The sequence below is a fragment of the Labrenzia sp. 5N genome (genome assembly GCF_012395805.1).
Classification (GTDB): Bacteria; Pseudomonadota; Alphaproteobacteria; order Rhizobiales; family Stappiaceae; genus Roseibium; species Roseibium algicola.
In genome coordinates, this window is sequence record NZ_JAAZTM010000020.1 from 977,053 (window position 1) to 1,034,723 (window position 57,671).

Annotated in this window: 51 protein-coding genes and 1 tRNA gene (2 of these 52 only partly in view); 20 read left to right on the forward strand and 32 right to left on the reverse strand. The window is 58.1% G+C overall.

Annotation, left to right across the window (positions count from 1 at the left end):
- The 3 genes from HEP89_RS24910 to HEP89_RS24920 form a co-directional block, all read right to left on the reverse strand.
- Window positions 1-341: the start of a phosphatidylcholine/phosphatidylserine synthase gene (locus HEP89_RS24910; protein WP_062489071.1), read on the reverse strand. The gene continues 532 nt to the left of window position 1, outside the view; 341 of the gene's 873 nt are visible here — the first part of the coding sequence; the start codon lies at window positions 339-341; the stop codon falls past the left edge of the window.
- 7 nt (window positions 342-348) lie between these two features.
- Complete coding sequence (locus HEP89_RS24915; RefSeq protein ID WP_267479105.1) at window positions 349-1,119, reverse strand: phosphatidylserine decarboxylase; 771 nt, start codon at window positions 1,117-1,119, stop codon at window positions 349-351.
- Window positions 1,120-1,190: 71 nt separating this feature from the next.
- A complete protein-coding gene (locus HEP89_RS24920) occupies window positions 1,191-2,132 on the reverse strand; it encodes a LysR family transcriptional regulator (RefSeq protein WP_077290127.1) in 942 nt (313 codons plus the stop codon).
- A gap of 96 nt (window positions 2,133-2,228) precedes the next feature.
- Here HEP89_RS24920 and HEP89_RS24925 point away from each other — a divergent pair, with 96 nt between their 5' ends.
- A complete protein-coding gene (locus tag HEP89_RS24925) occupies window positions 2,229-2,420 on the forward strand; it encodes a hypothetical protein (protein WP_168693291.1) in 192 nt (63 codons plus the stop codon).
- A 171-nt stretch (window positions 2,421-2,591) separates the two neighbouring features.
- Here HEP89_RS24925 and HEP89_RS24930 read toward each other — a convergent pair whose 3' ends face one another.
- The 3 genes from HEP89_RS24930 to HEP89_RS24940 form a co-directional block, all read right to left on the reverse strand.
- The gene (locus HEP89_RS24930) at window positions 2,592-4,475 is read right to left on the reverse strand and encodes an ABC transporter ATP-binding protein/permease (RefSeq protein WP_055656442.1); all 1,884 of its coding nucleotides are present in this window, start codon (window positions 4,473-4,475) and stop codon (window positions 2,592-2,594) included.
- A gap of 111 nt (window positions 4,476-4,586) precedes the next feature.
- On the reverse strand, window positions 4,587-4,985 hold the full coding sequence (locus HEP89_RS24935) for a metalloregulator ArsR/SmtB family transcription factor (RefSeq protein ID WP_031270715.1): 399 nt from the start codon (window positions 4,983-4,985) through the stop codon (window positions 4,587-4,589).
- Window positions 4,986-5,229: 244 nt separating this feature from the next.
- The gene (locus HEP89_RS24940) at window positions 5,230-6,825 is read right to left on the reverse strand and encodes a LysM peptidoglycan-binding domain-containing protein (RefSeq protein WP_168693292.1); all 1,596 of its coding nucleotides are present in this window, start codon (window positions 6,823-6,825) and stop codon (window positions 5,230-5,232) included.
- A 261-nt stretch (window positions 6,826-7,086) separates the two neighbouring features.
- Between HEP89_RS24940 and HEP89_RS24945 the strand changes: the two genes are divergently transcribed.
- Window positions 7,087-7,704: a TIGR00730 family Rossman fold protein gene (locus HEP89_RS24945; RefSeq protein WP_031270713.1), complete on the forward strand. Its 618-nt coding sequence runs from the start codon at window positions 7,087-7,089 to the stop codon at window positions 7,702-7,704.
- A 125-nt stretch (window positions 7,705-7,829) separates the two neighbouring features.
- The gene (locus tag HEP89_RS24950) at window positions 7,830-9,083 is read left to right on the forward strand and encodes a diguanylate cyclase (RefSeq protein WP_055653596.1); all 1,254 of its coding nucleotides are present in this window, start codon (window positions 7,830-7,832) and stop codon (window positions 9,081-9,083) included.
- Between the two features lie 40 nt (window positions 9,084-9,123).
- On the opposite strand, the gene rarD is transcribed toward HEP89_RS24950, so the two are convergent.
- The 5 genes from rarD to cysS all read right to left on the reverse strand — a co-directional run bounded on the left by rarD (window position 9,124) and on the right by cysS (window position 14,264).
- Window positions 9,124-10,029 carry an EamA family transporter RarD gene (rarD, locus tag HEP89_RS24955; RefSeq protein ID WP_055653595.1) on the reverse strand — a complete coding sequence of 302 codons (906 nt, stop codon included), beginning with the start codon at window positions 10,027-10,029 and terminating at the stop codon, window positions 9,124-9,126.
- Between the two features lie 40 nt (window positions 10,030-10,069).
- Entirely contained in the window at window positions 10,070-11,665 is a 1,596-nt protein-coding gene (gene cimA, locus HEP89_RS24960; protein WP_055653593.1) for a citramalate synthase, read from the reverse strand.
- Between the two features lie 32 nt (window positions 11,666-11,697).
- The gene (locus HEP89_RS24965; protein ID WP_031270712.1) at window positions 11,698-12,195 is read right to left on the reverse strand and encodes a GFA family protein; all 498 of its coding nucleotides are present in this window, start codon (window positions 12,193-12,195) and stop codon (window positions 11,698-11,700) included.
- Window positions 12,192-12,686: a GFA family protein gene (locus tag HEP89_RS24970; protein WP_062489077.1), complete on the reverse strand. Its 495-nt coding sequence runs from the start codon at window positions 12,684-12,686 to the stop codon at window positions 12,192-12,194. The genes HEP89_RS24965 and HEP89_RS24970 overlap by 4 nt, the downstream gene beginning before the upstream one ends.
- Before the next feature lie 162 nt (window positions 12,687-12,848).
- The gene (gene cysS / locus HEP89_RS24975; RefSeq protein ID WP_168693293.1) at window positions 12,849-14,264 is read right to left on the reverse strand and encodes a cysteine--tRNA ligase; all 1,416 of its coding nucleotides are present in this window, start codon (window positions 14,262-14,264) and stop codon (window positions 12,849-12,851) included.
- 439 nt (window positions 14,265-14,703) lie between these two features.
- On the opposite strand from cysS, the gene HEP89_RS24980 reads away from it, so the two are divergent.
- The 3 genes from HEP89_RS24980 (at window position 14,704) to HEP89_RS24990 (ending at window position 17,152) form a co-directional block, all read left to right on the forward strand.
- Window positions 14,704-16,311 (forward strand): L,D-transpeptidase family protein, encoded by a 1,608-nt coding sequence (locus tag HEP89_RS24980; RefSeq protein WP_168693294.1) that lies wholly within the window; start codon window positions 14,704-14,706, stop codon window positions 16,309-16,311.
- Between the two features lie 139 nt (window positions 16,312-16,450).
- Window positions 16,451-16,639 (forward strand): sugar transporter, encoded by a 189-nt coding sequence (locus HEP89_RS24985; RefSeq protein WP_168693295.1) that lies wholly within the window; start codon window positions 16,451-16,453, stop codon window positions 16,637-16,639.
- Window positions 16,640-16,810: 171 nt separating this feature from the next.
- Window positions 16,811-17,152, forward strand: coding sequence for a metalloregulator ArsR/SmtB family transcription factor (locus HEP89_RS24990; protein ID WP_062489081.1), 342 nt, complete (start codon window positions 16,811-16,813; stop codon window positions 17,150-17,152).
- A gap of 27 nt (window positions 17,153-17,179) precedes the next feature.
- Here HEP89_RS24990 and HEP89_RS24995 read toward each other — a convergent pair whose 3' ends face one another.
- Both HEP89_RS24995 and HEP89_RS25000 read right to left on the reverse strand, forming a co-directional pair.
- Complete coding sequence (locus tag HEP89_RS24995; RefSeq protein WP_168693296.1) at window positions 17,180-17,695, reverse strand: CreA family protein; 516 nt, start codon at window positions 17,693-17,695, stop codon at window positions 17,180-17,182.
- A 136-nt stretch (window positions 17,696-17,831) separates the two neighbouring features.
- Window positions 17,832-19,082: an MBL fold metallo-hydrolase gene (locus HEP89_RS25000; protein WP_209014821.1), complete on the reverse strand. Its 1,251-nt coding sequence runs from the start codon at window positions 19,080-19,082 to the stop codon at window positions 17,832-17,834.
- Window positions 19,083-19,452: 370 nt separating this feature from the next.
- Between HEP89_RS25000 and HEP89_RS25005 the strand changes: the two genes are divergently transcribed.
- Window positions 19,453-19,953 carry a MarR family winged helix-turn-helix transcriptional regulator gene (locus tag HEP89_RS25005; RefSeq protein WP_023003909.1) on the forward strand — a complete coding sequence of 167 codons (501 nt, stop codon included), beginning with the start codon at window positions 19,453-19,455 and terminating at the stop codon, window positions 19,951-19,953.
- A gap of 136 nt (window positions 19,954-20,089) precedes the next feature.
- Complete coding sequence (locus HEP89_RS25010; protein WP_168693297.1) at window positions 20,090-21,430, forward strand: DUF2865 domain-containing protein; 1,341 nt, start codon at window positions 20,090-20,092, stop codon at window positions 21,428-21,430.
- Here the strand turns inward: HEP89_RS25010 and gltX are convergent.
- The 5 genes from gltX to HEP89_RS25035 form a co-directional block, all read right to left on the reverse strand.
- Window positions 21,393-22,754, reverse strand: coding sequence for a glutamate--tRNA ligase (gene gltX / locus HEP89_RS25015; RefSeq protein ID WP_168693298.1), 1,362 nt, complete (start codon window positions 22,752-22,754; stop codon window positions 21,393-21,395). The two genes, HEP89_RS25010 and gltX, sit on opposite strands and share 38 nt — an antisense overlap.
- Window positions 22,755-22,806: 52 nt before the next feature.
- On the reverse strand, window positions 22,807-24,024 hold the full coding sequence (locus HEP89_RS25020) for an MFS transporter (RefSeq protein ID WP_075281526.1): 1,218 nt from the start codon (window positions 24,022-24,024) through the stop codon (window positions 22,807-22,809).
- Window positions 24,025-24,202: 178 nt separating this feature from the next.
- Window positions 24,203-25,870 (reverse strand): NAD+ synthase, encoded by a 1,668-nt coding sequence (locus HEP89_RS25025; RefSeq protein ID WP_152511154.1) that lies wholly within the window; start codon window positions 25,868-25,870, stop codon window positions 24,203-24,205.
- A gap of 144 nt (window positions 25,871-26,014) precedes the next feature.
- Window positions 26,015-26,548, reverse strand: a complete 534-nt coding sequence (locus tag HEP89_RS25030; protein WP_209014822.1) for a response regulator — start codon at window positions 26,546-26,548, stop codon at window positions 26,015-26,017.
- A gap of 165 nt (window positions 26,549-26,713) precedes the next feature.
- Window positions 26,714-28,096 (reverse strand): class II 3-deoxy-7-phosphoheptulonate synthase, encoded by a 1,383-nt coding sequence (locus tag HEP89_RS25035; protein ID WP_023003903.1) that lies wholly within the window; start codon window positions 28,094-28,096, stop codon window positions 26,714-26,716.
- A 279-nt stretch (window positions 28,097-28,375) separates the two neighbouring features.
- On the opposite strand from HEP89_RS25035, the gene HEP89_RS25040 reads away from it, so the two are divergent.
- Entirely contained in the window at window positions 28,376-29,107 is a 732-nt protein-coding gene (locus tag HEP89_RS25040) for a VIT1/CCC1 transporter family protein (protein ID WP_031270701.1), read from the forward strand.
- A gap of 14 nt (window positions 29,108-29,121) precedes the next feature.
- On the opposite strand, the gene HEP89_RS25045 is transcribed toward HEP89_RS25040, so the two are convergent.
- Window positions 29,122-29,718, reverse strand: a complete 597-nt coding sequence (locus tag HEP89_RS25045; protein WP_023003901.1) for a hypothetical protein — start codon at window positions 29,716-29,718, stop codon at window positions 29,122-29,124.
- Between the two features lie 53 nt (window positions 29,719-29,771).
- On the opposite strand from HEP89_RS25045, the gene HEP89_RS25050 reads away from it, so the two are divergent.
- The 3 genes from HEP89_RS25050 (at window position 29,772) to HEP89_RS25060 (ending at window position 34,343) form a co-directional block, all read left to right on the forward strand.
- Window positions 29,772-30,965, forward strand: a complete 1,194-nt coding sequence (locus HEP89_RS25050; protein ID WP_168693299.1) for an aminotransferase class V-fold PLP-dependent enzyme — start codon at window positions 29,772-29,774, stop codon at window positions 30,963-30,965.
- A 92-nt stretch (window positions 30,966-31,057) separates the two neighbouring features.
- Complete coding sequence (locus HEP89_RS25055; protein WP_168693300.1) at window positions 31,058-32,599, forward strand: diguanylate cyclase; 1,542 nt, start codon at window positions 31,058-31,060, stop codon at window positions 32,597-32,599.
- Window positions 32,600-32,795: 196 nt separating this feature from the next.
- Window positions 32,796-34,343 carry a diguanylate cyclase gene (locus HEP89_RS25060; RefSeq protein WP_208984137.1) on the forward strand — a complete coding sequence of 516 codons (1,548 nt, stop codon included), beginning with the start codon at window positions 32,796-32,798 and terminating at the stop codon, window positions 34,341-34,343.
- A gap of 58 nt (window positions 34,344-34,401) precedes the next feature.
- Here the strand turns inward: HEP89_RS25060 and gor are convergent, their stop codons facing one another.
- The 3 genes from gor to rpiA all read right to left on the reverse strand — a co-directional run bounded on the left by gor (window position 34,402) and on the right by rpiA (window position 37,299).
- The gene (gene gor, locus HEP89_RS25065) at window positions 34,402-35,778 is read right to left on the reverse strand and encodes a glutathione-disulfide reductase (RefSeq protein WP_168693301.1); all 1,377 of its coding nucleotides are present in this window, start codon (window positions 35,776-35,778) and stop codon (window positions 34,402-34,404) included.
- Between the two features lie 257 nt (window positions 35,779-36,035).
- A complete protein-coding gene (locus HEP89_RS25070; RefSeq protein ID WP_031270696.1) occupies window positions 36,036-36,551 on the reverse strand; it encodes a DUF2059 domain-containing protein in 516 nt (171 codons plus the stop codon).
- 55 nt (window positions 36,552-36,606) lie between these two features.
- Window positions 36,607-37,299 (reverse strand): ribose-5-phosphate isomerase RpiA, encoded by a 693-nt coding sequence (gene rpiA / locus HEP89_RS25075; RefSeq protein WP_023003895.1) that lies wholly within the window; start codon window positions 37,297-37,299, stop codon window positions 36,607-36,609.
- Window positions 37,300-37,652: 353 nt separating this feature from the next.
- Between rpiA and HEP89_RS25080 the strand changes: the two genes are divergently transcribed.
- Window positions 37,653-39,296, forward strand: a complete 1,644-nt coding sequence (locus HEP89_RS25080) for a methyl-accepting chemotaxis protein (RefSeq protein ID WP_209014823.1) — start codon at window positions 37,653-37,655, stop codon at window positions 39,294-39,296.
- 184 nt (window positions 39,297-39,480) lie between these two features.
- Complete coding sequence (locus HEP89_RS25085) at window positions 39,481-40,143, forward strand: HAD hydrolase-like protein (protein WP_168693303.1); 663 nt, start codon at window positions 39,481-39,483, stop codon at window positions 40,141-40,143.
- Window positions 40,144-40,161: 18 nt separating this feature from the next.
- Here the strand turns inward: HEP89_RS25085 and HEP89_RS25090 are convergent, their stop codons facing one another.
- Window positions 40,162-42,117, reverse strand: coding sequence for a DUF4139 domain-containing protein (locus HEP89_RS25090; protein WP_168693304.1), 1,956 nt, complete (start codon window positions 42,115-42,117; stop codon window positions 40,162-40,164).
- A 387-nt stretch (window positions 42,118-42,504) separates the two neighbouring features.
- Between HEP89_RS25090 and HEP89_RS25095 the strand changes: the two genes are divergently transcribed.
- The 3 genes from HEP89_RS25095 (at window position 42,505) to HEP89_RS25105 (ending at window position 45,240) form a co-directional block, all read left to right on the forward strand.
- A tRNA-Val gene (locus tag HEP89_RS25095) sits at window positions 42,505-42,579 on the forward strand.
- A gap of 244 nt (window positions 42,580-42,823) precedes the next feature.
- Window positions 42,824-43,258: a hypothetical protein gene (locus HEP89_RS25100; protein WP_168693305.1), complete on the forward strand. Its 435-nt coding sequence runs from the start codon at window positions 42,824-42,826 to the stop codon at window positions 43,256-43,258.
- Between the two features lie 125 nt (window positions 43,259-43,383).
- The gene (locus tag HEP89_RS25105) at window positions 43,384-45,240 is read left to right on the forward strand and encodes a tetratricopeptide repeat protein (RefSeq protein WP_077290143.1); all 1,857 of its coding nucleotides are present in this window, start codon (window positions 43,384-43,386) and stop codon (window positions 45,238-45,240) included.
- A 72-nt stretch (window positions 45,241-45,312) separates the two neighbouring features.
- On the opposite strand, the gene HEP89_RS25110 is transcribed toward HEP89_RS25105, so the two are convergent.
- From HEP89_RS25110 to HEP89_RS25135, 6 genes are all read right to left on the reverse strand, one after another.
- Window positions 45,313-46,215, reverse strand: a complete 903-nt coding sequence (locus tag HEP89_RS25110; protein WP_168693306.1) for a class I SAM-dependent methyltransferase — start codon at window positions 46,213-46,215, stop codon at window positions 45,313-45,315.
- A gap of 116 nt (window positions 46,216-46,331) precedes the next feature.
- Entirely contained in the window at window positions 46,332-47,513 is a 1,182-nt protein-coding gene (locus HEP89_RS25115; protein WP_055653552.1) for an acylneuraminate cytidylyltransferase, read from the reverse strand.
- Window positions 47,514-47,544: 31 nt separating this feature from the next.
- Entirely contained in the window at window positions 47,545-48,294 is a 750-nt protein-coding gene (locus HEP89_RS25120; RefSeq protein WP_077290145.1) for a class I SAM-dependent methyltransferase, read from the reverse strand.
- 64 nt (window positions 48,295-48,358) lie between these two features.
- Window positions 48,359-49,222, reverse strand: a complete 864-nt coding sequence (locus HEP89_RS25125) for an N-acetylneuraminate synthase family protein (protein WP_023003886.1) — start codon at window positions 49,220-49,222, stop codon at window positions 48,359-48,361.
- A 244-nt stretch (window positions 49,223-49,466) separates the two neighbouring features.
- Window positions 49,467-50,279, reverse strand: a complete 813-nt coding sequence (locus HEP89_RS25130) for a ferredoxin--NADP reductase (protein WP_023003885.1) — start codon at window positions 50,277-50,279, stop codon at window positions 49,467-49,469.
- A 213-nt stretch (window positions 50,280-50,492) separates the two neighbouring features.
- Entirely contained in the window at window positions 50,493-50,933 is a 441-nt protein-coding gene (locus HEP89_RS25135; protein WP_023003884.1) for a hypothetical protein, read from the reverse strand.
- 106 nt (window positions 50,934-51,039) lie between these two features.
- On the opposite strand from HEP89_RS25135, the gene HEP89_RS25140 reads away from it, so the two are divergent.
- Window positions 51,040-51,885 carry a LysR family transcriptional regulator gene (locus HEP89_RS25140; RefSeq protein WP_077290146.1) on the forward strand — a complete coding sequence of 282 codons (846 nt, stop codon included), beginning with the start codon at window positions 51,040-51,042 and terminating at the stop codon, window positions 51,883-51,885.
- Window positions 51,886-52,002: 117 nt separating this feature from the next.
- Window positions 52,003-53,037: a GlxA family transcriptional regulator gene (locus HEP89_RS25145; protein ID WP_023003882.1), complete on the forward strand. Its 1,035-nt coding sequence runs from the start codon at window positions 52,003-52,005 to the stop codon at window positions 53,035-53,037.
- A gap of 252 nt (window positions 53,038-53,289) precedes the next feature.
- On the opposite strand, the gene HEP89_RS25150 is transcribed toward HEP89_RS25145, so the two are convergent.
- Together HEP89_RS25150 and HEP89_RS25155 are read right to left on the reverse strand one after the other, a co-directional pair.
- Window positions 53,290-54,057 (reverse strand): sulfite exporter TauE/SafE family protein, encoded by a 768-nt coding sequence (locus HEP89_RS25150; RefSeq protein ID WP_077290147.1) that lies wholly within the window; start codon window positions 54,055-54,057, stop codon window positions 53,290-53,292.
- A 37-nt stretch (window positions 54,058-54,094) separates the two neighbouring features.
- The gene (locus tag HEP89_RS25155) at window positions 54,095-54,901 is read right to left on the reverse strand and encodes a transporter substrate-binding domain-containing protein (protein WP_167579476.1); all 807 of its coding nucleotides are present in this window, start codon (window positions 54,899-54,901) and stop codon (window positions 54,095-54,097) included.
- Between the two features lie 212 nt (window positions 54,902-55,113).
- Here HEP89_RS25155 and HEP89_RS25160 point away from each other — a divergent pair, with 212 nt between their 5' ends.
- Entirely contained in the window at window positions 55,114-56,331 is a 1,218-nt protein-coding gene (locus HEP89_RS25160; RefSeq protein ID WP_077290149.1) for a crosslink repair DNA glycosylase YcaQ family protein, read from the forward strand.
- 64 nt (window positions 56,332-56,395) lie between these two features.
- Here HEP89_RS25160 and HEP89_RS25165 read toward each other — a convergent pair whose 3' ends face one another.
- On the reverse strand, window positions 56,396-57,671 hold the 3' portion of the coding sequence (locus HEP89_RS25165) for a nicotinate phosphoribosyltransferase (protein ID WP_077290150.1). Its footprint extends 131 nt past the window's final position; only the last 1,276 of its 1,407 coding nucleotides appear in the window; the start codon falls outside the window, past its right edge; it ends in the stop codon at window positions 56,396-56,398.

The window sequence follows — 57,671 nt, forward strand, 5'->3', positions numbered from 1 at the left end:
CCCATGTTGCCTGCATCCTTGAGGATCCAGAGATAGAGCATCAAGGCCGGCGTGACGCCGAAGTTGACGAAATCCGAGAGGGAATCCAGTTCCGCACCGAAACGCGACGTTCCCTTCATCATGCGGGCGACACGGCCATCGAGCCCGTCCAGCACGGCTGCCACGAGAACGGCACCGACCGCGAATTCCCAGCGGCCCTCGAAGGCCATGCGCACAGCCGTCAGACCGGAGCACAGCGCGAGCAACGTCACCATGTTCGGAATGATCAGGCGCAAGGGTACGCGCCGGAAGCGCGGTGTTCTGCGGGTGTCGGCCGGTCCTTGATCGGGCGTCTCGTTCACGGTGGCCTCAGCTTACACGGGTCAGGGACTGAGCCGGGCTTTGCGGTGCCGACAGATCTGCCAGCACGGTCTCCCCGGCAATCATGGTCTGGCCGAGGGCAACCTTTGGCTGGGTTCCGACCGGAAAATAGACATCAAGACGCGACCCGAAACGGATCAGACCAAAGCGCTCGCCGGCAGAGAGATTTTCACCTTCACGAACGAAGCAGACAATACGGCGAGCAACAAGACCGGCGATCTGCACGACACCGATCCGACCGTTGCCGGTATCGATGACCAGTCCGTTGCGCTCGTTGTCTTCACTGGCCTTGTCCAGTTCCGCGTTCAGAAACTTGCCGGCACGGTAGGCGACGCGCTCAATGCGCCCGCCGACAGGTGCCCGGTTCACATGGCAGTTGAACACGTTCATGAAGATGGAGACCCGCATCAGCGGTTCAGAGCCGAGTTCCAGCTCAGCGGGCGGGCGTGCCAGGCCAACAAGGCTGACGACACCATCTGCCGGCGAAATCACCAGCCCTTCGCCGACAGGCGTCACACGCTTGGGATCGCGGAAGAAATAACAGACCCACCCTGTGAGGAAGAGGCCGATCCAGAACAGCGGATCGATGAACCAGCCGATAACGAGGGTCGCCACCAGAGCAATCGCGATGAAGGGCCAGCCTTCACGATGGATCGGCACCATGGCCTTGGAGACGGAATCGACTATCGACATCTTCTTTTCTTCGCTTTCCATTGCTGCCCGGCGGCAGGCGTATTCCCGGCCCGGGACTGAACGCACCCGTTGCGCTTTAGCTTCTGCCCCGCTTCTAGTGGCTTTTCAAGGCAAAGAGAACCTGCTTTTCATGAAAATCACACGGTTTGCGACCCATTTGAGCCAGTGGAAGCCGTCCGATAGTCGCTCTCCCAGTAGGGCGGTCGACCGTACTTTGAAATCAGGAAATCGACAAAGGCGGTCACCTTGGGCGGAACGAACTGGCTTGGCGGATAAACGGCCCAGATCGCCCCGGTGCGGGCAATCGTATAGTCTTCCATGACGGCGACCAGTCGCCCGTCGCGAAGGTCTTCCCAGACATGTGCCAGTGACTTCAGGCTGAGGCCAAGGCCGTGAAGCGCGGCGTCGTAAGTCAGGTCGCCGCTATCGCCCTTGATGACCGGCTTCTGGATTTCGAAGGCGACCTCCCCCTCCGGCCCGTTGAAATACCAGAACGGCATGGAGGCCATGGCGATGCAGTCGTGGTTGGCAAGGTCTTCCGGTGTATGGGGCACGCCCTTGCGAGCAAGGTAGGCCGGTGATGCACACAGGGCCCTTGGATTTCCGCCCAGCTTGCGGGACAGCAGAGAGGAATCGGTCAGTGGCGCTCCCCTCACCGCCATGTCATAGCCTTCCTCGATCACGTCCACGATCCTGTCGGAAAAGTCCATTTCCAGCCTGATATCCGGGTAGAGTTCGCGGAACTCCACCAGATACGGCAGAATGTGCTTTCTTCCGAAGAATGTGTTGCAGGAAAACCGAAGCGAGCCGCGCGGCGCTTCTGTGGAGGCTTCCAGGATCGAGCGGGCCTGTTCGATCTCACCAACTGCGGTGCGCGCGTGTTGCAGCAAAACACGACCGGCTTCCGTCAACATCGTGCGTCTGGTGGTGCGGGCAAAAAGCTGGGAACCGAAGGACTTCTCAAGGCCGGTCAACCGCGTGCTGGCAGCTGAAGGCGACAAGCCGATTTCCCGACCGGCTGCAGCCATGCTGCCTAATTCCGCAATGCGAACAAAAAACTGCAGGTCTTCCAGTCTCATTGTTCCAATCTTTCGAAGAATTAATTCTACATTAGCCTCATTCTTCGAAGGAACGCAATATGAGACAAATGCTCATCCCAAGCGATGGAGAGCACCATGACACATACAGGAGACGACTACGAAGCCCGCGCCCGCGCTGCCCGCCACCAGGAACTGCGCCGCCTTGCCAAGGCACTTTCAAGACTGTTGTTCAAAAGGGGTGAAGCTGCCCCAAACAACAATGTGCCGACAACAGGCCATGTGGCCTGCGACAATGATCAGGCACCGCAATCAATTCGTGCGGCCTGACCTCCGGCAAGTTTCTGCCTCTTTGTCATACAGGAAGACCGGTGGTGGAGACCCGGGATCAATGAGCCCAGATCTCTTTCAAGGGTCAGCGTCATACCTTGAACAGGAGCATCCCCTCTCCCGGCCAGGGCTTGGCCAGGCCCGGATGACCAGAAATAGCTGTTGCCAGACCTATTTCGCCGGTACGTAATCAGCCCTTTGACCACGCGTGACGATACCAAGATCGTCATTTTCCCTTGCGGCACGCAACCGTTCCTCGGCCTCGTCCGCTTCCCGCTGGCGAGCCCACATGGAGGCGTAAAGACCGTCTCTGGCCAGAAGCTCCTGATGGGTGCCGCGCTCGGCAATCTCGCCACCTTCCAGAACGATGATCTGGTCTGCGTTGACCACGGTCGACAGGCGGTGGGCAATCACCAGCGTTGTCCGATCCTGCGAAACCTCATCCAGCGCCGACTGGATCTCGCGTTCGGTATGTGTGTCGAGCGCCGATGTCGCCTCATCGAGGATGAGGATCGGCGGAGATTTCAGAATGGTGCGTGCAATCGCAACACGCTGCTTTTCACCGCCCGACAGTTTCAATCCGCGCTCGCCGACTTCCGCGTCATAGCCCTGAGGTAGCCTTTCAATGAAGTCGTGGATCTGCGCCATGCGCGCAGCCTCCCGCACTTCCTCGTCGCTGGCGTCCGGGCGGCCATAGCGAATGTTGTAGGCAATGGTATCGTTGAAGAGCACCGTATCCTGCGGAACCATGCCAATGGCCTGACGCACGCTTTCCTGCGTCACGTTTCGGACATCCTGACCATCGATCTCGACTGAACCGTCGGTGACGTCGTAAAACCGGAACAGGAGACGGGAGATCGTCGATTTGCCCGCACCGGAGGGACCGACGATGGCGACGGTCTTGCCTGCTGGCACCTCAAAGTCGATCCCCTTGAGGATCGGCCGGTCGGGATCGTAGTGAAAGCGAACGTCCTTGAACGCAATCTTTCCTTCAACAGCCTTCAACGGGCTGGCGTCGGGCTTGTCCTCGATTTCGGCGGGAACCATCAGCAGGTCGAACATGGACTCGATATCCGCAAGACCCTGACGGATTTCGCGGTAGAGGAAGCCGATGAAGTTGAGCGGAATGGAAATCTGCATCAGCAGCGCGTTGATCAGGACAAAGTCGCCGATGTTCTGCTCGCCCGCCAGAACAGCCTGTGCAGACAGCCCCATGCAGGCCGCCATGCCAATGCCCAGGATAACCGCCTGACCGAAGTTGAGCCAGGAAAGGGACGTCCAGGTTTTCGTCGCGGCGCTCTCATATTTCGCCATGGAGACATCGAAGCGCGCAGCTTCCATGTTTTCGTTGCCGAAGTACTTGACCGTTTCGAAGTTGAGCAGACTGTCGATGGCCTTGGAGTTGGCATCCGTGTCGCTGTCGTTCATTTCGCGGCGAATGCCGATCCGCCAGTTCGAAGTCTTGATGGTGAACCAGACGTAGGCAACGATCATCACCGCGACGATGACAACATAAAGGAAACCGAACTGGTACCAGATCACGGCTGCCATGATGGCAAATTCCAGAACCGTCGGAATGCCGTTCAAGATGGTGAAGCGGACAATCGCCTCTATACCCTTCACCCCGCGTTCAATCACACGGCTGAGCCCACCCGTCCGCCGGGCAAGGTGGAAACGCAGGGAAAGCTGGTGCAGGTGGCGGAATGTCAGGATTGCGAGCTGGCGTACAGCATGCTGGCCGACCCGGGCAAACAGCGCATCACGCAGCTGGTTGAAAGCCACTGCCAATACGCGGGCTGCATTATAGGCGAGCACCAGCATGACCGGTGCCACCAGGAAAGCAGGCAGGTTGGAGCCTTCACCCGTCAGTGCATCCGTCGCCCAGGCAAAGAAATACGGCGACAGGACCGTCACGATCTTGGCAATGATCAGTGCGAAAATGGCCAGAAGCACGCGCTGCTTGAGATCCGGCCGATTAGACGGCCAGATGTAGGGCCACAGGTTGGCCAGCGTCGTGAAGGTGCTGCCTTCGTCTGCGTTGACAGGCTTGCGGATGTGCGCTTGAGCGGAATGGCTGCCGGCAGCCGCAGCCGAAGGCTTTTGCGGCGGGGTCGCTGTCTGATCGGTCACACAAAATCTCCAGGCCGCGGAAGGCGGCCACTTGGGTTAGTCTGAAGCGGAAACCACTTGCGCACCGGCTGACTGTCCAGCTTGGTCCGGCTGCGCCGCGTTCAGGCGCTCCCAGAAGTCCTTGGTCCGGCACTCCGCCAGACTGAGCACTTGCCAATTGAGCGCGTAGTGGCAATTCCTGCCCCGCGTGTCACAGCACAAGAGCCCGGCGTCCTTCAAAACCTGCAAATGCTGAGACACGGTCGACTGAGCCAACGGCAGGTGACTGACGATCTCACCGCAGCAGGCGCCCTGACGGCTTGCGAGCTGCTTGATGATTGCCAACCGGGCCGGATGTCCAAGTGCACGGAAGATAGCCGCGAGTTCCTCGCAACTTGCCAGACCTTCCTTGGAGGTCATGCAATTTCCACCGGCCGGCAGATCCGTCCCGCTCATGGGGCGGTTTCCTCATTCACGATTGTTTGTTTCATCGTTGATATGCGATGAATCATCAAAAAAACAAGGGGCTGATGCAAAAAGGCAGAGGATCATTCCGATCCCCTGCCTTCATTTATGACATTCGACCAAGGCGTAACTGACAGAGATAAGCAGCGACAACAGCCGAGAATTTTATAAATGCCCATGGCCGTTTTCAGACGTGCCGACAACGCCCGATGTGCCGACAGAGGCCAGTGTCACCTCAGCCGTTGTTTTCGTCTGGTTTCGGCCAGCTCAGATCGCCTTCTGGTGTCAGGAACACTTGCCCCGGGTAAATCAGATCAGGATTGCGGATCTGTTGCTGGTTGGCCTTGTAGATCGTCGTATAGCGAACGCCCTCTCCATAAAGACGCCGGGAGATCCGCCACAGGTTATCCCCCTTGCGGATGATCACGACGGGAAGAGACTTTTTCACTTCCGCGCCCTGGCCATCAGCTCCTGCACCCTCACCGCTTGCGACGACCTTGGTCAGCACAATCTGCTTGTCCTGTTCCTTTTCAAAGGTAACGGCTGCACGGGCGTCGACCGAGCTGCCATCCTCACCGATCAAATCGGCGCGAACCTCGACATTTCCTTCAGAAATATTCTTGCCGCCTTCAATCAGCCACTTCCCGCCCGAACCGACCTTAGCCTCGCCCTGAAACTCGTCGCCGACGTAGACACGAACCGATGACCCAGGTTCGCCGGTACCGGCGACAAATACCTTGTCCTTTTCGGATTCTACAGCTTCCACGGTCACCGTCGGCGCATCCGGTGCTGCTGCGGGAACATCAGACGGTACATTCTGGCTAGACTGCGCAACGTCTGCGCCACTGTCCTGTGTCGCTACAGCTACCGGCGCTGCCCCTGATGACGTCGAAGCAACTTCGGTTTCTGCTGAAGCCGCCTGTCCCGATGCCTTAGCGGTAGAAACGGCATCACCACTGCTTGCCGTTTCCGGCACCGCGGTGCCTGCTCCAGATGAAGTGGTGTCGGCAGACGCAACAGCTGTCTGCTCAGAGGTACCGGCGAGCTGTTCGCTCGTCTCCCGGGAGGCCGTCTGCTGGCTTGCAGAGGTCCCTGCGGCAGGTTCCGCAGAAGCAGTTTCAGTTGCAGACGTCGACCCGGAGGCCTCGGTGGCGGTGCCTTCTGCAGAATCCGTTGTCGCAGCGGTTTGCGAACCTTCACCAGTTGAAGTGATGGAAGCCACCTGCTGCTCGGCCTCAGGCTTTTGCAACACATCCGACGGACCGTCAGGCGTATTCAGAACCACAAGGGGTTGTTCCTTGCCGCCTTCCGGCAATGAAACGGCAAGCCGTTCTTCGGAGGTGGCAATCGCCTTGCCGGTGTCGTCATGAACTTCCAGGCCAACGTCATAGTCGCCCGGCTTCAACGGCTCATCCAGAATGATGGTCCATTCACCGACCTCATTGGCAATGCTCTTGCCGACAACCTTGCCGTTGGCAGTCAAGGCAACGATAGCGCCTGCGACAGACCGGCCCGCAACGACCGTTTCACCGGTCGGCTCAACGCCGACAACGTCAAAACTTGGGCCTGCGCTTGCCGTTTCCGCGGCAGGCGCCTCATCTGAGGCATCAGCCTTACCTGTTTCTGCAGATTGCGTCTTTGTGCCTGTATCAGAGCCTGCAGCCTGTTCGGTCGTGGCAGTGTCGCCGGAGACCGATGGCGTTGCGGCAACTTCGGGACCGCTCTGGAAAGGCAGACGCCCCGTATCGCGATAGATGTAGCCCGTCACGAGAGCGGCCAGCCCAACAGGCACGGCTACGATCAAAGTCCAGATGAGTGTCTTGTTATTCATTGTGTGTCCTGCCGGGAAAGCAGCCAGGCGATGCGGCGCTTTCCAAATCCGTTCCCCTGTTTGCGCCCTTTCGGGTGCTGCCTGTCTCAGCCGAACTCCTGACCTTGCTGGCCATGTTTCCTTTGCCGTCGGCTCTTCTTCAGATCGTGGTTCATGCATAGCCGTCTTTTCCGGGCGCGGCAAGAAAACCCGGTTCAGAACCAAGGCCTTTCAAACAGAATGCTTGACCTTGTGGCAATCTGAATGCCACATCTTTGCGTCATGAATACGGTTTCTCAAAATCAGCTTACAAGCGTCTGTGTTTACTGCGGGTCCAGCTTCGGTTCAGACCCTGCACACGAGGCGTCCGCCACTCGTCTGGGCCAGCTAATTGCCGAGGCTGGCCTTCGACTTGTCTATGGCGGCGGTTCTGTCGGTCTGATGGGAACCGTGGCCAATGCCGCCCTTGAAGCCGGCGGCAAGGTGACGGGAATCATTCCGCGTTTCCTGGAAAAACGCGAGGTGATGCTGGACACCCTCGAAGACCTGATCGTCACGCAGGACATGCACGAGCGCAAACACCTGATGTTCGAGAAAGCCGACGCCTTCATCGCGTTGCCCGGCGGTATCGGCACCCTGGAAGAAGCCGTCGAAATGATGACCTGGGCCCAACTCGGACAACACCGCAAGCCGGTGGCACTGGCCAACCTCAACGGCTTCTGGTCGCCTTTGCTGGAACTTCTGGATCATATGCGGGCACAGGGATACATCCGTCCGGACACTGAAGTTCCTTATCTTGTTGCCCGATCCGTGGACGATATCCTGCCCATGCTGCGCCGCGCGATCAACGGTGAGCCCCTGCCGGCACAAGAAGCATGTGCCTCGGTAACAGATCTCTAAAACTCTACTGAGTATAGAGGTTGGGAATACGTTCCCATGACTGTGAATATTGGAACCAAATCGATTTGCAGTCTGAGGAGTTGAATAGTACCGTCGCACGAAACGCAGGAAGAACAGGCCACTAAATGCAAACTACCCTTCTTGTTGAAGATGCGGCGTTTTTCGAGAAGGCAATCGTCAAGAAACTGCATGAGGTCGGCCGTCACCAGATCATGGTGGCACGTAGCTACGAAGAGGCCGAGAACTGCCTCAATCTGCCGATCGGTGAACCTGACCTTGCTCTTGTCGACCTGACCCTTCCAGACGCCCCGGACGGCGAAATCGTCGATCTTTGCGAGAAGTGGAATATTCCCACGATCGTCTTCACCAGCCGCTTCGACCCGAAAACCCGAAGCAAGTTCCTGGAAAAAGGCGTTATTGACTACGTTCTGAAGGATTCTCCCGGCAGCCTGAACTATGTTGCGGACCTGATCCGGAAACTGGCCCAGAACCCCAAGATCGGCATTCTCATTCTGGACGATTCCGCGGTGGAGCGGGACGTGATCTCCAAGATCGTCGGCAAGCACCTTTACAAGATCTACCAGGCCAGCTCTACGGACGAAGCCCTCCAGACCCTGAAGGATTACAAGGACATCAAACTTGTCCTGGCGGACTATTTCATGCCGGACAAGGACGGCTTTGCCTTTCTGAAAGCCGTCCGCAGAGTGCATGACCCGGAGAAAGTCGGTGTCATCGGCATGTCGTCCTATGCCAATCCGGACAACCGGGTGCGGTTCCTGAAATACGGTGCAGCGGACTTCGTCGACAAGAACTGCCCTCCGGAAGAGCTGCTGCTGCGCGTGTCGCAGAACCTCGATTACATCTACCGGATCGAGGAACTCAACAACATGGCGATGCGGGACTCCCTCACGGGTCTCTACAACCGCCGTTACCTTCTGGAACAGGCCACCAAGGCAATCGCGACCTGGCCGGTGTCCGAAGGACGTGCGCATTGGCTTGCGCTCCTCGACCTGGACTCCTTCAAGGCAATCAACGATTCACTCGGCCACGATTTCGGCGATGCGGTTCTGATCAGTTTTGCCCGCCACATGATGAAGCTCGCAAAGGAAGACGATATCGTCTCGCGGCTCGGCGGCGACGAATTCTGCATCGTGTTCCGGGACAAGGAAGAAGCCGAGGTTGTCGACGGACTGCAAAACCTACTGGACAACGTTCTGGCCTCGCCCGTGCGTCACGACGGCGAGGAACATCTGATGAAGACAAGCGTCGGCGTCGCCCCGCTCGAAAGCGGCAGGTTCGGCGATGCCCTGAAGACCGCCGACCACAGGCTTTATGCCGCCAAACGCAGTGGCCGCGGCCAGCTGGTTTCTTCAGACTGACCGCATCTTCCACAGTGCTCTGGCTGCGACTAACTCAGTTTCAGCTCCGGTAGCGCCGCCAGCTGTCGTAGGTAAACACCACCAGCGCGGCCCAGATCATGCCGAACGTCATCAGCTTGGTCGGGTCCAGCGGTTCGCCCCAGATATAAATCGCCATCAGGAAGTGCATGGACGGCGCCATATACTGCATAAGCCCCAGCATGAAGAGCGGCAGGCGCCGCGCGGCTGAGGAAAAACAGATCAGGGGCAAGGCCGTGACAATGCCTGTCCCCACGAGGGCGAGCAGAACCGGCGGATCGTTCAAGACCATTGCGTCGACACCCCAGCTGAGGCTCAGCAGCATGTAGCCGGCGGCGAGCGGAAACAGCACAAGCGTTTCCACGAACAGTCCCGGAGTTGCCTTCACGGGCGTCACTTTTCGCACGTAGCCGTAGCCTGCGAAGGAAAACGCCAGCACCAGAGAGACCCACGGCAACCCACCTGCCAGGATCGCCTGCAGAACAACCGCAATGGCGGCAACGCCGACAGAAATCCCCTGCCAGGTCGTCAGTTTTTCCCTCAAAACGAACAGGCCAACCAGAATGCTGACCAGAGGATTGATGAAATAGCCGAGCGAAATATCGAGCACGTGATTGTTGGAAATTGCCCAGACGAAGGTCAGCCAGTTGACGGCAATGAAAGTGGCAGACGCCGTCAGCCCCATGAGCACCTTCGGCTGGCGAAAAACCTCGCGCACTTCCTGCCAGCGGCCGCGCGAATAGAGAAACAGACCGACAAACAGCACCGACCAGAGGATCCGGTGGGACACCACAAGATCTGCTGGCACGGTATCGGTCAGTTTGTAATAGGCCGGGAGGAAGCCCCACATGCCGTATGCCGCCAGGCCAAACAGAAGGCCCTGACGGAATTCGGCATTCGCTTCGGTGCTGGTCACCGTCTGCGACATGGCATTGCCTTTCTGGCGCCCGAAAGGCGCGTGACCAGGATCAGGCCACGTTGGCTTTCATCAGCGCGAATGTAATGGAGTCGACCAGGGCCTGGAAAGAGGCGTCGACGATGTTGGAGGATACCCCGATCGTGAACCAGCGCCGGTGCGTGACTGTGTCCTGGCTTTCGATCAGAACGCGCGTGACAGCGCCTGTGCCACCATTGAGGATGCGCACCTTATAGTCAATCAGTTCCAGGCCGTCGATGGCAGACTGGTATTTGCCCAGATCCTTTCGCAGTGCCATGTCGAGCGCGTTGACCGGGCCGTTGCCTTCAGCAACCGACATTCGGGTTTCGCCGTCGATATCGACCTTCACCACGGCTTCCGAAACCGTGACCAGATCACCGATTGCGTTAAACCGGCGTTCCACCATCACGCGGAAGGATTCAACTGCGAAGTAACGCGGCACCTCGCCCAATTCCCGGCGCGCAAGCAACTCGAACGAGGCGTCGGCAGCCTCGTAGGCATAGCCTTCGGCTTCCCGTTCCTTGACCTTCGCCAACAGTAGGTCAAGACGCGGGTCTGACTTGTCGACTTCGATGCCTACCCGGGCCAGCTCTCCCAGAAGGTTGCTCTTGCCGGCCTGATCGGACACCAGCACCCGCCGCTGGTTGCCGACACTTTCCGGTGCGACGTGTTCATAGGTCTGCGGATCCTTCAGGATCGCGGAGGCATGAATACCGGCCTTTGTGGCGAAGGCGGTTTCGCCCACGTAGGGGGCCTGCCTGTCCGGCGACCGGTTGAGGATTTCATCGAACGCATGGGAGATTGAAGTGATCTCTTTCAACTGAGCGTCGCTGACACCGATTTCGAACCGATCGGAGAATGCCGGTTTCAGCTTGAGTGTCGGGATCAGGGTGATGAGGTTGGCGTTGCCGCAGCGCTCACCCAGCCCGTTCAAGGTTCCCTGGATCTGCCTTACGCCGGCATCTACTGCCGCCAGTGAGTTGGCGACCGCGTGACCGGTGTCATCGTGGGTGTGGATGCCGAGATGCGTTCCGGGAACAACCTCCTGCACCTTGGTGACGATGTCGAAGATCTCGTCGGGCAGCGTGCCGCCGTTGGTGTCACACAAAACGATCCACCGCGCGCCTGCATGGTATGCCGTGCGGGCACAATTGAGCGCGTATTCCGGATTGGCCTTGAAGCCATCGAAGAAATGCTCGCAGTCGATCATCGCTTCCTTGCCGGCAGCAACGGCTGCGGTAACGGTCTCGTAGATCGAATCGAGGTTTTCCTCGTTGGTGCAACCAAGCGCGACCCGGACATGGTAGTCCCATGCCTTGGCCACGAAACAGCAGGCATCGGAACTTGCGGACAGCACGTCCTGAAGCCCCGGATCGTTCGCAGCCGAGCGGCCTGCGCGCTTGGTCATGCCAAACGCGGTGAACGTTGCCTTGCGCGTCCGCTTTTCACTGAAGAACTCACTGTCGGTCGGGTTGGCACCCGGATAGCCACCTTCAATGTAATCGACGCCAAGCCGCTCCAGAAGTTCGGCAACCACAACCTTCTCGTTGACAGAGAAGTCGACCCCGCTGGTCTGGGCGCCGTCACGCAATGTCGTGTCGAAAAGAAAAAGCCGTTCCTTGGTCATATCCGTATCCTGAGCAGCGTCGGGGCTGTCTTTTATTCGTTGTCATTTGCCCCGGTGCGAACCGGTGGCCAGGTTTCCGTGTCGTGATCGGGGTGCTGGAACGAAACGAGCGACGCCAGAAAAGGCGCTGCCTCCATATCGTCTTCGGTCACCCTTTCGGGAATTTGAGCCATGCTGTCGGCATAAGGCAGCTTTGCCTCGACGCCGAACTGGATGCTGGGCGGGATCTGCGATGGATCGTCAAAGGTCCCGATGGCCAATGCAATGCCATCCGGCGCTTCATAGGTCAGCGGCGTACCGCAATCGGCGCAAAAGCCCCGGGTTGCGTGATTGGAACTCTGGAAGTGCTTCAACGATCCACGTGTCCAGACAAGCCTCGATGTTTCGGGAACACTGACCAGTGGCGCGTAAAAGCCACCAAAGGCCTTCTGGCACATGCGGCAATGACAAATGGAAGCCTCGCCCAGTGGCCCTTCCACCTTGAACCGCAAGGCACCGCACTGACAGCCGCCGGTATGGATCTCCGTCATCCGCCCCTCACTTCCCAATGATCCGTGTCATGATCGGGATGCTGATTGTTGGTTGCCGTGACATCATTGATCCCACCTGGCAAGTCGTCCCGATTTGACTGCGTTTCGTTCAGTTCGAAAAGATGCCCGTAGAACGACACTCGCCCCTCGACACCGGACTGTTCAACCGGCGTGACTGCGGCAACATCATCCAGGCTGCCATGGGTAAAGGAAATGTGGTCGTCGCCAATCGTATCAAAGGCCAGAGGCGTGCCGCAGGTTCCACAGAAACCCCGGCGGACAGGCTTGGAAGAGTGGAACCAGGAGGGTTCGCCGCGGGTCCATTCAAAATCGGACTTCGCAGCACCGATCAACGGCAGAAAGAAATTCCCCGATGCCTTCTGGCACATGCGGCAATGACACAGATGCGGATGACCGACCTCTCCCGTCACCTGGTAACGCACGGCGCCGCACTGGCAACCGCCGCTCAGCCTTTGAACATTATCACCCATCAGAAATTCTCCCTGCCGTGTGATCGGAGAAAGCTGCTTCAGCACCGCCGCGCCGAACCGCGAAAAAAAGCCTGGTAACTTGCGCCTTACTCTCCTCTTGCGAGGAAGATGTCCGCGCTAGCAGACAGAGGGGGGTATCCCGCCTTTCCGCCCGGCTCCGTCTCACCGCTTGACCTCCCAGGTAGTAACGCGGGTGCCGGTTTCTGAGTCTTTTGAATCCTTTAGAAGAATTCCCTGAGACGTCAGTTCATCGCGGATCGCGTCAGCTTCCGCCCAGTTCTTGGCATTGAGGGCCTCCAGGCGTTTTTCGATGGCTGCCTGAATGCCGGCCTCATCAACGCCAGACAAATCCGCCTTGACCGGATGAACGCCGAGGAGCGCGGCAGATGCCGAGTAAACATCCAGCTTGGCAGGGTCCTTGGAAGCCTCGACGGCGAGCGCGTGGAGCGCCTGAATGGCGCCTGCGGTGTTCAGGTCGTCCAAAAGGGCATCAAGCACCTCGGCGGCAGGGGCTGCATCCGTTTCGACCGGATCCGGCCAACGGGCGAGAAGGCTTTCCGCTTCTTCAAGCTTGCGTTTGGAGAAGTCGATCGGCTCTCGATAGTTGGTCATCAACATGGCAAGGCGCAGCACTTCGCCCGGCCACATGCGGCCGCCGAAACTGTCCGTTTCCAGAAGCTCCTGAATGGTGAAGAAGTTGCCCTCGGACTTGGACATCTTCCGGCCTTCCACCTGCAGGAAGCCGTTGTGCATCCAGTAGTTGGCCATGACCTTGGTGCCATGAGCGCAGCGGGACTGGGCGATTTCGTTTTCGTGGTGCGGGAAGATAAGGTCCAGCCCGCCGCCGTGAATGTCGAACACTTCACCCAGATGGTGCGCACTCATGACAGAGCACTCGATGTGCCAGCCCGGACGCCCCCTGCCCCACGGGCTGTCCCAGCCGGGCTCTTCCGCAGAAGACAGTTTCCAGAGCACGAAATCTCCGGGGTTCTTCTTGTGAGCATCAACCGCAATGCGAGCCCCGGCCAGCTGCTCGTCCAGCTTCCTCTTTGAAAGGCCGCCGTAGTCGGGCATGGACTGGGTGTCGAACAGAACTTCACCGCCCGCCTGATAGGCGTGTCCCTTTTCGATCAGCGCCGCGATCATCTCGACCATGCCGCTGATATGCTGTGTCGCCCGAGGCTCGATGCTCGGCTCCAGCACACCCAGAGACCTGATGTCCTTATGGAACTGGTCCGCAGTCTTCTGCGTCACCCGGGCAATGGCTTCATTGAGCGGCAGATCGGGAAAGTCACGAAGTGCGCGTGCGTTGATCTTGTCGTCAACGTCAGTGATGTTGCGCGCATAGGTGACGTGGTCGGCACCATAAAGATGGCGCAGAAGCCGGAAGAGCACGTCGAAGACGATGACCGGTCGCGCGTTACCGATGTGGGCAAAGTCATAGACGGTCGGTCCGCAGACGTAGAGACGCACATTCCCGTCATCGATCGCCCGGAAGTCCTCCTTCTGGCGCGTCAATGTGTTGGTGAGCTTCAAGCCCTTGAAAGTGCCGGATTTCTCTGTCTCAGCGGCGCTCATGTCAAACGGTCTCCTGGCCGGCTGGCCGGGCGGTCCGTCTCAAAGGAAATGTTGCCAAGAGGGAACGGCCACAGCCAGCGGTGTCGCTAGCTGCAAATAATGGTGATCGAAATGATGTTCCGTGTGGCCGTCATCATGGAGCGCTTTATGGACCGGAAAACAGAACCCGGTCAAGGCTGCAGTTGCCGCCGAAACGCCAATTTCCGTGCCTTGTGGCCGCAACGCGTCACTCCCACGAGCGATAACGGATCGCGCGCTTTTCCTGTTGCGGCAACAAACGGGATCGGCTTTGCAATGGCAAGGAAGCTTAACGCAGTTCAATTATGCGCAAGATGCACTAGACTTTCCCCGTTGGGAATCAGAGGGGGTATTTCCGATGGGAATATTTTGCACGTGCCGTAACAGACATCTTGGTCTTCTTTTCACGCTGGCAGCGTTTTTGTCCGGACCACTTTCGGCACCATATGTCCAGGCACAAACCGCGGCACCGGCGACCAGCGAGACCCAGGTCGTTCCGCCCCCTGTTTTCAAGGAACCGCAGACGCCGATCGCCAGGGCCATTCAGGCGCAAGTTTCTACCAACCTGCCCGAAGGTCTTGCGCTCTATTATGGCGAACGCGCTTTCGCACCGGTCTGGTTCAACGAGAATGGCCTCACGGAAGATGCTCATCTGACCATTGCCGCCATGGCGGCGGCGAACGACCATGCGCTCAACCCCAACAATTACGATCCCCTCGGCTTCATAAAGCGTTCGGAAACTTCCCAGAGCGAGCAGGAATGGGCCCAGTTCGATCTGGACCTGTCCGTACAGTTCCTGCGCTATGCGACCCACCTCTCCTCCGGCCGCGTTCAACCCAACAAGGTCAACAAGGCGCTGAACGTCTTTCCGGATCGGCCTGATCCGAAAATGCTTTTTGAAAATGCCGAACAGGCCGTGGACTTCGGGGCCTTTCTGGAAAGCCTCGCACCCCAGACCGACAATTATGCCCGCCTGAAGCGGCGCCTTGCCCAATACCGGGAGAAGGCTGCTGCCGGTGGCTTTACCCAGGTTCCGGATGGTGAGGTTCTGAAACCGGGTATGAGCGATCCGCGCCTGGAGGTTTTGCGAACCCGGCTCATGGAAGAAGACATTGTCGTTGCCGGAGATCACACCGGTGATGTCTATGACGGCGCCCTGGTGGAAGCCGTCAAGCTGTTCCAGGAGTACCACGGCCTTGAAACCGACGGTGTCATCGGCAAGGCGACAATTGCCCAGCTCAACATTCCGATCCAGGAAAAGCTCATCCAGATGGAGCTCAACATGGAGCGGCGGCGCTGGATGCCGGATGATCCGGGACAGTTCTACGTCTTCGTCAATCTGGCAGACCAGAACCTGAAGGTGGTGCGGGACGGAAAGACCATTCACACGGCGCGGGTCGTGGTGGGCAAGCCCTACCACGCAACGCCGGTGTTTTCCGACCGGCTGGAATATGTGGAAATCAACCCCTACTGGAACGTGCCCTACTCCATCGCGACAAAGGAGTATCTGCCGAAACTCAAGCAGAACCCCACGGCGCTCAGCAGCAAGAGCATCCGGATCTTCCAGGAAGGCAACGAGGTCGCGCCGACACAGGTTGCCTGGAACAGCTATTCCGGCGGCAACTTCCCGTTCCGGCTGCGCCAGGACCCGGGTGAGGACAATGCGCTTGGTCGCATCAAGTTCATGTTCCCAAACCAGTTCAACATCTACATTCACGACACCCCGTCGAAATCCCTGTTCACCAGAGCGGAGCGCGCCTTCAGCCACGGCTGCATTCGCGTATCGGATCCTTTTGCCCTTGCGGACGTTCTACTGGTCGATTCCGACGCCACTCCGGGAAAATGGGAAGCCATTCGCGACAGCGGTGAGCGTACGGTCGTCAAAACCAAGGTCGAAATCGACGTGCACCTCACCTACCTGACCGCGTGGATGAACAAGGACGGATCAACACATTTCAGAAAAGACATCTACGACCGCGACAAGGTGCTGCTGGAAGCGCTTCGCAGAGCGATGACAGAGAACCTCTAGAGGTATAACATACTGTTCTAATTGAACTTTACTTCCGTTTAGATATCTGAACGGTAGCTGAATGCGGCACTCAGCATGGGTTCAAGCCGGCCCCACTAATCTCCAGTCAATCGAAACGGATTGCCATCTGGAGTTACCCATGCTGAACCGCCTCTTCGTCATCTTCTTCCTGGCCCTCATCCTGGGTGGCCCGTTTGCAGCCATCATCGCAATCACCGACGGCACCAAGGCGTTTGGCCAGGAAGCCCAGCAAAAGGGCATGTGCCTGACCACCGGCACCGGCTGTGGCAACGGGAATATCATTGTCACGGTGGCCGGTCGGATATAAAAGCGCGCTCGCAGGCATTGCGGGAACCGGTGAACGTTCACCTGAAAGCGCGTGTACCTTCAAAGTTGTTTCCACTTGAAAAGAGTGGGAATCTTGTCTGAGATTGGTCGCACACAGGACATTCCAGCCTCTTTGCTTGCAGTTTACTCCGATGTTTGGCAAGGTTGTCCCATGGACTACAAAGCACTTGAAGATAAAGCAGAATCCGCGGCGGAATTCTTGAAGATGATGGCATCCGCGCCGCGATTGCTGTTGATGTGTCTTGTCCTCGACAACGAACGCAGCGTTGGCGAACTTGCGGAAAAAACCGGCATGCGCATGCCGACCGTCTCGCAGCAGCTCGCTCTTCTGCGCGCGCAGGGTCTCGTCTCGACCCGTCGCGAAGGCACGACCATCTATTACCGGCTCGCCAGCGAACCGGTCAGGGACATCATGTCCGTGCTTTACAAGAACTTCTGCGCGGATGCCGAACTGCCCGGCCCAAAGCAGCTGGAAGCGCTGGACGCGGACTGATCCGCGTCCTTCGAGTACTCCCCGGCCTTAGTCCTGGACGAAATCACCGCATTTCGGAGGCTGCTGATCTCCCCAGGGCATCAACGGCACGGTTGAGGTCGAGTTTTTAGGGCTGCCTTCAATCAGCTTGTCGGAATAGACCAGATAGACAAGAACGTTTCGCTTGGCATCGCAGCCACGGACGATCCGCATTTTCTTGAACATGAACGAGCGGCGCTGGCGGAACATTTCCTCGCCCTGTTCGAAGTTCTCCTTGATGGTGACCGGGCCAACCTGACGGCACGCCAACGATACGTCAGAGACTTCTTCCGCAACGCCGAGCCAACCGGAAACGCCGCCTTTCTCCGGAACCGTGAAGTGGCAGGAGACACCGTCGACAATCGGATCGTCTATGGCGTAGGTCGCCAACTTGTGGTCGGGCGTCAGGAACTTCCAGACGGTTGATTTCTTGAAGATCAGATCAGGCTCATCCGCCGCAAGAGCAGCGCTCACGCCTTGCAGCAGCAAAGATGCGCCAAGAGCGGCGGTGACCAGAAAACGCATTAGAAATCCTCCAGATTTTCAACCGCCCAACATGTGGGGATCACGAAAGCGCGATCAAGCGTCAGACGAAAAACAAAGCGCGCGCCCAGCAGGCGCGCGCCACATAACTTCATCTTACCGGGTTTTCGACGCAATGTTAGCGGGCGTCTTCAAGAACCTTGTCTGCGGCCGCCTTTTCTTCAGGAGCCGGCGTATCTGACGGCTTTTCGTCCTCGACGATGTCCTCGGCCGATAGATCCAAGTCTTCGCCGTCTTCCGGCTGCTCCTCTTCAGAACCGAGTGCAAGCGAGGCAGCAAAATCGCTGTCCGAGACGAGATCGGATGCTTGTGCTTCTCCGCCCGTTGCCGAAGCCTCTTCCGAGACTTCCGCCGCGGGCGCATCGACGACAGCCATTTCCGCCGCAACCTGCTCCGGTGCCCCATCACTCAGGCCGGCTGTTCCGTCCAGCGCATCGTAAAGATCGGCAATCCGTTCCCGTGTCCATATCTGGGGCTGGTCGAGGCCAAGAGCTTCGTCGTAGGCCCGGGCAACGCTTATGGGCAGGTGAAACTCAAAGTCGGTCTTCGAGCCGAAACGGGCAGCAAGCGCGTCTCGAACAGCCTGGAAAGTATCCTTCAGACCAAGGCTCTGCTCGACACATGCAGCTGCCGCGTCCCGCAAGGTCACGACAAAATCACGGGTGGTTTCAACAGCCGTTGCCACGGCTTGTGCACCGATGGCGGATTTCCCGCGTCCCGGCATCAGCGCAGTCGGACGAAACGCCGTGATGCGGTCGAGCGCGCGCGGCCAGTCGGCCAGATGGGCATCTCCGCAATAAGGAACAGCGGCTTTCTGAACCAGATCCCCCGCGAAGATCACGCCACTTTGCGGAACCCATACGACCAGATCGCCCATCGTATGGGCTCGGCCCAGATGCATCAGTCGGACGTCCAGCTCGCCTAGGTCGATGGTCATCGAAGATGCAATGGTCATGGACGGCATGCTTACACCGGTGTTGCCGGGTAGTCCGGCGAACAGTGCCGCATCCCGCTCCCGGGCCACGCGGATTTCCTCGACGCCGCGGGTTTCCATCATCCGTCTGGTCAGATCGGAAGCAATGACCTCGCCCGGCTCGAATGCCAGGGCACCAAGTGTGTTGTCTGAATGGAAGTGCGTCAAAACGACCTGTTTGATCGGCTTGTCCGTGAGCTCGCGAACCTTCTGCAGAACCTTTTCCGCAAGGGCCGGTGTTGCCTGGGCATCGACAATCAGAACGCCTTTTTCGCCGATGACCACACCGGTGTTGGAACAGCCATCCGCGCTATAGGCATAACAGCCGCGTCCAAGCTCTTCGAACCGTTCGTTTTCACCCGGAACGGCTTCGGACCTGTTTGTCATCTCTACCATAACGGTCTCGCTTTCCTGCCAGATGTCTGACTGCCTGTTTCGGCCTGCACGAACTTTGCCGCGCTTTTTCCTGTTGACTGAAGCGTCTCAGTTTCGGTGTCTGATTCGCAATTTTTCACGCGCCAATTCCTTAACTATTCTCTCTTTATCAACAGATAGGTCAGCTCTTTCGCCGTATTTTGACTGCACCAGACAAAGCTCTTCGCCATACTTGCTTTCAATCCTGCTACTTTTTCGTAGCTGCCCGGGGTGTCTTTCCGGGGTTATTCAACCGGATATACTTGCTAGTCACAGAAAATGGCCGGATAACGGCATTGTTCATCTGCCTGCTCAATCAGGCTTAACGAATCTCCAAGGCGTCGACTTATCCATGTCCGATCAGCAAGGGTCCAAATCCACTGTTTCCCCAGGCAAGGTACCTTCCAAACCTGTCCTGAAGCTGAGCGCATTCCTGCCTTACAGGCTCAACCATCTTGCCGAGACCGTCAGCAGGTCCTTCTCCAGGATTTATGCCGACACCTACGGTATCGGGATTCCTGAATGGCGGGTGCTTGCCACTCTTGGCGAATACAAGGCCATGACCGCACGAGATATCAGCCAGGCAACCTCCATGCACAAGACCAAGGTCAGCCGGGCAGTCGCCGCCCTGGAAAAGCGCGACCTTATTGTGCGCGACAAGAACAGGGACGATCAGCGGGAACAGACCCTGTGCCTCTCTGACCAGGGCAATGCCATGTACGAAGAGATTGTCCCTCAAGCCCTCGCCTACAGCAAGAGCCTGGAAGACGCGCTGACAGAGGAACAGAAATCGGTCCTGGACGAGATTTTCGACCGTCTGCACGAGGCCACGCGATCCGGGGAAAGCGACTGAAATCCTGCGTGGTCCTGCCGCTCCGCCATTAACCTAACGTGAGAGCTTTCATTGCTATTGATAGGTCCAGCAGCGATAGTGCCGGGGTCGGTTGAAGGCCGATACGGCGTGGCAAAAACGCTGTAGGGGATGGGTGATGAGACGTAGCTGGTCTGCCGGGTCCAAGGTTATGGCACGCGCTGTCGCGTTTGGTGTCGGGCTTGTGCTGTGCGCACATACCGCGAGCGCGGCCACCTGCTCCAGCCTGAAGGACGAACTGCAGCGGCTGGAATCGCGTTCGACGGCACGGTCTCCCGCAGCCCAGAAATGGACCACCGCCAAATCCCAGCAGCAAAAGGCCATCAATGCCGCAGAACGGGATGCAAACTACTTCGGCTGCGCTTCAAACGCATCCCCCAAATGCAGCGGTCTAAATGACAAGATCAAGCGCATGAAGGCCAACCTTTCTGCGATTGAACGTCAGCTTGCGAAATCCGGTGGCGGATCGTCTAAGAATGCAAAACGTGTAAGGCAGATCCGGGCCTCGCTGGCAAAACAGAAATGTGATGCCCCGACCCGCGAAGCACGCCAACAAAACGCCAGAGGTGAGGACAAGCCGCAGTCTCTTCTGGCACGCATCTTCAACCCGCAGCCGCGCGTCGAACTTGCCTCCGTAACGACGGGCGACCGGGAAATCGCTTCGGTGCGCCGGCAAGCCCGCAGCGAAACCAAACGATATTCCCTGCCTTCCGGTGGCGCATTCCGGACCGTTTGTGTCAGAACCTGCGACGGCTATTTCTTCCCGGTAAGTTTTTCGACGGGCAAGAGCCAGTTTGCCAATGACGAAGCAAGATGTTCGGAAATCTGTCCGGCTGCGGAAACCGAACTATACGTCTATCGCAACCCGGGTGGCGACCAGGCCCAGATGATGTCTCTGGCCGGCAACCTCTACTCCGAACAGCCCTTCGCCTATCGCTACAAGAGCGAATTCGTTGAAGGCTGCAGTTGTCGTGCAACGCGGCAATCGAAGGCGCAGTCGGCCTGGACGGATCTCAGCACCGGTTCGGGAAACAGGGTATTCTTCACCGACATCAGCGCCGGCCTTCCCAGGCGGACACTTCAGCCAAGCCGCGGTGGAACCTACGAACACGAAGAAGACCTTCCCTCTCCGCTGACCAGAACCCCGCTGACCAGAACGCAGCTTCCGCGTTTTGAAGATCCGGACACGCTCATGAACATGGAAAAGGGCTTCGACGTGTCGGCGCGGCTTGATCTCGCCGCGACACGACTTGAGCGCGACGAGGACAAGGTTGCTTCGAGTTCCGGTTTCAAGGACGGTTTCCCGGTCCTGTCGATCCATTCCCCCAAGGAAACGGATGACGAGGAACTGGCGGCTTTTTCGCCTGTGTTCAAGGAAGAAGACGACGGTTTTAGCGCAGCGCCGGACCGAAAGGCCCCTGTCAGGGTAGTCGGTCCAGAATATTTTGTCGCCCAATAAGCGGCAGCAAGGCCTTCATGTCCGGACCGTGATCCATCCCGGTCAGCACCCTGCGCAACGGCATGAACAGGCCACGACCCTTACGGCCGGTTTCAGCCTTCAGAGCAGACGTCCACTCTCCCCAGGTCTCCAGGGTGATGTCGCCCTCGGGCAGCAAGGCCTTTGCACCTGAAACGAATTCCTGGTCTTCGTCCTCGATCCGGCTTTCCACGGGACCCGTGACGACCTGCCAATAGGCACGCGCGTCGTCAACTGTTTCGCAGTTGCCACGCACGGTATCCCAAAAATCAGCCCCCCCACTGATGCCCATCGCTGCAAGACGGCTCTCCACCGCCTCATAGGGCAGATCATGTACGAGGCGCGCGTTGAGGGATTTCAGCTCTTCCGGATCAAACTTTGCGGAGGATCGCGAAACGCTGGTCAGGTCGAATTTCTCGATCAGGGCATCCATGGATGCAACCGGCTCGACCGCCTGACTGGTTCCGGTCAAAACGGCAAGGGAAGCGACCGCCATTGGCTCAAGCCCGGCCTCGCGCAGCGAACCTATGGACAATGCCCCCTTGCGCTTCGAAAGGCCTTCGCCATCGATCGTCGTCAGGAGGTTGTGATGACCGAATACCGGCGGCTTTGCCCCCATCGCCTCGAAGATGGCAATCTGGACGCCTGTGTTGGAGACGTGATCTTCGCCGCGAATGATGTGGGTCACCTCCATGTCGATGTCATCGACAATTGAGGTGAAGGTGTAGAGATACGAACCGTCCGCACGGATCAGAACCGGATCGGACATGGAGGCCAGATCGATTGTCTGGTCGCCGCGGCACAGATCCGACCAGGCGACATCCGTACGTCTGGTTTCAAACGGGTTTCCGTCGTGGTTCGGCAGGACAAAACGCCAATGCGGCTTGCGGCCTTCGGCTTCGAAAGCCGCTCGCTCTTCCGCGGTCTGCTTCAGGCCTGCACGGTCGTAGACCGGAGGTCTGCCGAGCGCTCGCTGGCGCGACCGGCGGCGTTCCAGTTCATCCGGCGTTTCGTAACACGGGTAAAGCAGGCCCGCATCTTTCAGCTTCTGAGCTGCTGCATCGTAGTTGGCGATCCGGTCCGACTGCCGCTCCTTCAGGTCCGGTTCGATCCCGAGCCAGTGAAGGTCAGTCTCGATGGAATCGGCATATTCCTGCTTCGAGCGGACGAGGTCCGTGTCATCGAAACGCAGAATGAACCTGCCGCCCATCTTCTTGGCAAAAAGCCAGTTGTAGAGCGCAGGACGGATGTTGCCGATGTGGATATGGCCGGTCGGCGACGGCGCGAAGCGAACAGTGACGGTCATGGCGATGAGTTAGCCGGGGTTGAACCGGACGGCAACCCCAAACTACCGGACCTTACGAAGAATGTTCGGAAGACCGGTAGGTGCGCGACACGAACCCGAGCACACCGCAGAAAACGAGGCAGTAGCCCCCCATTGCCATGACTTGCAGGTCGAACGAGACACCTTTGTCGATCAGCCAGCCGACGAGACCCGGACCGGCCGCGGAAGCAAACACCATCACCGAAAACGCGACAGACCGAATGGCCCCCATGTGCCGCGTGCCGTAAACCTCCGGCCAAAGCGCGCCCACCAGCGTGCTGTTGAAACCGTTCGAGATGCCGACAAGCAGCATGAAAACGAAAGCAGCCGCTGGCGCGTGGAAATTGGCCAGCACGAAACAGGCAAGTGTCAGGGGAACAAGGGTGAAAGGCAGCAACTGACGCGCGGAAAACCGGTCGATCAACGGGCCTATCACCAGGGATGCACAGACCACGCCGGAAGCCATCAGCAGAAAGGCGCTTGCAAACAATTCCAGCGTCCACCCTCTCAGTTCCACCAGATAGACCTGGTGGAAGAAGATTGCCGTGCCGATAAAGGCCGGTGCGTTGACACCGCAGTTGACCAGCCAGAAGCGGACATCGCGCAGCGCTTCCCCTCGTGTCCACTGGCGGCCTTCCGGTTTGGCCGAGGCCGTTTCGAGCGCGGAAGGGATGCGGTCCTTTGCCAGGAGCGTCAACAAGACCGGCAGGGCGACAACAGCCAGCACGATGGCCGATACCGTCCAGGCACCGCGCCATCCGAAGGCATTGGCCAGGACGACGAAGCAAAGCGGAAACAGCGCTTCAGCCGTCGGAAAACCGAGAACGGCGATCGACACCGCCCGGCCCCGCTGCGCCGTGAACCATCGCCCGGCAGCGGTCACCGACGTGTGGGTCATCATGCCCTGCCCGCACAGCCGGAGGCCATAAAAGGCAAGTCCGACCATCCAGACGGAAAACGTGTTGGCCATCGCCAGGCAGAACAGGGCGAGACCTGTCATCACCACCGCTGCGATCTTCTGTACCGGGAAGTGATCCAGGCTGCGACCGACATAAGGCAGGGTCAGAGCGCTGCCGAGGGTCGCCACCATGTAAAGCAGGCCAATGTCACCGTGACTGAGACCAAACTCCGCCCTGAGGTCCCCCGCCGAGAGCGAGATGAAAAACGTCTGCCCGAAGCCGGAAAAGACCGCGAGCAGGTAACTGGCGGCAAGCCAGCGGGCATTTTCACGCAGGAAGGAGAAATAGGTCATCGAGGCAAAAGCCCACTTTCAACAAACAACTGACGATCCACAAAACAACCCATCCTGCGAAAGCGCGTAACGCCGTCTCGAAGGATGAGGCGGTAGCTTTCTTTCACGCCCGTTCGAATTCAAACGATCAGATTCTGCGAAACATCAGCCAGGCAAGCACTGATGAATGCCCTGCCCCTCAAGAGCGATCGCGGAACCTGTTGGTGATGGGATATCGCCGGTCCTTGCCGAAGTTGCGCTCGGTGATCTTCACCCCCGGAGGCGCCTGCCGGCGTTTGTATTCGGCAATATAAAGAAGATGTTCGATCCGGTGGATCAGTGCCCGGTCGTGACCGCGTTTTTCAATGTCGCCCACCGACATCTCGTCTTCCACCAGACATTCCAGGATGTCGTCAAGAACGTCGTAAGGTGGCAGGGAATCCTGATCGGTCTGGTTTTCACGCAGTTCGGCAGTCGGCACCTTGGTGATGATATTGGACGGAATAACTTCTCCACCCGGACCAAGCAGCCCTTCCGGCAGGTTGGCATTGCGCCATGCAGCCAGGTGATAGACCTGCGTCTTGTAGAGATCCTTGATCGGATTGTAGCCACCGTTCATGTCGCCATAAAGCGTGGCGTAGCCGACCGACATTTCCGACTTGTTGCCGGTGGTCATGACCATGCGCCCGAACTTGTTGGAAACTGCCATCAGGATGACACCACGCGCACGCGATTGAAGGTTTTCTTCGGTCGTGTCTTCGTTCGTGCCGGCAAACAAATCGCTCAGCGCCGACCTGAAGCCTTCAACCGGTTCGGAAATCGGCACAGTGTCATAGCGAATACCCAGCGCGTTGGCGCAGGCGGCCGCATCGGTGATGCTTTCTTCCGAGGTATAGCGATAGGGCAACATGATCGCATGGACCTTGTCGGCGCCGAGCGCATCTACCGCCATTGCGGCACAGATGGCCGAGTCGATACCACCGGAAAGACCCAGTACGACCCCCGGAAAGCCATTTTTGGTGACGTAGTCTCCAAGGCCCATGACGCAGGCCCGCCAATTCGCCTCATCGAGTTCCGGAAGCCTTGCAAAAGTGCCGTTCTCGCAAACCCAGGTCTCGCCCTCGCGCTTCCAGTCACTGATACCAAGAGCAGCTTCAAACTGGGGCATCTGGAATGCCAGCGAGCGATCGGCCAGAAGCGCGAAAGATCCGCCGTCGAAAACAAGCTCGTCCTGCCCGCCAAGCTGGTTGCAGTAGATCAGCGGCAATCCGGTCTGGACCACACGCGAAACAACCACCTGCAGACGGTGTTCAGCCCGGTGTTCCCAGTAGGGAGAGCCATTGGGAACCAGCAGCAGCTCCGCGCCGGTTTCCTCCAGACACTCGCAAACCTCGTCGTTCCAGATGTCCTCGCAGATCGGCAAGCCGATGCGCACACCGCGGAAGTCGACAGGTCCGGGCAAGGGGCCTGCAGCAAAAACCCGCTTCTCGTCAAAAACGCTATAGTTGGGCAGGTCGTACTTGTAGCGAACGGCCTTGATCTCACCCTGGTCCAGCAGCAGGGCAGCGTTATAGACTTTACCTTCCTCGCTACGCCAGGGAGACCCCAGCACGATTCCCGGACCGCCATCGGCGGTTTCACCGGCAAGAGTTTCGGCCGCCTCCATGCAGCGCCTGACGAAAGCCGGTTTCAGAACAAGGTCTTCCGGCAAATACCCGGCGAGCATCAGTTCGGAGGTCAAGACAAGGTCGGCCCCTTGAGAGGCGGCTTCCTGACGGGCCTTGCGAACGAGCTCTGCGTTGCCGGCCACATCGCCAACAGTCGGGTTTAGCTGCGCGACAGCCAGTCTGAAACGGTCTGAAATCATCGGAAAATTACCAGGAAGTGACATTGCTTTCTGGTGTAGCCGCTAGATCAGCGAACGTCCAATCTGAATTTGCATACGTCCAGAAGTAGATTTGCCGGCACCTGTCAAAAGCCCGGTCGTGATGGGCCATGCCCGAAGGCATCGTCAGAGCAAGGCGAGCCCGGCTTGATCGGCTGAAGGTTCCGATGCTGCCGTGGACGAGATGTCCGTGCCATTCAGTTTGCGCAGCGGCTGCTGATGCCCGGGGCCGAGAAGACCTTTCGAGCGCCCATGCATCTCCTGCCGTTCAAGGATTTCCCCGATGTGACGATATAAGATGGCAGGAGCGATCGGTTTGGCGACGAACCCGTGAATACCGATCTCGATGCCTTCCAGGATTGTCGCGCGCTTGGCATGGGCAGTCACGATCAGAACCGGCGTGGTGCTGACCACAAGGTCCCTGTCGGCACGAAGGATGCGGAGAAACTCATTGCCGCCAAAGGGGCTCATCACCCAGTCGCAAAGCACAATGTCCGGCTTGCGGTCGACGACCATTTCCAGGGCTTCCGCACCATCACTGGCTTCATAGGCCGAACGGATGCCGAAGCCCGCCAGCACGGAGCGGAGGATCGAGCGCATATGGGGATTGTCTTCCGCAATCAGGCAGGAAACCTTCGTCAGATCCCACTTATCGCGCACAACTCAAACTCCCCACTACACCCGTTTCCCTAAAAAGAAGGTATGCGCGTCGAGCGTTAAGCGAGGCTTACCTCAGGGCACGTTCATCCGGAAAATTCCGGAAAAAACGCAAAAGGGCGGCAAATGCCGCCCTTTCAGATAACGTAACGGAAGAGGCAATCCTCTTTATGCGCTTGCCGCAAGCGGCTCGACCTGCCGGCCGTCGCGTTCCTTCTTCAGGTTTTCCGCAATCAGGAATGCAAGCTCCAGCGCCTGATCCGCATTGAGGCGCGGGTCGCAATGGGTGTGGTACCGGTCGCCGAGCTGGTCCTCGGTCAGGGCGCGTGCCCCACCCGTGCACTCGGTCACGTTCCGGCCGGTCATTTCGATGTGAACACCACCGGCATGCGTGCCTTCCGCACGATGAACCGCAAAGAAGGCTTCCACTTCTTTCAGGATCCGGTCGAATGGACGGGTCTTGTAACCGCCAGCGGAAATGGTGTTGCCATGCATCGGATCGCAGGACCAGACAACCGTCTTGCCTTCCCGCTCGACAGCGCGAACGAGCTGCGGCAGGTGGTCGAACACCTTGTCGGCGCCGAAGCGGGCGATCAGCGTCAAGCGGCCCGGTTCGTTTTCCGGGTTCAGGATGTCGATCAGCTCCAGCAGGCCATCCGGTGACATGGACGGGCCACACTTGAGGCCGATCGGGTTCTTGATACCGCGGAAGAATTCCACATGGGCATGGTCCGGCTGACGAGTCCGGTCGCCGATCCAGATCATGTGGCCGGAAGTCGCATACCAGTCACCCGAGGTGGAATCGACGCGCGTCAGGGCTTCTTCATAGCCAAGCAGCAGAGCTTCATGGCTGGTGAAGAAATCGGTCGACCGAAGCTGCGGAACGCTATCGGCGTTGATGCCGCAGGCCTTCATGAAGTTCAGCGACTCCGAAATGCGGTCGGCCAGTTCCTTGTAGCGATGGCCCTGCGGGCTATCGGAAATGAAGCCGAGCATCCAGCGATGAACCTGGTCGAGGTTTGCGAAACCACCCTGCGCGAAAGCGCGCAAAAGGTTCAGCGTGGCTGCCGACTGGCGATAAGCCATGGCCATGCGGCCCGGATCCGGGATACGGCTTTCCGGGGTGAAATTGATGTCGTTGATGATGTCGCCGCGGTAGCTCGGCAGTTCGACGTCACCCTTCTTCTCGAAATTGGAAGAACGCGGCTTGGCGAACTGACCGGCGATACGGCCGACTTTCACAACCGGCTGGCTGGCGGCATAAGTCAGCACGACGGCCATTTGCAGGAAGACGCGGAAGAAATCACGGATGTGGTCGGGGTGATGCTCGGCAAAGCTTTCGGCGCAGTCACCGCCCTGGAGCAGAAAACCGTTGCCCTGCGCGACATTTGCCAGCTGGCTCTTCAGCGCACGTGCCTCACCTGCAAAAACCAGCGGCGGATAAGTCGACAGGCGCTGTTCAACATCCGCCAAAGCCTCTTGATCCGGGTATTCCGGAACCTGCAAGATCGGCTTCGATCTCCAGCTGTCCGGGCTCCACTTCTCCGCCATACTTCCTACTCCTCACTGGACCCGCAGGTTCGTTTCACACCCTAGATCACGCGGTCCGCGACATTTTCGTTCGTTTGGGCCTGCCAATTGAAGGCAAACGTGCGGCCTTATACACTTCATGGGCCGCCAAGGCCACAGGGCAATCCCCCAAAATATACCCTGTTTTAAGGATCATTTTCGCCACTTCTGCGTGGACACGAAATCCTTGCCTTTGAGGCGGATCATTGCGGGTGGTGATCCAGGGGGGGCATCGTGTGTGAAATCATACAGGATGACCTCATGCCGACACCTCGTCTGGAGCATAGCCACAGGCCCGATGACATTGCGAACCGGCTCGCTTCAGGACCGGATGCAAGCTATCTGAGAGACTGGGTCTATGGCGGCATAGACGGCGCCGTCACCACCTTTGCCATTGTTGCAGGGTCTGTCGGCGCGGATCTCTCTCCGACGATTATCCTCATCCTGGGAGCTGCCAACCTGTTTGCCGACGGGTTTTCCATGGCGGCAGCCAACTACACCGGTTCCAAATCCGAAATCGAGGATTACGCGCGCCTCAAGGCGGTCGAGGAAAAGCACATCGCCGTGGCGCCAGATGGCGAACGGGAGGAAATCCGGCAGATTTTCCGCGCCAAGGGCTATGACGGACCAGACCTGGAAACCCTGGTCGAGCTGGTCTCCTCCAACAAATCCATCTGGATCGAAACCATGATGCAGGCCGAATACGGTCTGTCGAACACGGCGCGATCGCCAATGAGGGCAGCGCTTTACACCTTCGCCGCCTTTGTTCTGTTCGGCTCGATCCCACTGCTGCCGTTCGTCATTCCGGTGCCAGCCAGTGCAGAAACCGCGACTATCCTCACGATACTCGCCTTTTTTACCATCGGCTCCCTGAGGGCGCGCTGGTCGCAGCGGCATTGGTTTTCCTGCGGGCTGGAAACAAGCGCAATCGGCACCCTGGCCGCGGGCATCGCCTTTGCGGTCGGATACGGCCTGCAAACGCTGCTCGGCTGACGGTACGATAATGCCTAAGTGGCCGGGGAAAGAAAGTTGATCCCGAGGTCTTTCAACTTGCTGTCGATCAGCTTCGCCACTTCCGGATCGAGCACAATCTTGCGCGGATAGAGCGGATTTGCACGGTCCGGCAGTACTGGCACATGCCAGCCTTCAGTCGTTTCCAGAAAATGATCGATCCCTGCTTCGCCCCAAAAACGGTAGAACCCGGCCAGAACGCAATCCAGGTAACTTTGCAGGATCGGATGTTTGTCCGTGCCCCAGCGACAATGTTCGGGCGCAGCCCTAAAAAGAAACAGTTCGTCGGGCCCCGGCCGCATGGACGCGTCGCAACGAAATGCGCCGCCGACAGCTTCGACCTTCAGGTATCGTTTCTCGCGCAGTTCCAACTCGGCAAGGCGGGTCTTGGGTTCACGCGCCATCACCCCCATGATGCGTGATCCTTCCTTTTCCCGTACAGTCAGGGCGCAGCGCCCCTGGCCGTCCGGGCTCTCGCCGCACACTTTCCATTCCCGCACCCAACCGTGAAGGGTTCCGGGCGTCACTTCAACGCCGGCGGGAATAGTGTCAATATTGACTAGGGAACCATAACCAAAATATGTGATCGTCATCTGGTGCTTGTCTAGTGCTTGTATGTTTTTCTTAGATTGTTTCCGAGGGTTTCATGATCGTTCCGTCTCTTACCCAGCAGGATATCGACCTCATGAGGGACGATACTCCGGGTGTACGTCAGCTCATTCACTTTAACAATGCGGGAACGGGGCTGGCCCCCACTCCTGTTCTTGAAGCAGTTAAGCAGCATCTTGATCTTGAAGCGACCCTCGGCGGATATGAAGCCGCTGCGGCCGCCAAGACCGCAATGGACACCTTTTATACGTCTCTGGCAGCTTTGATCGGCAGCAAACCGCAGGAAATCGCCTATATCGAAAATGCCACCCGGGCCTGGGACATGGCTTTTTACGGCATCGACTTCCGCGAAGGAGACCGGGTTGTCACCGGCCGTGCCGAATACGTCTCCAACTACGTTGCCCTGCTGCAGAAGAAACGCCGCAAGGGGATCGAGATCGATATTGTCGAGGACGATGAATTCGGGCAAATCGACCTGAAGGCCCTGAAAGCCGCGATTGGTCCGAAAACGCGGCTCATCGCCCTTACGCACGTCCCGACCTTTTCCGGACTGATCAATCCTGCCGAAGAGGTTGGAGAGATCGCACGGCAAACGGGTGTCCTTTACCTTCTCGACGCGTGTCAGTCCGCAGGGCAGATTCCGCTGAATGTCAACGAAATCGGTTGCCATATCCTGTCCGGCACCGGGCGCAAATATCTGCGCGGTCCGCGCGGCACCGGATTTCTCTACGTCAGCGACGCCGTGCTTGACCAGGTAGAACCGCCGTTTGTCGATCTTCAGGCAACGGAGTGGATCGACGAGGATCGTTATGAACTTGTTCCCCACGCACGCCGTTTCGAAACCTGGGAACGCTATGTCGCGGGGCAGATCGGCCTGGGTGTTGCAGTCAGCTATGCCATCGGCTTCGGCATGGAGCGGATCGGCAACAGGATCTGCGGGCTTGGCGCTCAGCTCCGGTCTGAGCTATCTGCACTTCCCGAGGTAACCCTTCACGACAAGGGCCAGCGCAAGGGCGGCATCGTCACGTTCTCGCTGGCCGGTGAAAGCCCGGCACAGACCAAGCTACGGCTCGGGCAAGCCGGTATCAACGTTTCGGTCAGCCAAGCCAGCTCAGCCCGGATCGACTTGCCGCTCCGGGGTCTTGACGCCGTGGTGCGGGCGTCCGTTCATGCGTTCAATTGCGAAGAGGAAATTGAACGCTTTGTTAAGTGTCTCGGTAGTTTTCGCTAGGTGAGCACCCTAAAAAAGCGCCTCCCCCACCCGGTGTTAAAGTTCTTCGGCTAAACAGCTGTCGCATCCGGGTAAGAGGGGATGGCGGTTTCTTGTTCCGTTTGAAGAAAAAGACATCTGAAACAACACATCCAGGGCTGGAGGCTCCCGAAGCCGGCCGGCGGATCAAGGTGTGGATCTACAGCCTTGCAGCGCTCGTGATTTTCCTGTCGACCGCTTCCCTCACCTTCATTGCTCACATGGCCTGGGGCGAAGCCGACAGGCGCGCCCTTGAAGCCGAGCAGATGCGTCTGACCAACACCTTGAAGGACATCCACCGCCAGGTCGCGCGAGACCAGGTGACGATGGCTCAGTGGGACGATACCTTCAACGCCCTTCAGGCCCCTTTGGACCGCGAGTTCATCGAAGACGAACTGATCGGCGACCTTTGGGAAGATTTCAACCTCGACCGGACTTTCGTCGTGATGCCGGACGGGACCTTGATCGCGCAGGCAATCAGGGACGATGTCCTGATTGAAAATCGGCAATTGCCGGCCGAAAATCTTGTTCGGAAACTTGCCGAACAAACGGCTGCGGCTTTCAGGAAGCGGCAGGACGGTTCCAACTCCGTTTTTGCCGAATGGTACCTGCCTCAGTCCGCCTTGCTGGAAACGTCTCAATCCGCCTTTGCCCAGATCGACGGATCCCGAGCATTCCTCAGCGCCATCCCGGTTCTACCCGATGAAGGTCATGTCCGGCTGGTGGGCGACTATCCGGCAATCCTGGTCAATGCCGTCTACATAGATCAGGACTGGCTGACCGGACTGAACGAACAACTCGGCTACAGGGATTTCCGGTTTTTCCCCGGTGAACCTGAACGCAAACACCCAACGAATTACCTTGTACAGGCGGCAGACGGGTCCACGTTCGGCTATTTCAGATGGGACCATTCCAAACCGGGTCGCGAAATCTGGATCATGGCCCTGCCGCTGATCGTCCTGTTGGCGTCCATCATCGCAATCGTCGCCTTTGCGCTTGCAACGAAGATCAGCCGTCTGTCGGCCTCGCTTGAAGAGAGCGAACGGAAGAACCGCCACTTTGCGCGACACGACGCTCTGACAGGGCTGCCGAACCGGCATCATTTTTCCGACTGCCTCACTTTCTCGCTGGATGGCCTACCGGATCGTGGATTTGCGATATTTGCCTGTGATCTCGACCGCTTCAAACCGGTGAACGACACATATGGGCATGAAGCCGGTGACCGGGTCATCTGTACTGTCGCCGACAGAATGCGGCTTCTGGTCAGCAAGGATGGTGTCGTCAGCCGGATTGGAGGAGACGAATTCATTGTCCTCTTCACCAAGCATGCAGACAGGGACAGGCTTGCAGCACTGGCCGAGGAAATCCGCCGGTCGATTGCCGAGCCGATAGACATTGGCGGAGGTCAACAGGTCAACATCGGTGTCAGCATCGGCATTGCCAGCGCGCCAGAGTCCGGCACGAGCGAGAAAGATCTGATCCGCATGGCCGACATGGCGCTTTACCGAGCGAAGGATAAGGGCCGCAATGCTTATGAATTTGCGGGCCCGCACAGTCTCGAGGCTGCCAAGGCCCGCAAGCAGATGGATCTGCAAGCAATTCCGGCGTCACACTAGCGGGCACTGCCGAAAGCGGCAAATTACATTGTCATTAATACTATAAAAGGCAGAGTCCTTTGAGGATGTACCTCACGAAAACTCGTAAGTTTTTTAATACTCCCACATCCTGTTAAGGTATTCGTTGATACAATCACTTTACTCTTTAGTGGCAAGAATTCAGAATAACAAACAAAGACCCAATCGGGATCTCAACTTGACCGAGTTTAGGCGTAGATATAGCGACCAGGCCGCGAAAATTCCCCGGCAGCATATTTCCCGGCTGGCGTTTCTGCTTGCCGGATTGCTGATTGCTGTTACGTCCGTTTCGTTGCTGTTCGTCGGTTTCGTTGCCTCTCAAGCTTCCCGGCAGCAGGCCATCGCCAACGAGGAACGTCTGTTCCAGAGCACGCTGGCAGATCACCTTCGCACCATCGTTCGCGAGCAGATCGGCATCGCGTCGTCCGACCAGTCGGTGCTCAAGCTGGTGCGCAATTTCGATCCCGACTACGTTCGAAGCAGCTTCGACACCCTGTGGTCAACCTATCGCCACAGCAAGGTAATGCTGATCTCCGGAAACGGGGACGTTCTGGCTGAATCCTTCGCAGACTATACTCACATCATTCGGCGTCCCGTCTCCGAAACGCCGGAGCTTGAAATTGTTCATGAAAAACTGAAGGCGCTGTACCTGCAAAACCGCGTGCGGGTGCCTGGCGGTTTCGGTCACAAGTCCCTGCAAGGAGCAGATCCCGGGGAATATGCCGTCATGGGTTTTGTCCATATCGACGGCAAACCGGCCATATTCGGCGCGATGCCGATCATTCCGGACGACTATGAAGAGACTTTGCCCGACGGGCCTCCCACCGTGCTGCTGTCAGCTCATTATGTTGACGCCTATCTGCTCGGCCAGCTCAACGCGCAGCTGAATTTCGCCAATTTCGGTTTTGAGGAAGATGCAGGCGTGCCCGGCAAAGGGCCGCGCCATCTTGTCAAGGATCAGAATGACGACCCGCTCGGAACCTTTCGCTGGGACAGCCAGACCGTCGGCGAATCCATCTGGCCAACCATCGTCCCAGTCATCGTGGTTCTGAGTGTTGCCCTTGGCGCCCTCGCCTTCGGCATTGCCTGGCGGATCGGCCAGCTGACCACATCCCTTCAGGCGAGCGAACACCAGAACAGGTACCTGGCTCTGCACGATACGTTAACGGGGCTCGCTAACCGCCTGCAGTTCAACCGTGTCCTGGAATCCTCGGTCAAAACCCTGCCGGACAAGCCCTTTGCCGTCATTCACTGCGATCTGGACAAGTTCAAGGCGGTGAACGACACCTTCGGACATGCCGCGGGCGATATCGTCATCAAGACCATGGCGGAGCGCCTGAGCAAAGCCGTCGGCAAACCCGGTCTGGTTTGCCGTATCGGCGGCGACGAATTCATGGTGATCTATCGTGGCAGTGTTGTGCGGGAAACCTTGAACACACTTTGCCGGGCCCTTGTTGCTGCCGGCGAATTGCCCGTACCGATCTCAAGTGGCGATATTGCGCAGATCGGTCTTAGTGTCGGCATTGCGATCGCCCCGGAGGACGGAACGACTTCCGAACAACTCGTCACCCGTTCGGACGCCGCGCTATACCAGTCGAAGAAACTCGGCCGGGGCCGGTATTCCTTCTATTCCGATTCACTCGATCTGGAAGTCGGACCAGACGGCGTGTTGACTGACCCTGAAGACGAGCCGCTGCGGCGGGCAGCGTCAGGGCCTGCAGAATGAAACCGCTGCGGGACAAGTTACCCCGCAGAGGCTCCTGACTTTTTGAATTGCCGCCGAACTACCCGCGCAGACGCTCGGTCGGTTCACGCATCGTGACGAGTTCTTCAGCAGCGGTCGGATGAACGGCGATCGTCCTGTCGAAGTCGGCCTTGGTCGCGCCCATCTGCAAGGTGATGCCGAGGATCTGAGCCAGTTCGCCGGCGTCCGGTCCCATGATGTGGACACCGAGTACTTTCTGCGTGTCTGCATCGACGATCATTTTCATGAGCATCTTTTCATCGCGGCCCGACAAGGTGTGCTTCATCGGACGGAAGCTGGACTTGTAGATATCCAGATTGGGCGTCCGCTGCAGTGCTTCTTCCTGTGTGAGACCGACCGTGCCCATTTCCGGCTGCGAGAACACCGCAGTGGCAATCAGGCTGTGGTCGACCGTCCAGGGCTTGTTGCCGAAGACCGTGTCTGCAAAGGCATGGCCTTCCCGGATCGCAACCGGCGTCAGGTTGGCCCGGTTGGTGACGTCGCCAACGGCATAGATGGAAGCCACATTGGTGCGGGAGTCCGCACCAACCTTGATCGCACCCGCCGCATCCATCTCGACACCGGCCTTCTCAAGACCGAGGTCACGGGTATGCGGGTTGCGGCCGATGGCGAACATGATCTGACCTGCTTCCAGCGCAAGCCCACCCTTGGTGTAACCTGTCAGAGTGCCGTCTGCCTCCTTCTCGATCCTGGAGAACGTGTCGTTGAGCACCACCTTGATGCCCTTCTTCTCCATTTCCTGGCGAACCGCGGTCCGAAGCTCACCGTCGAAGCCGCGCAGAATTTCCTCTCCGCGATAGATCAGCGTCGTATCGACCCCCAGCCCGTTGAAGATACCGGCAAACTCGACCGCGATGTAACCACCACCGGCAACCACGATCTTGCTCGGCAGTTCGGCAAGGTGAAAGGCTTCGTTCGAGGTGATGACATGCTCGCCACCCGGCAGACCTTCGTCCACGTTCGGAGACGCGCCGACGGCCACGAGAATGTATTTCGCGCTCAAGGTCTGTCCCGTGGACAGCAGGCGGACTGTATGGGCATCTTCGATCACCGCGCGGCTGTCGTGGACTTCCACGTCGGTCCGCTCGAGATTGCGCCGGTAGATCCCTTCGAGGCGCGTGATCTCCTGATCCTTTGCCGCAACAAGCTTGTCCCACGAGAAGGCGCGTTCGCCGACCGTCCAGCCAAAGCCTTCCGCATCTTCGAATTCTTCGGAAAACTTCGAGGCGTAGACAAACAGCTTCTTGGGCACACAGCCGCGAATGACGCAGGTACCGCCGTAACGGTACTCCTCGGCGATACCGACCCGGGCGCCGTGTGTCGCGGCAATTCTGGCAGCGCGTACGCCGCCGGAGCCGCCGCCAATAACAAAGAGATCGTAATCGTAGTCGGTCATCAGTGCCTCATCGTGATCAAAAGTCCGCCGGCTGCCGTCCGGCAGAGCCTTGCCAGCCCCGCAGATAGGCAACCGAAGCTGCGGTACAAGTCCGGATGCCCGGTAGGGCCAGGCCATCAGGGACAGCCAAAACGGGCCATTTCCAAAAGAATTGGGCCGCTTGCGCGGCCCGAAAGCCGGACATGACCCCGGCCTCACTTATTCGTGTGAAAGGCGTGTTCCCTGCCATCGGCATGGCCGACGCGGGAGCCCTGCCTTTACTGAGCTGCGTTCAGCTTGGCCAGTTCTTCCTGAACCATGGTCACCATTTCGGTGGAAACCTTGTCCTGCCATTCACGGGCAGCACCAACGGAATACTGCGTGATGGTCGGGATCTTTTCGGTCAGCTTCTGGCCGAGTTCGGTGCTGTAGAATTCAGCAAGCTGGTTCAGCTCTTCTTCGGTGAAGGCGTCTGCCCAGGCCTTGTAAACCAGATTGTTGAGCTCGGTCCGCTTCGGCGCCAGCGTCAGCGCGACATTCTGAACGACTTCGGCGATTTCTTCCGCACGGGTCGGGTCGGACTGAATGAAAGCCGTCCGGGTCTGTTCAGCAAGGATCGGAAGAATATCGTCAAACGGTTCCAGAACCTTGGTCACAACGGCAACCTGCTTGGCTGCGGCAAGGTGGCTTTCAGATACGGCATCCTGTGCGGCTGCGCCCGAGGCGACAAAACCAGCGGCCATCATGGCTGCGCCCAATACAGCTGCCCGCGGGAAAGATTTGATAAGCTTCATTTTTCTACTCCTAGGCGGCTTTCATCTTTAGTCTGGAAAGCCAAATCCACACCACTTAGATGGGCAAGACGGTCTTTACCCCATCTGTGCCGGCCACGTAAGCTTTTGTTGCAAGTTCAATGAAGAGGCCGTGTTCGACAACCCCCGGGATGGCAACCAGCCGGTCGCCCAGGGTCTGGACCTCGGGTATGCTTTCAAGCTGCGCATCCAGGATGAAGTGACCTCCATCCGTGACGAAAGGCTGAGCCGATCCGCCGCGCAAAGCCATGTTCAACGGCAGACCAAGATCCCCAAACACTTTCAGGATCGCGCGCCGCGTTGCTTCCAGACCGAAGGGAACGACTTCGATCGGCAGGGGAAAGCGGCCAAGCGTCGCAACTTCCTTGCTGCCGTCTGCAATGACGATCATGTTGGCCGACGCTGATGCCACGATCTTCTCGCGCAGCAAGGCTCCTCCACCACCCTTGATGAGCGACAGATGGGGGTCCAGTTCATCGGCTCCATCGACGGTCAGATCAAGTTCCGGCAATTCATCGAGCGTGGTCAGCCGAATGCCGAGGCTCGACGCCAGTTCCCGCGTGCGCTCCGAAGTCGGCACACCGATAACGTCCAGGCCATCCTGTACCCGACGGGCAAGTGCATGGACGAAGAATTCCGCGGTCGAACCGGTCCCAATTCCAAGACGCATTCCGGATGTGACATCGTCGGCAGCGCGCTCCGCCGCCAGTTTCTTGTACTGGTCGCTCATTTACCGTTCCTAGGGCCAACCTGTCGGCGGAGAAGACCAAGCAATCATCTCCATCCGGCCGCCGGGTGCTTAACATGGCCGGCCTCCGCCGGTCCAGTGACATTCCCCCTCTTCAACGGGGAAACACCGCCATAGCGCCCATATCCGCGGTTTATTAACCATCATTTCAGACCAACAATAGATAATGCTTTCAATTGTCTAGGGTTTGGAAAGCACAGAATCAAATGAACATTCTTCGACTTAGACCAAGGCAGAAAGACGAATACAATAATTTAAACAACAAGATACCTGCCCCTGAGGAAACTGACAATACTTCCGGAAACCAGCCGGAAGCGCAGCTGGCGGCCAGCCAGATGAGCTTCGTACTGGACAGCCTGGAAGACGATCTGCAAGTCGCGGCCAAGACAATCAACGCCGCGGCGGAGAAGGTGCAGGACCGGCTCGTCAGTCAGATGGACAAGCTGGAGACCATCCGCAGCGACAGTCAGTCGCTTGCGGACCAATCGGCCGTTGCCAATGAGAACGCTTCGGGACTGGCCACGTCCATTCAGGATCTCACCACCTCCAGCAGCGAAATCGGACAGCAGGTCGGTGTGTCCAACCAGTTGGCACAAGAGGCCCGCGACGTCGCGGCCCAGGTCAACCAGGGTGTTCTGGAGCTCAAGAACGCGATCGATGACATTGCCAATGTCGTCAGCCTGATTTCGGACATTGCCAAGCAAACAAACCTGCTGGCCCTGAACGCCACCATCGAAGCTGCCCGCGCAGGCGAAGCCGGCCGTGGCTTTTCCGTTGTCGCGAGCGAGGTGAAGGCGCTGTCGGTGGAAACCCAGTCGGCAACTGAACAGATCGTCGCCAACATCGACCGCCTCAACCAGTCAGCGGAACTCAGCCTCGGCTCGGTCAACCAGATCATCGATGTTATCGGCAGGATACGGCCCAGCTTTGCGGCTGTCGAAGATGCGGTTCAGACCCAGGTTGAGACCACGAACCGGATCGGTGACCAGGCACAGCAGACGGCGGACTTCGTTCAGGAAGTGCTGCGCACCGCGCAGACGATCACGGAGTCTGCGGCGGCAGCAGAAGAAGGTGGCATGCTGGCGCGCGAAACCGGAGCGGAAATGAGCACGGCTTCAAAAGCGCTGCAGTCCCGCTTCACCATGATGATCCGGCAGACCGAAATCGGCGATCGTCGTCAGCACGACCGATTGCCGATCAAGATTTCCGGATCGGTGACAGCAGGCGGAACATCCGCACAGATCGAGACCCACGACATTTCGGAAGGCGGCACGCTGTTCCGGCCCGAAGGTGGCTCCAACCTGAAACAGGGCATGAATGCCCGTCTTGATCTCACCGGAATCGGCCAGGTGGAAGTCCGCATCGTCGCCGTTTCCGAACATGGTTGCCACGGTTGCTTCGTTAACAAGGATGCCGGGTTTCAGGCGGACCTGGAGCGCAAGATCGCATCCATTCATGAAAGCCACGCTGTCGAAGTGGAACGCGTCCAGACAGGGGCTTCACGCATTTCCAACGCGATGGAAGGTCTCATCGCGCAGCGTCAGCTGACCATGGACGACCTGTTCGATACCAATTACCAGCACATAGCCGGCACCAACCCACCGCAGGTGTCGACCCGCGCGTTGGCTCATCTGGAAAAAATCCTGCCAACGATCCAGGAAGAAATCCTCGGCAAATGCAAGGGTATGGCCTTTTGCGCCTCGGTCGATCGCAACGGCTATCTGCCGGTACACAATCTGATCTACTCGAAGCCGCAAAAACCGGATGATGTTGCCTGGAACACGGCCAACTGCCGCAACAAGCGCATCTTCGATGACCGGGCCGGCCTCAGCGCGGCGCGCAACACGCGCCCCTTCCTGATCCAGTCCTATGCCCGGGACATGGGCGGCGGCAATATCGTCTGGATGAAGGAGATCGACGCGCCGATCATCGTTCAGGGCCGTCACTGGGGTGGCTTCCGGACCGCGTACAAACTCTAGAACAAACCGGCGGAGCCGATCCCCCCTTGCGGCGGAGCGGCTATGCAGCTAGGCATTGAAGGCGGCCTGCGTTCAGGTGAATGCAGGCCTTTCCCACATTCCGGGGCCGGTTTACCTGCCCGCAATCATGCCTTTCAGCATGAATGCGTTCTTGCCGTCCCACTCCTGCATTTCAGAGGGTCTCATGTCCGTTCTGGTTTTCGATCTGGATGGCACGCTGGTGTCGTCCATGGAAGATCTCGTCGCCACCTTGAACGTCGTCATGACCTCCGCAGGGCATTCGGCCATTCCCCAGGACAACATCGCCAACATGGTCGGCCTGGGTGCAAAGGTGCTGATCCAGCGCGGCCTGGAATTCAACGGCATTTCCTGGACCGATGAAACCGTGGCGCCGCTCTATGTGCATTTTCTGGAGCATTATGCCGCCAATATCGCGGTACACACCAAACCGTTCGACGGCGTTGTCGCGGCGCTGGAAAACTTCCGAAAAGACGGATGGAAACTGGCGGTCTGCACCAACAAGGCCGAGCGGCTGACGCATCCGCTGTTGGCTACACTCGATCTCGCCAGGCATTTCGACGCCGTCGTCGGCGGCGATACGTTTTCCGTGGCAAAGCCGCATGCCGAACCCGTGCATGGTGCCATCCACCGGGCGGGTGGAGAAATCGGCGGTTCCATCATGATCGGTGACAGCGGCACCGACATCGATGCCGCCCGTAACGCCGGCATTCCGGTCATCGCGGTCGATTTCGGCTATACGGTCGTGCCGGTCCGGGACCTTTCCCCGGACCGGGTCATTTCGCACTTCGACGAGCTGGCTGGTGCCGTCGCTTCGCTCAAGTCCTGAGGCTGGTCCTGTCAGACATCAGAATGTCCTGATGGCATCGCCCAGGGTTTCACGGATTTCTTCCCGGCGCACGGATAGTGCCGCAATTTCCGTGTCGACATCCTCGATCCGGGTTTCGCTTTCCTCCAGCTTGCGGGCGGCACGCTTGTAGAGATCGGCCCCCGGCTCCAGAGCCGCCAGGTTGGCCCGGTGGCGTTCCTGGTCCCGGCTCTCCTCATCCTTTTCCAGCCGCAAGCGCTGGATCTGGCGCTCGATCTGCGCGATCTCGTTCTGCAGCTCCGACAGTTCCTTCAGTTTTGCAGCGGTTTCCTTGTCCGGCGAACGCCTGGAGAGATAAAGCAGCTGGTTCGCATCGGTGGAGATCAGCGAATAGGTCTCCGACAAGGTCCGCTCCTGCAGGGCGGAAACCGTTTCCGTTGTTCCCGCAGGCACTTCCACCTTCAAACGGTGGTGCGTTGCGGTGCTGTCCAATTCCTGCTCGGAGGAAAACTGCCACCCGGGACGTTTGGCATGCTCGATGACAATCGTGCGGTCACCGTCCGGGGCTCCCTTGATCGCGTATTGCGTCGAGGATCGCTCGCGCACCATCGCGTTCAGAACCCCGTCATTGACCTTGATCGAGACGATCTGGCTGTCGGCAGATGTTGACTGTGCAATCCTGACCTTCTTGTCGGTCGCAAAGCTTGCCATGCGGCTTTCGCCCGAGGGCATGCCGCTGATCTGCGCATCACCGACATATCCTTCCTTTTCGTCATAAACCGTCAGGATGCCCTGCGGCAGGCTGGTTTCGGTCTCGTTCTTGATCAGGATTGCAGCAATGGGATGCTGCAGGCCGCTTTCCGGCTGGAATACGGAAACCGTTTCGGCGGATACGACCTTGTCGACGATCGGTGCCGACAGGGTTTCCCCGCTTTCAAGGTCGACAGGCCATGGAATTGTGAAGGACGCGGTGACCGCGCCTTCGCTCACCTCGCCGACATTGGCAGCGGCCATGTTGAGAACCATTTCCGGCGCAACCGCCGAGCCAATGAAGCTGGAACGCGCCGCGCCCGGCATGCGGGCCTCGCTCTCGGCAACATCAAACTGCGGTTCCGCCCCCATGTCGACAGGAGGCACATAGCCGCTGGACACATCCACCGGCACTTCCTGCCGTTGCTTCCAGTAAAGATCGTGGAGCCGCTGTTTCAGCGTTACCGGTGCGCCGGAGGACAGGGTTATCCTGACATCGTCCCAGTCTTCGCCGCTGGCGTTTTCAAGTACGGCCCAGGCCTGCAGCCGGGCCTTGTCATCGGCCATCGTCACCACGCGGTAAGCCGTCTTCCAGATGGGAGCCGGCACGACGTAGGAAACCGCGACCTCACGTTCGCCCTCGCCTGCCACTTTCAAGGCAACGGTTCGCGCGCCGTCCGACTTGCCGTTGCCAACGGCCGACAAGGCCTTGGCAACTTTCTGCTGAATGTCTTCATCGAGAAACGTTACTTCGGTATCTGCAGACAGGCCGACACCGGTGATACGACCATCACTGAGAACCGAGATGACAAAGGACTGCCCCCTGTCGCCGTCATCCTGCACCGACACGCCGAGAACGAGACCCTCGACCGTGGACCCGGCCTTTTCCAGACGCACGCGGGTTCCCTGCAGTTTTGCCAGAAGGCGTGCGGGCGACTGCAGGTCCTCAACGGTGAACGGCAGTTTCTTGAAGGTTTCCGCCAGCGGGTTCGGGCCGGGAAGAGTAATGCCCTCGACAACGCCTGCCTCATCGAACACGACAATGCTCTTCAGCACATCGTTCACCTGTTCGAGCGGGACCGTCATGTTGATAAGGCCGCTGCTGTCAATATCCGCCTTGCGAACCACTTCGGCGAGACCACCCGAAGACAGCGTGATGCTGGTAATAGGCCCATTGTCGGCGCCAAACGCCCCGGCAGGCAGGAAAAGCCCCACGAGCGCGAGAGAATAAACGCGTGCAATCATTTAAAAACACTCCAAAAAACAGTCAGCGAAAACGATCGTCCGCTTTAAATACGGCCTTTTCGCGAAGACTGATAACGGCTCCTGACATAATCTGTCACGCGATACGACAACCTTCCGGATCCGACCGCTCGATGAATACCTCACCAAACGGAAGACCGCGCCGACAGGAAACCGCCCCACATTACGGCCCCCCCGATTTTCCAGACGTTGCCGGTCAGACGACAAAAATTTTCGCCCGGGACAGCGGGTCACCTCTTTCCGTGGCATCAGTACAAAAAGCAATTGGCTAGAACCGATGAGCCCAAGCAACAGACGTCGGCTCCAGAAAAAGGGTGTTGCGCAAGCCGTTGATTTGCCCTAGATACGCGCCACCAGCCGCCAAGGCATGGGCGATTAGCTCAGCGGGAGAGCACTCCCTTCACACGGGAGGGGTCACTGGTTCAATCCCAGTATCGCCCACCATTTTCCTTTTGCTTACATCCAGATCCGGTTGCCGCAATTTTCACTACTTTGCCGTGATCCGATTCACCACAATTGCAACTCTTGCCAGAAATCTGGGCAAATTTTCCTGAAAACCAGCCCTGCAAAAGGTGAGCGTGTATAGTGGTCAGATCCGTTCCGTTGAGCGGACCCTGATGATCGGGTGAACCGGAAGTGATCCGGTTTCGTGTTGCCCGCCAGCAAAGCCCTGGCTCCGGCACTGGGCATGGATGACATGTTTCGCTCCGCGACCAATAAAGCTGCGGCACTTATCCTGTTATTTGCGGTCCTTGCGCCCGCAACGGTCGCTCGCGCGCAGTCCTCGCAGAACATCCAACTGCCGTCAGCTCCTCTGCTCACCGACGAGCAACAGCGGCTCAATCAATCGCTTCTGCAGCAGCAGATGTTGATTCTGGAACTCGAGCGACAACGACTGGCGCAGGAAAGGCTTGAACTGGAAGAAGCGCAGCGCGTTCAGCAATTGCGCGAAGAAAGAGTTCGCCTTTTACAACTGGAAAGACAACGCCGGCTGGGCCAGCCGCAAAACAGGTCTTACTATCGGCGCCAGCAATACCAGCGCGAAGACTACCGGCCGCAGCGGGGCCAGCCACAACAATACCAACGCCAGCAATTCCAGTCACAGCAGTTCCGACGGCAATAAGCTCTTTCGAGCAAGAAATTCAGGTTCAATCCCCAAGGTAATCCGGACAGTTTGGCTTGTCGGCCTGCCTTTGAGACCCCTTCCTGCTATTGTTCTTCAAGTGATTCCCGAAGAGCAGATAGAAGATGGCCACGCAAACCGCTCCAAATCCTTTACGCGAAAAGCTCGTCAAGGGGCTGTCCTATCATCAGTCCGGTGAGATTGAAAAGGCGCAGCGGTGCTACAAGCTGGTATTGAAAAAGGCGCCGACCAATCCGGATGCGCTCAATCTGCTAGGCGTGACCTACAGGCAATTGGGATCGCCCAAAAAGGCCGTTGAATACATCCAGAAGGCGATTGCCCAGAACCCGAACCAGGCGTCGTTCTATGCCAACCTCGCCCGAGCGATGATGGACATCGGAACGGATTCGGAAAGCATGCTCGCCGTTTCGGAAAAAGCCCTGTCGCTCAACCCGAAAGAGCGCGAGGCACTCAACATCAAGGCAATTGCGCTGACCGGGCTGCAACAGTTTGAAGAAGCGGAAGCAATCTTCAAGAGCTTGCTTGTCTCCAATCCGAACCATGGTGAAGTCTACACGAACTATGGCCTGCTTCTGCGCAAGAACAACCGATTTGAAGAAGCGCTCACCTTCTTCAAACGCGCGGAAATGCTTGCACCGGACAACGTGGAAAACTGTATCGAACAGGCCCGTTGTCGCCTTGAACTGAAACAGTTCGACGCCTCGCTCGAGGCGATCGACAAGGCCTTGGAGCGCTTCAAGAACAACCCGCTCCTGCTCCACGAAAAGGCCCGTATCCTGTTCTCGATTTCCAGGGCACACGAGGGCTTGAAATACGCCGAAGAGGCCGTCAGAGGCACACCGGGCAACTATCACTGCAAGGTTACGCTCGGGGTTCACTACCTCATGCTCGGCCGCGGACAGGACAGTATCGACATTCTCCAGAAGGCAAAGGAGGAAGCACCTGGCGGCGTGATTTCCGGCCTCGACTGGAACCTGTCGCTCGCCTATCTGTCGATGGGCAACCTCGAAACGGGTTGGGACATTCACGCGGCCCGCTTTGAAGACAAGAAAGCAACCTCCCAACGACGTGAGTTTCCAAAGCCGGAATGGGAAGGCGAGGATATCTCGGACAAAACGGTGTTGCTGTGGGGCGATCAGGGGCTTGGTGACGCGCTCAAGTGCGGCACGATGTTTCTCGATATCCAGGCGCGAGCGAAAAAGCTCATTCTCGAAGTGTCGGCGAAGTCGGTTCCCTTCTTCCAGAATTCGTTTCCGGAGATCCTTGTCAGGCCCGGCACGCCAAAGGACGACCAGGCCCCGGAGGATGCGGATTACGACATAACGGCCAACATGGTCGATCTAGCGCGCTATTTCCGGCGGGATTTCGAGAGCTTCAAGAAGGCCCCCTACCCGGTTTACAAATTCAACCAGGAAAAGGCCCGCGAATATCTCGGCAGGCTGCCGGACGCCGACAAGAAACCGATTATCGGCGTCTCCTGGCGCTCACGGAACCTGGAAAAATACCGCGCGCGCTATTACCTGTCCGCGCCTGATTTTGCGCCGATCCTTGATGCTGAAGACGCGATCTACGTCAATCTTCAGTACATGGCCCTGCAAAAGGAGCTCGACTTCCTGGTGGCCCGCTCGGAAGGAAAGTTCACCTATTTCCCGGACGTCGATCTCTTCAACGACCTGATGGCGGCCGCCGACCTGACCGCCATTTGCGATGTTGTGGTTTCGGCAAATACCAGTGTTGCAGACATGGCGGGCATTCTTGGCGTTCCCTGCGTGCGCTTCGGCCCGGTGGAACCCGCCCTGTTGCTCGGCCAGGCCAATCCTCCCTGGTATCCAAGCATGAAGTACATCTACATCGACGAGACGCATCCGACGGTGGAGATGGTACCGCAGGTCATTCAGGTCATGCGTGAAGAACTGGCAGCCGGTTATCCTGGCAAACGGAACGAACGGCTGGGCCTGTAGAAAGCTTTGCAGGCGCTGCCAGTGAACCTGCGGCAAAGCAGTGCGAACGTTTGTTGAACTGGCCGCTCCGCCTTAGCGAGCCTTTCTGGCAATCGCAACAAGCGTATCGGTCGCGTCGATCTTGCGGAGCGCAGCCTCGTAAGCCGACCTGAGTTCCGGTGTTTCCAATGCGGACAGGCTTGACTTGTGGCCACCGGGCTTGCCGTTGGCAAGCCAGCCGAGATGGTTGGAAAGCGGATACCGCTGCACCCCTTCAATCACGACATCCGCAAAGCCGGCAGCGACAAGCAGCCGCCTCAGGCTTTCGCGTGTGTGGAGAATAAGGTGCTGGCTCCAGAGGGTGAAATTCTTGAAAGCTTCGTTCTGAAGATTGGACAACAGGAAATCGGAAGCATGCGGAACCTCGACAATCAGTGTTCCGGTGTCCGTCAGCAGTGCGCGCAACTCTCGCAAGGTTGAAAGCGGGTCGGGAAGATGCTCCAGCACATGAAAGGCAAAGACCGCATCCTGCGTTGCCGGAGCGATCTGGTTTGGATTGTCCACGCAGCGATAGCCATCGGCAACCAGCGCCTCGATGTAACCCCTGTGCAGCTCGATCCCCGTGACATCGGCACCACGACTGGCGGCCTCTCTCAGGAAAAGCCCTTTCCAGCATCCAAACTCGGTGACTGTCTTGCCCGTATAAAACTGCTTGTAGGCATCCAGACGCCGGTACTGATCCTGTTGGTATTCGTAGTCCCAGTCGATGCGCTTGTAGAAGTCGTCCTTGCGGTGTTCAGCGCCTTCGTAGGTCTCGTCGCCGACATAGTAATCATTGATATAGACAACACCTGAAACCGTGTCGCGATAGACGGTCAAACCCTCCTTGTCGCGGGTACGGGGTGCAAAAACACTCTGGGTTTCAAGGGATGCAAGGCCGAGCTGCTGCAGCGTATCGAACACCGAAAGGTTCTTTTGCAGTGGGTCTACGGCCATATTTCACCTTCTCAGTCGCAAGGTGCCCGGGGAGCGAAGACGTTTGCAGATTGCACGTATCGCGAACCCCGAACCCAAATTCTTCCATGTCACCACCTGGAGTGATGACGGTCCTGTCAGTTGGCAATCATGCCCCGTGCAATCAGCAGCTCGGAGACTTCATTCAGCACACCGGCACCGCCGGCACTTTCCAGAACCACCGTTGCCGTTGCCTTCACTTCAGCAGGCGCATTGCGCGGCGCGATGCTCAGACCGCAAGCCTTCATGCAGTCGAGATCCGCAATGTCTGCGCCGATATAGGCAATCTCGGACCACTCCAGCCCCTTTTTGGTGCGCCAGTCCGAAAGGGTTTCCATCTTGTCGAACAGATGATGCTTGTAATCCATGGCAAGCTTGCGGGCGCGCTGGACAGCGAGACTGTCCTCTTCCCGATCCAGCATCAGCAACATCATGCCGCGGCCAAGCAGACGGTCGAGACCGATTTCATCATACCGGTTGCAGACGATTGACTCCGTGCCGTCTCGATTGACGAAAACCGTATTGTCCGTGTGCACACCGGCAAAGGCGGTCACAACCGCCCGCAAGGGCTGGGTCTCAGTCTCGGTCAGGAAGCCGGTGAAGGGTTCTGAACGGATGAAAGCCTCGGCCATGTCCCAGTCCTGTGAAGTATCGATCTCGATCCAGGTCGAATCCACCGGAACCAGGATCGTCTTTCCGCAGTAACGGTTGCCCGCTTCCAGGAATTCGGGAACACGCATGGCGTAGACGGCACCGTTTTCCCTGTATCTTGCAGAGATATCCTGCCGGCGAACGCGTTGTTTGCTCGGATCATGGTTGAGACCGACGCCTTCGCCGCTGGGGCCGACTTCCCAGTAGAAGCCATGGTCATCGACCACCGAGATCGCGCTGGTCGCGTTCTTGGCCAGCAACGCTTCCACAACATGATCGACATGATGTGCCTGCGTGAAAGGGGCCGTGCACTGCAGGAAAACCAGAATGTCCGGCGGTTCGCTGACAAGGCTTGGCTCGTTCTGCAGAAGATGGATCAACGCGGACTCCGAGCTCGCGGTCGGTCCGGAAAGTTCGGTCGGGCGCAAAACGGATTTTGCCCCGTATTTCTCACCGACTGTCAGAATTTCCGCTGAATCGCTCGAAACGAATACTTCAGACACGAAACGCGACCCGCGTGCAGCACGCACGGTCCGGCCGACAAGCGGAATGCCGTTCAAGGGCCGGATGTTTTTGCCCGGAAGACCGACGGAACCGCCTCTGGCAGGAATGGCCGCTACTATTTTCATTTTCTGCTCAACCACCTCGGAGAAGCTGGGGTCACTCTGGTTTGCGCGCGAACACGGTTACGAAAGATCCCCAGAACGCCGGCGACACATCCGCGTCGGCCCGTGCCATGCTGTCGAACGTTTCGCGCGTGGCAAAACGCGTTCCGAAATAGGGATATTCGACCATTTCGATGCGGAATCCCGTGTCACGCAGCAGCCTGACAAGAGAATCGTCAGAGAACAGGCTCACATGAGTTGGGTCATGCAGCAACCGGAAACGATCACCGTAGACCCGGGCGGCCGCAGAAGCGAAATTCGGCGTGCCACAAATGAAGTCACCACCCGGTTTCAGGATCTCGAAGATGGTTTCAACAAAGGGGATCGGCTCGTCGACATGCTCGATAACATGGTTGGCGGTCACCACATCGAACGTGCTTGAAGGAAACGTACCCTTCTCCAGAACACCGTGCCGAAGCTCTGCCGAACACCATTGGCGAGCGACCTCTACCGCCTTCTCGGAAGGATCCAGGCCGAAACACTCGTTCTTGCCCGTGAGTTGCTCAAGCAATTCGCCAAGGCCGAAGCCGATATCAAGCACTCGTCCCGGCGACCGTGCGTTGACGTAGTCCGCGATATAGCGAACATCTTCCTTGCGCTGATCACGCTCGGCTTCAATGTCCCTGACCTTGCCGTCCGGATCCGTCTTTGCTTCCCAATAGTCCTGCGGGAGCGGCCGGGCTGGATAAGCCACATAATAGCTCTCCCCCCGGTAAAGATTCAGGCAGCGGTCAATGATGGACATAAATGGCTCTTGAACAAAAAAAGGGCCGACCGGTTCCGGTCAGCCCACCAATACCTCAATCGTCTCACGCCGCCTGCAGCGTGACTTTCCGGCGAAGCTTTTCCGCGATCGGCTTCTCGTCTTCATAGAAGCGCAGAACCCCGTCGCCCCGGACCACTTCCACCCGGCGCACCTGCGAAACCAGCTCAGCGACTTCCGGCATTTCAAGCGACGCCTTCTGGTCGGACCCCCAGTCCGAGCGATCCAGCGTGACATGCCGTTCAATGGAACACGCCCCAAGAGCGGCGGCACAGACGCTTGGCAGGATACCTTCTTCGTGACCGGAAAAACCGATCTTCAGATGGGGGAAAGCGTCCTTCAGGGTCGAAATGCCAAGCAGATTGATCTCGTCATCGCGCGTCGGATAGGTGGAGGTGCAGTGGTACAGGCAGGCGATCTCGCCGCCGGAGCGCTCGATCACGTCAACGAAGCTCTTCACCATTGCCATGTCGCTCATGCCGGTGGAAACCAGCAAGGGCCGGCCACTGCGAGCGCAATACTCCAGGAAATCCCGATCGGTCACCATCGCGGAAGCGACCTTGATATAGGGGGTGTCGTAGTCCAGCAGGAAATCGACTGACCCTTCGTCCCATGGCGAGGCAAACCAGTCGATGCCCAGTTCCTTCGACAGCTTGTCGATGCGGTCGTAGTCGGCCTTGCCGAATTCCAGACCGCGCTTCAGATCGCCGTTCGTTGCGCCGAAGACGTTTTCACGGGGACGTGCCAGCTCTTCAGCGGAATAGACGACGTCGATCGTACGCTTTTGAAACTTGACTGCGTCGCACCCGGCCTCCTTCGACTTGCGGATCATTTCGAGGGCCTGGTCGATATCGCCATTATGGTTGATACCGATTTCGGCAATCACATAGGTTCGACTGTCGGAGATCATGGCTCAGTACCTTGATGTTTGGCCTGCAGCGTTCAAGTGGCCCTGCTGACTTGCCATTTTTAAGACAGATTCTTGCCACTGCAGGCAATGTCTGTCCACCCGCGAACCCCATATTAGGGTGTATTGACCCTGCTTTCTTTGGAAAACCCAAAATAGATCATTAATAAAGCCGCGGGGGCACGTGTTAAACACGCGCCCCCGGCCAAAGATCTAAGCATTAATAACAGATTAAGCCGTTGCCGACTCAGCCGACAAACGCACGCTCGACAACGAACTCTGCCGGCTTGTTGTTTGCACCTTCGGTGAGGCCTGCTTCTTCCAGAAGCGCCTTGGTGTCCTTCAACATGTCCATGGAACCGCAGATCATGCCGCGGTCAACGGCGGGATCGAGCGGCGGCACGCCGAGGTCTTCAAACAGTTTGCCGGACTTGATCAGATCGGTGATACGGCCCTGACGCGGAAAGTCTTCCCGGGTCACGGAGGTGTAATGGACCAGCTTGTCCTTTGCGAACTCACCGATCAGCGGATCGTTGATGGTTTCCTGCACAAGGTCCTCGCCGTATTTCAGCTCGGAAACTTCACGGCAGGTATGGGTCAGGATCACCTGGTCGAATTTTTCGTAGGTGTCCGGGTCACGGATCAGGCTCGCAAAAGGTGCGATGCCGGTTCCGGTGGAGAACATGTAGACGCGCTTGCCGGGGATGAGCGCATCGTTCACCAGCGTGCCGGTCGGCTTCTTCTTCATCAGCACGGCATCACCCGGCTGGATCTTCTGAAGATGAGACGTCAGCGGGCCGTCCGGAACCTTGATGGAGAAGAACTCGAGCTCTTCGTCCCATGCCGGGCTGGCGATGGAATAAGCGCGATAGAGCGGCTTGCCGTCGATCATCAGACCGATCATCACGAATTCCCCGGAGCGGAAGCGGAAGCTCGCCGGGCGTGTCATGCGAAAGCGGAACAGGCGGTCCGTGTAATGCTGGACGGATTTCACTTCCTCGACGAAAGCGCCAGCCGGGGCGGCAGCTTCGAGGTCGGCGGGTTTGGCAAGTACGTTCATGTCAATCTTGGTCCGTATGTCAGCGCTCGTATTAGATTGTGCCTCATGTAGCACTAGTCCAGCCTTGACTTGAAGCAACTGCGATCCACTAAACGCACTTAGTTCAAAAAAATCATTCTAAAAATGTTCAAGATTCCGTCCTACAGGCATTCGCAGGCCTACCCTGACGGGCCATCCGGCGATGCCGGACGGCCACGCCACCTGCATTACACGTCAGCGTCTTTCTTCAATTGTCGTCACGGTTTCCCGAAAGAAATCGAGCTTTCCGTTGTCTTCGTGGCTGAGGATATAGGTGATGCTTTCACATTCGCAGTTCCTGACAGGATAGAAGAACCGTTGCTCGAAACGGGTCAGGAACCATCCCTGCCCCAATGCCTGGGAGGCGAGAGCGAGAATATGTGTTCCCTTCGGAAAAACGTCCTGTGCAAGGCGCTGCAGGACACCAGCCATTTCCTCCAGCCCGGAGGCCACCTGCCAGGCAACGTCGGTTTCATCGCGGTAGTGGTCGATACGGAAGTCCAGTTGTTCCGACAGTTCGCCGAAGAGTTCCGGTGACCCTTTTTCAAACAGATCAAGCACACGATGAATGGCGATCGGTTCGGTTCGAGGCAGCGGAAAGGTTTCTGACGGAGACAGGGGTATTGCGGAATTCATTCGGGAGTTCCTTCGGTACGGCGTTGCAATTGACCGCCCGAGTTGTGCCCTCAGCTTGTTTCGCAGTATACTCCTATGATTTCTATCGTTGATATAGGCAATTCCTATGCTTGAAGTGACCCCGCTTCGCTATTTCGTCAGCGCCTTCGAATTGGGAACGATCAGCGCAGCAGCGATGGGACACGGTATTTCCCAACCGTCCTTGTCCCAGGCCTTGCAGAAACTTGAAGACGCGATTGGAACGTCGCTGTTTGTCCGTTCCCGCACCGGGTTACGCCCGACACCGGCTGGTCGCGATTTGTATCACCATGCCCAGTCTATCCTGCGGGCTGTCGGAGAGGCCGAGAACCGCTTCCTGAAAGAACCCCCACTTCGCCTGAGCCTCTATACGGCGCCCGATATTCTGCTTCCCGCGTTTCAGGGGGCGTTCCATGCCCTGCGCACCACTTATCCGACACTGGAAATGCGTTTCGAGCAGGCAGCGGCGGACGCGGAACTTTCTCTGGTCGACAAGGCCTGTTCCCCCAGGAGCCACAAGTACCGGGAACTCTACAGCGAGCCTTATGTACTTGCCGTTGCAAGGTCTCATCCGCTGGCCGGACGCAACAGGATTTCCATGAACGACCTTCAGTCCGTTTCCCTGATCTCCCGCAGGTATTGCCCGAATTATGATGCCCTGCTGGCTGAATTCGCCCTGGCGGGCCTGCCGTTGAACGTTTCAGCTGAAGCTGTCAACGATCAGCAGGTACTGGAATTGGCCGGATTAGGCTTTGGCGCTGCCATCCTTCCAGCCGGTCATTTGAAGATGAAGGATACTTTGACGGGCGTCCCGCTCGACCATGAAGGCCTGGAGCGGCGCAGCGTCGGCATCGCGGTGAAAAAGACAGCATTTGCCGATGAAATGTTCCGCACCTGGATGACGGGCTGGGCAACGCTGCCAATTCGTTTGTGACATTTACGAGAATATCAGGTCTGTAAGCGTTTTTTATTTGACAGATAAATACAAACTGCAAAACTTGCTGAAAGCCAAAGACAAATGGCAATAATACCTTCCATAGAGGCACAGTAAATGTCCGGACGCGCGCACGATGAATCAGGCCAGAAGATAGCATTCGTGCTCATGGAGCGATTTTCCATGAACGCTTTCGCCAGCGTTATCGAACCTGTCAGAATAGCAAATCGCCTTTTGGGAAGAGAGTACTACCAATGGACAACTTATTCGCTTGACGGGAATCCCGTCACGGCGAGCAACGGCTGCGAAGTCGCGGTCAAAAAATCTATTCGCGACCTGCACGATGCCGACATTACACTTTTGTGCACCGGCATCGACGTCGAGCGCCTGCCGCTGGACACGGAACTCGGCAACAAGCTGCGCCGTCTGAACGCAATGGGCCGCACCTTTGGCGCCATCTGCACCGGTGCCTATCTGCTTGCCCGGTATCATCTTCTCGACGGTCGCCGCTGCACCATCCATTGGGAAAACCTGAGATCCCTGCGGGAAGAATTTCCGGATGTCGAAGTAACGTCCGATATCTTTGCGATCGACCGCAACTGTATCACCTGTGCCGGCGGCATGGCGTCGCTCGACATGATGCTGCGCCTGATCGCGATCCAGCATGGTGCCTATCTTGCCCATGAAGTTGCCGAAGTCGCGCTCTACCAGAACATGCGTTCCGGCGAATCTGCGCAGCGCCATGACATCGAGGCCCGGACCGGCATTTCGAATGCCAAGATCCTCGACGCGATCCGGATCATGGATTTGCATATCGAAGACCCGCTGAGCTGCCAGCAACTTGCGATGACGGTCAACCTGTCGCCGCGCCAGCTGGAGCGCCTGTTCCGGCGTCATTTCAACTGCACGCCCGGCCAGTACTACTTGCGCCTGCGCCTTGAAACCGCGCGCGACCTGTTGCGCCGGACCAGCCGCCCGGTGCTGGATGTCGCTTTGGCCTGCGGCTTTGCCTCCACCTCGCATTTCACCAAATGCTACCGCGAGCGCTTCTTGTGCACACCGACGGAGGAACGTCAGTCCTACCAGTGGGCCAACACCAAGACGACATCCGGGGTCGGCACCGCCACCCCCATGCGGCTGATCGCCAAGTAAGACACGACCTGAAAAACCAGTTCTCGAACGCCGCGGTCTTCGCGGCGTTTTTTTGTAGCCCGCCATGGTCAACCAGGACGTAGAGTAGCGAAGATCCGTGATCGGTGAGCCGAGATCTGGCGAAACAAGCCGAAGACGACAGCGAACACAACGTTTCCACTGTCCCGGCTCGCGCTTTGCTTGGCCGGAATGACATTGGAAACGCAAGTCCTTGACCGTGGTCCAAAGCGCCACGAATTCTGCTGGAAAAAGCTAGAGCAGGCGCCAGAGACCCAGTGGAATGAGGTAAAGGCCAAGGGCGAGGATTGCTGCCAGCACGAGCCGGCGGAAACCGGCCTCCGACACTTTCTTGCGCGTGTGCTGTCCAAACCAGACGCCGGACAGGGCCGGTACGACCAGCGCAGCAGAGGCCACCGCTTCCTGGCCTCCCATCAGTCCGAAACCGCCAAGTGAAATGCCGAGCGCCGTCGTCGACAGCAGGAATAGGAGACCCATTGCCTGGATAAGTTCGTCTCGCGTGAGCCCCAGCGCCTGCAGATACATGACACCGGGCACCGTGTAGGACCCCGTCAGTCCCGAAAGGACACCGTTGACCAGCCCGACGACCACTCCAACCGGGACGACCCGGTTTTCCGGAATATGCAGCACCAGCCCTGCAAGCATCGGCACCGCGTAGGAAACCATCAGTATCCCCAGAAGCAGATCGGCAGCACCTTCCGGCAACTGGGTGAGGATGAAGGTTCCGGCGGCGAGCATCACCACGGCTGACACCAGAAACGGCCAGAGACGGGGCAAGAGAACGCGCAGGTAACCACCTGACAGGCTTTGCCAGAGGTTGGTCAGGAATGCCGGCCAGAGGATAAGGACCATCGCCTTTTCGACACCGACAAACACAGTCATCAGGCCAAGCCCGATTGTCGGCAATCCGAAGCCCACAAGCCCCTTGATGAACCCTGCGCTCAGAAACACCAGCACGGCAATCAGTATCAGTCCCGGACCGGCTGCGCCTAAATCCGTCACGCCTTCACCTGTTGCTGCATGGGGTCTCTTGCTTCTTCTATCCGTCGCCCGTGGGCAGAGTGTAGCCTTCGATCAGCTTGTTCAGCTCACCGGATTCACGGCGACGCTGCAGTTCCTCATCAAAGGACTCCAGCATTCTTATACACGGTGTCGCGCGGGAGAACAGGAAATGAACCGTGTTGACAGCCGCAGACCACGGCAGGACCTCGACCTTTCCTTCGACCCCGGCTTCCTGGATCATCATCTCGCCGTCCCGGCGGGCAATGACCAGATAGTCGGCCTTATCCTCTGCCAGCAGGTACATGTTGGTCTTGAAGTCGTCGAAGGGTTGCCGATCGATGGACAGTTTGGCAGCCGCATAGGTCTCGAATTCTTCGCCAAACGATGCCCCGAACGGTGCAACGCCCCTCAGTCCCGCAAGGTCTTCAAGAGATGCAGGGCGAATATCCAGGCTGGTGCGGACAAAGACACCGACATCTTCGTGCATGACCGGCAGACTGACGCCGAACTTGGCGAGCCTTTCGTCAGTCAGATAGGCCCCCGCCAGGACGTCGATCTGCCCATGCTCAAGCAATGTCAAAAGCCGTTTCCACGGCAGATCCGGCCCCATGACCAAAGGCAAATCCAATGCTGAAAAGATTTCAATTGCGAGGTCAGGAAGCACACCATTGAGGCCGACATCGGCTTCCTGGCGCATGGAAATCGGGTACCAGACACTGGAACCGTTCAACTTGACGGAGGAACAGTCATTCGTGTCGGCACGGGCAGCAGAGGACAGTGTCAAAGCCAGGCAAGCAAGACCCGAAACCAGTATTCTCTTTCTCAAATGATTGAAAACACTCATTTTATACCGCTCAAACAAAGCCATGAATGAAGTCAGGCAAATCAGTGAAACTTCTTTTGACTAATCGGTCAATCAAAAAAACACGTTTTACGTGTGCATGCGTTGTATTTGCGGTTTCATTTTGACAACGGCATCTACGGCTCTTGCAAAAATTCACAATAAGATCCCTGCGGTCATTTTCTTTGAAACCTGGAAGATGCTAGCCTTGCCGCATGAGTGCCTCCCCCCTGCCCCGGCTGCCGAATCGTATCGCTCGGCAGCTCTTCCTCGAAAGACACGGCCTTGCATCCGCCCCCAAGGGAACCGGAAAAGGCGATGATCTTGCTGCGGTCATAGACCAGATCGGCTTCGTGCAGCTCGACAGCATCAACACTGTCGCCCGCGCGCACCACATGATCCTGGCTACCCGGCGACCAGCCTACAAGGAAAAGAACCTCAAGCTTCTTGCCGAGCGTGACCGGCATCTGTTCGAGCATTGGACGCACGATGCGTCGGTCATACCGACAGAGTTCTTCCGGCATTGGCGCCTACGCTTCAGCCGGGACAAGGAAAACCTCATCAACAGATGGCGCAACTGGCACCAGAACGAGTTCGAACGGAAATTCGACGAGATTTTGAACAGGATCAGCGACCATGGTCCGGTCACGTCGGCATCTGTTGGTGAAGACGAGCAACGCAGCAATGGCGGCTGGTGGGAATGGCACCCCTCAAAGGCAGCACTCGAGTTCCTGTGGCGCACCGGCGAATTGTCGGTAACCGGCCGGAACGGGTTTCAGAAAGTCTACGACCTGACGGAACGGGTCATTCCGGCGCAACATCTCAATGCTGCTCATGACTTTGAAGAAACGACAGATTGGGCAGCCCGCTCCGCGCTCGACAGGCTGGGCTTTGCGACCTCCGGCGAGATTGCTGCCTTCTGGGACCTGATCACGCCTCAGGAAGCCAAGGACTGGTGCACGGCAGCAAAGGCTGCGGGCACGATTACCGAAATTGAAGTTGAGTGTGTCGATGGATCCTGGCGGAAGGTGTTCGCCTATCCGGAGACGCTGGATACCGTTTCCGAGCTTCCCGAACCGCCTTCGCGGGTGCGGATCCTGTCGCCGTTCGATCCTGCACTTCGCGACCGCAAAAGGGCCGAGCGCCTGTTCGGTTTCTACTACCGGATCGAGATCTTCGTTCCCGAGCCGAAGCGCCAATACGGCTACTACGTCTTCCCTGTCCTGGAAGGCGACCGTTTGATCGGCCGCATCGACATGAAGGCACTCAGGAGCGAGAACAGGCTTCATGTGCGGGCCTACTGGCCGGAACAAGGCATCAGAGCCTCAAAGGGCCGGGAGGCCAAACTACAGGCGGAGCTGGAACGCACCGCCCGCTTTGCCGGCGTTTCCGACATTACCTACGAACCGGATTGGCAACGGACGGCCCTTTAGCCGTCCGCACCACTGTTTCCAGTGCTGGCCGTCATCCGGCCAACACCATGGGTCAATCATGTGGTCAGCTCGCTACCCTTTCCAACAGGTGCTTACGGGCCAGAGCGCGTACCTCTTCGAAAGTCCAGTCCTTCACCAGCATGCCATTACGGTAGACCGTCTGCAACTGATCGGTTCTGCCGCCAACCACTTCGAGACGAACCGCGCTCAGCACGCCGTTTTCCAGGACCGTCGCCTGCCGACCGGCCTTGGAGGCCTTGCCGGGATCGGTCGCCGGGTTCTTGGAGACATCGCGCCAGGTGCCATCAGCGGTTTTCATCGCATTTGCCTTCATGGCAAAGCGCATCGTGTCCCGGTTGACCTGCTGCAACAGTCCCCCGCCCATTCCGACGGCGATGTTGTCGACCGACCAATTGCGACGCACCAGCTCTTCCACCAGTTGCCTGATGGTGTCGAGCTTCATGCCGTCACCCTGAATGACGCGAACCGACGGATGCAACACGCGCGCACCCTTGCTGTTTTCCGAGCCGCCGTAGTGCTGCCAAAGGGTTTCCATAACCTTCAACGGCATTTCGACAGGGTCGCCGGAATCCGGGCGGATGACGACCGTTGCCCCCGATTTCCGCACCTCGTCCTTCAACCGGCCGCACCACAGGTTCTCGACAGCATTGCCGAGATCGTAGCTGTCTGAAACGACCGCCACCAGAGCATTGGGACGGCCAAACTGCACCAGCATGTTCCGGTACGCGTCGACTTCCCGCTCACGGCCCCAACTCGTCATAGTCGAGTGTTCAGCAGCCGGGATGGAAAAGCCCGCCACATCCGCGCCGTACCAGGTCATGGCCGCTTCCAGAGCTTCCATGGTGTCGGTGCCTGCAAAGTTGACCAGATGGGCCATGCCGCCAAGAGCGGCGCTTTCGGCAGAAGATACACCGCGCGCGCCAAAATCGTGCAGCTTGAACGGGATCTGGCTGTCCGGATCGTCGGACGTTTCCAGAAGACCGCGATACAGGATCTCCTTGCACTTGAAAGACAACGTCGCAACCGTCGACGGGTACCAGACCGACCGCAACAAGGCGGTTTCCACCCAGGTCGTCAGCCAGGGCATGCGCTCGTCGGTGTTTTCCACCTGAACCAACGGCACACCACTCGGTGCCAGTGTTCCTTCCGGCAGCGCCTTGATCTCCAGCGGAAACAGGCCACCATGATCTGTCAGGATCTGTTCCCAACCTTCCCGGTTGAAGGGAACGCCATGGGCGGCACAGATCCGATCAGCCGCCGCAATGTCCGATGCCGTGATCGGCTTGAGAAGCACGTCCTTCAGGTAAGTTTGCAGCCCG

Bases quoted from the DNA above. Each gene is read 5' to 3' on its own strand.
- HEP89_RS24920 (WP_077290127.1), bottom strand. From the start codon at position 2,132: ATGAGACTGGAAGACCTGCAGTTTTTTGTTCGCATTGCGGAATTAGGC.
- HEP89_RS24925 (WP_168693291.1), top strand. From the start codon at position 2,229: ATGACACATACAGGAGACGACTACGAAGCCCGCGCCCGCGCTGCCCGC.
- HEP89_RS24935 (WP_031270715.1), bottom strand. From the start codon at position 4,985: ATGAGCGGGACGGATCTGCCGGCCGGTGGAAATTGCATGACCTCCAAG.
- HEP89_RS24940 (WP_168693292.1), bottom strand. From the start codon at position 6,825: ATGAATAACAAGACACTCATCTGGACTTTGATCGTAGCCGTGCCTGTT.
- HEP89_RS24945 (WP_031270713.1), top strand. From the start codon at position 7,087: ATGAATACGGTTTCTCAAAATCAGCTTACAAGCGTCTGTGTTTACTGC.
- HEP89_RS24950 (WP_055653596.1), top strand. From the start codon at position 7,830: ATGCAAACTACCCTTCTTGTTGAAGATGCGGCGTTTTTCGAGAAGGCA.
- rarD (WP_055653595.1), bottom strand. From the start codon at position 10,029: ATGTCGCAGACGGTGACCAGCACCGAAGCGAATGCCGAATTCCGTCAG.
- cimA (WP_055653593.1), bottom strand. From the start codon at position 11,665: ATGACCAAGGAACGGCTTTTTCTTTTCGACACGACATTGCGTGACGGC.
- HEP89_RS24965 (WP_031270712.1), bottom strand. From the start codon at position 12,195: ATGACGGAGATCCATACCGGCGGCTGTCAGTGCGGTGCCTTGCGGTTC.
- HEP89_RS24970 (WP_062489077.1), bottom strand. From the start codon at position 12,686: ATGGGTGATAATGTTCAAAGGCTGAGCGGCGGTTGCCAGTGCGGCGCC.
- cysS (WP_168693293.1), bottom strand. From the start codon at position 14,264: ATGAGCGCCGCTGAGACAGAGAAATCCGGCACTTTCAAGGGCTTGAAG.
- HEP89_RS24985 (WP_168693295.1), top strand. From the start codon at position 16,451: ATGCTGAACCGCCTCTTCGTCATCTTCTTCCTGGCCCTCATCCTGGGT.
- HEP89_RS24990 (WP_062489081.1), top strand. From the start codon at position 16,811: ATGGACTACAAAGCACTTGAAGATAAAGCAGAATCCGCGGCGGAATTC.
- HEP89_RS24995 (WP_168693296.1), bottom strand. From the start codon at position 17,695: ATGCGTTTTCTGGTCACCGCCGCTCTTGGCGCATCTTTGCTGCTGCAA.
- HEP89_RS25000 (WP_209014821.1), bottom strand. From the start codon at position 19,082: ATGGTAGAGATGACAAACAGGTCCGAAGCCGTTCCGGGTGAAAACGAA.
- HEP89_RS25005 (WP_023003909.1), top strand. From the start codon at position 19,453: ATGTCCGATCAGCAAGGGTCCAAATCCACTGTTTCCCCAGGCAAGGTA.
- HEP89_RS25010 (WP_168693297.1), top strand. From the start codon at position 20,090: ATGAGACGTAGCTGGTCTGCCGGGTCCAAGGTTATGGCACGCGCTGTC.
- gltX (WP_168693298.1), bottom strand. From the start codon at position 22,754: ATGACCGTCACTGTTCGCTTCGCGCCGTCGCCGACCGGCCATATCCAC.
- HEP89_RS25020 (WP_075281526.1), bottom strand. From the start codon at position 24,024: ATGACCTATTTCTCCTTCCTGCGTGAAAATGCCCGCTGGCTTGCCGCC.
- HEP89_RS25025 (WP_152511154.1), bottom strand. From the start codon at position 25,870: ATGATTTCAGACCGTTTCAGACTGGCTGTCGCGCAGCTAAACCCGACT.
- HEP89_RS25035 (WP_023003903.1), bottom strand. From the start codon at position 28,096: ATGGCGGAGAAGTGGAGCCCGGACAGCTGGAGATCGAAGCCGATCTTG.
- HEP89_RS25040 (WP_031270701.1), top strand. From the start codon at position 28,376: ATGCCGACACCTCGTCTGGAGCATAGCCACAGGCCCGATGACATTGCG.
- HEP89_RS25045 (WP_023003901.1), bottom strand. From the start codon at position 29,718: ATGACGATCACATATTTTGGTTATGGTTCCCTAGTCAATATTGACACT.
- HEP89_RS25050 (WP_168693299.1), top strand. From the start codon at position 29,772: ATGATCGTTCCGTCTCTTACCCAGCAGGATATCGACCTCATGAGGGAC.
- gor (WP_168693301.1), bottom strand. From the start codon at position 35,778: ATGACCGACTACGATTACGATCTCTTTGTTATTGGCGGCGGCTCCGGC.
- HEP89_RS25070 (WP_031270696.1), bottom strand. From the start codon at position 36,551: ATGAAGCTTATCAAATCTTTCCCGCGGGCAGCTGTATTGGGCGCAGCC.
- rpiA (WP_023003895.1), bottom strand. From the start codon at position 37,299: ATGAGCGACCAGTACAAGAAACTGGCGGCGGAGCGCGCTGCCGACGAT.
- HEP89_RS25080 (WP_209014823.1), top strand. From the start codon at position 37,653: ATGAGCTTCGTACTGGACAGCCTGGAAGACGATCTGCAAGTCGCGGCC.
- HEP89_RS25085 (WP_168693303.1), top strand. From the start codon at position 39,481: ATGTCCGTTCTGGTTTTCGATCTGGATGGCACGCTGGTGTCGTCCATG.
- HEP89_RS25090 (WP_168693304.1), bottom strand. From the start codon at position 42,117: ATGATTGCACGCGTTTATTCTCTCGCGCTCGTGGGGCTTTTCCTGCCT.
- HEP89_RS25100 (WP_168693305.1), top strand. From the start codon at position 42,824: ATGGATGACATGTTTCGCTCCGCGACCAATAAAGCTGCGGCACTTATC.
- HEP89_RS25105 (WP_077290143.1), top strand. From the start codon at position 43,384: ATGGCCACGCAAACCGCTCCAAATCCTTTACGCGAAAAGCTCGTCAAG.
- HEP89_RS25110 (WP_168693306.1), bottom strand. From the start codon at position 46,215: ATGGCCGTAGACCCACTGCAAAAGAACCTTTCGGTGTTCGATACGCTG.
- HEP89_RS25115 (WP_055653552.1), bottom strand. From the start codon at position 47,513: ATGAAAATAGTAGCGGCCATTCCTGCCAGAGGCGGTTCCGTCGGTCTT.
- HEP89_RS25120 (WP_077290145.1), bottom strand. From the start codon at position 48,294: ATGTCCATCATTGACCGCTGCCTGAATCTTTACCGGGGGGAGAGCTAT.
- HEP89_RS25125 (WP_023003886.1), bottom strand. From the start codon at position 49,222: ATGATCTCCGACAGTCGAACCTATGTGATTGCCGAAATCGGTATCAAC.
- HEP89_RS25130 (WP_023003885.1), bottom strand. From the start codon at position 50,279: ATGAACGTACTTGCCAAACCCGCCGACCTCGAAGCTGCCGCCCCGGCT.
- HEP89_RS25135 (WP_023003884.1), bottom strand. From the start codon at position 50,933: ATGAATTCCGCAATACCCCTGTCTCCGTCAGAAACCTTTCCGCTGCCT.
- HEP89_RS25140 (WP_077290146.1), top strand. From the start codon at position 51,040: ATGCTTGAAGTGACCCCGCTTCGCTATTTCGTCAGCGCCTTCGAATTG.
- HEP89_RS25145 (WP_023003882.1), top strand. From the start codon at position 52,003: ATGTCCGGACGCGCGCACGATGAATCAGGCCAGAAGATAGCATTCGTG.
- HEP89_RS25155 (WP_167579476.1), bottom strand. From the start codon at position 54,901: ATGAGTGTTTTCAATCATTTGAGAAAGAGAATACTGGTTTCGGGTCTT.
- HEP89_RS25160 (WP_077290149.1), top strand. From the start codon at position 55,114: ATGAGTGCCTCCCCCCTGCCCCGGCTGCCGAATCGTATCGCTCGGCAG.